Below are 57671 nucleotides of genomic sequence, written 5' to 3' on the forward strand. Positions count from 1 at the left end.
GTAAACGTAGTTTCAACAGACACTGACACAGCCGGCAAGTGACTATAAGCTACTCTCACTTGTGGTGAATTTCGGGTGGTTTCTATTCATATGATTATTCAAAGTCGCTGCAGACACCTTCTGTTGGCCGCAGGCATAGCCTTTTTGACCGGCTGCGGAGGTGGGGGCGGTGACGCCAGTTCCGACCCCTTGCCGGTAGCACCGGGCAGCCCGCTCGCGGGCCAAATAAATATTGAGGCTGGTAGTCGAATAGATCAGGACACCATGGACGAGCTGGGTTTGTCTGGCGCGCAACCGGCAACCAGTCCGCAGTCTCTGCCACTTAACTTTGTTCTTGCTGGCTATGTCAGTGGTGATTCGGGCAGTTACGAGGCCATCAGCGGGCAAATCTTCAGTTACAGTGCAGACGCTTCTGATCAGTTTTTAGTGCCTCTTGCGCCCGGTGAAGTCGTCCGATTGGTCAGTCTTGGTAGCCGCGCGGGCAATCCCCAACTCACGCTCACATTGTTGGATGGATCCGGGATGCCGCCCTCGGCGACAACGGACCGAGAGTCAGATCCCGCCGAAGTCACGCTTGGCGATGGCTTTTCCGAAGACGATTATCTGCTGGAGGTCGAGGCCACCGGCAGTCTTCCAGCACGGTATGTTCTGGTGAAAGCGTCAACTGGACAGCTTGGCTCGTTCAGCCTCGATTGGCCGGCCCATGAGTTCATGCCTGGAGAAGCTATTGTCAGAATGAACAGTGCAGGCTCTCCGGGGCTATCCGCTCAGTCGGCCACGCCAGGGAGGCATCTGGGTAACGAGGACTGGCTGATCAAAATGCCTTTGAAAGCTGTGGCTGCCAGTACCGAGGCTACGAAAACCGAAACCCTCGATTGGATCAGAGGGTTACGCAAGCGAACCGATATCGCTTCTGTATCACCCAATTACCTGTTTTCAAGCGCCAACACACCGGTTGGCGAGGAATTGTATGGTCTTCAATGGCACTACGATCTCATAAACGGTCCCGAAGCCTGGCAATTGGCACCGGACGGAGGTGCCGGGATCTCGGTGGCGGTCCTGGATAGCGGGCTCTTTAGCCCTGATCCGGCAAGCCGAAGCTGGCATCCGGACCTGGAAGACAATGTGCTCCCGGGCCGTGATTTCGTGGACGGCGATGATTTTCCCCAGGATCCGGGCAGTAGCGTTGCTGCCAGTGTCTTTCATGGCACCCACGTGGCTGGCACTATTGGTGCTGTGCTCAATGGCCAGGGCATCGGCGGTGTCGCTTTTGGAGGGCGTATTCTGCCGGTCAGGGTGCTTGGCGAGGGTGGAACCGGGTCTTCGGACGACCTTATTAACGCGATTCGTTGGGTTACCGGGGAGGCTGACGGCGTTGCCGCGAGAGCTCAGGTGGTAAACCTAAGCCTCGGTGGTCTGCCCGAAATTGCCCAGTTGGAGGCTGCCATTGAATTCGGCGTCAATGAACGAGATATGCTTTTTGTCGGCGCCGCGGGTAACTCTGCCACTTCGTCACCCTCATACCCGGCCGCGTCGCCCAATGTGCTTGCGGTCAGCTCGGTGGATGCGGGGGGGCAATTGGCATCGTATTCGAATTTTGGCAGCTGGATCGATCTTGCCGGACCAGGCGGCGATGCCAGCCGTGATGGCAACAACGACGGGCGGGCTGATGTAGTCTGGAGTACCAGTGCGGTTGCAGCTGCCAATGGTTTTGAGGCCAGCTATACCGGGCTCCAGGGCACCTCTATGGCAGCACCTCATGTCTCGGGAGTTCTTGCTTTGCTGAAGGCGCAGGATAGCTCGTTGAACTATGAGGGGGTAAGAGCGCTGCTTGAATCCGGCGGGCTAACCGACTTCTCTGGTAGCCGGTCTGACCAGCTTGGCTTTGGCATTCTTGATGCTTCCGGGGCGCTGCAGGCGAATCTGAGTGGCGATATCACTATTCTTTCACCCTCCCCATCCCAAGTGATTCTGGGTTCTGAGACAGGAAGCGAGCAGATTGTCCGCCTGAATCAGATCGGTAACGGTGGGATTAGCAACGTTAGCATTTCTGATGCACCTCCGTGGTTTACGGTAACCCGCAGCGACACAGACAGTACAATCACGCTCAATGTTGCGCTGGTTGACTCAGCCATTGAAGAAAACGTTGCGTATCGCGATGTGATACGCGTTGACTACCAGGCTGGCGGTGAACTCCGGTCTCTGGATATTCCCGTTGTGGCCCAAGTACTCTCAGATGAATTTGCGAGGACTGCCGGGGTCCATTTCGTGCTCCTCGTGAACACGACCCCGGTAAACGGGTTTTATGAAGCAGAGGCACAACTGGCGGTCGAGCCGGAAAATGGGCATTACACTTTCCGGTTTGAGTCGGATGATGGCGTGGAACCCAAACGGTTGAGTGAAGTTCCACCGGGTTCCTATTACCTCGTTGCGGGCACCGATATCGATGGAGACGGGATCATTTGCCAGTCTGGCGAGGCCTGTGCGGAATACCCGATAGCCGGGCTTCGAGAAATCATCACCATTGAAGATGGTCAATCGCTGGAGGAAGTGATAATGACCACCAGTTTCTCACGACCGACCATCTCAGCGTCAACTCCGGATATCCTGCCTCGACCAGGCTTTTCCGGTTACCGCCTGCTCGAAGCCGGTGACCGCAGAGAGTCGCTCGGGTATACGAGGAAAACGACGCGATGAGCTTATCGAATTCGGTGGTGATAACAGCTTTTCTGGTTCTGATTCTGACAGCTTGCACATCTCCCGCAAGGAATGCCTCCTCGGCACCATTGGCTCGCCAGATTACCCAGTCGCCGTATTGCGGTCTGAGCGGGCCGGGCCTGGCTTATGTGAAATCGTCCGACGAACTCGACAGGTTCCTGGGCGTGGCCGGACAGAACCTGACTATAGAGGCGATCAGAAGCGTCAGCTTTGATCGGGAGCATTTGGTGTTTGTGACTCTTGGTCAACAGCCAACGGCCGGTTTCAGTGTTGGTCTCCGGGACGCCCATGCAACTGGTGATACGCTTCTCCTGGAAATGGCGGTTATAACCCCTGAGCCCGATGCGATGGTCGCACAGGTTATTACCACACCCTGTGCCGTGCTGGCGGTTTCCAAAGACAAATGGCAAAGGCTTGAAGTAACTGGGCTTTCGGATCGACCTCTGAAAAAAGTTGTGGGCAACTGAGTGTGGTCGCTGGACAGACAAAACAACCGTTGATCTTTCCTCACGAATCCCTAAGCTATGGCTCAGCTTTTCATATCAATCGCGGAGTCAGTTCCTGCCCATGAGCCAGCAACAATATAACGCCGATGCCATTGAAGTACTGAGCGGCCTGGATCCGGTGCGTAAGCGGCCGGGGATGTATACAGACACCAGTCGGCCCAATCACCTGGCGCAGGAAGTGATCGACAACAGTGTGGATGAGGCGCTGGCAGGGCACGCCAAACGCATCGACGTGGTGTTGTACAGTGATGGCTCTCTGAGCGTTGAGGACGACGGCCGGGGCATGCCGGTGGACCTTCACAAGGAAGAAGGCCTGTCAGGGGTAGAACTCATCCTGACCCGACTCCACGCTGGCGGCAAGTTTTCTCAGGGCAACTACAATTTTTCCGGTGGCCTTCACGGGGTAGGCGTTTCCGTTGTCAACGCGCTGTCTACTCACCTGGAAGTGACCATCAAGCGCGACGGCCAGCTGCATCGGATAACGTTCGCCAATGGTGAGAAGGCCTCAGAGCTGGAAGTTATCGATACCGTCGGCAAGCGCAATACCGGTACCCGCCTGAAGTTCACGCCCGATGTGAGCTATTTTGATAGCCCCAATTTTTCGGTCAGCCGGCTTCGCCATAACCTGAGGGCAAAAGCGGTCCTGTGTCCCGGCCTCACGGTGACGTTCCTGCAGGAAAAAACCGGCGAGAAAGATGAGTGGTTCTACGAGGACGGCTTGCGTGATTACCTGAGGACCGCGCTGGCGGATATCGAGGCGGTGCCACTGGAGCCGTTTACCGGCAGCTTCTCTGGTAACAAGGAAGCAGTGGATTGGGCGATCCAGTGGCTGCCGGAAGGCGGCGAAGCCATCATGGAAAGCTACGTCAACCTTATCCCGACTGCCCAGGGCGGCACCCATGTTAACGGGCTACGAACTGGCCTGCTGGAAGCCATGCGCGAGTTCTGTGAGTTCCGCAACCTGTTACCCCGTGGCGTAAAGCTTTCTCCTGACGATATCTGGGAGCGGGCAGCCTATGTTCTGTCCTTCAAGATGCAGGAGCCCCAGTTCTCGGGGCAGACCAAGGAGCGTCTTTCCTCACGGGAGGCGGCGGCCTTTATCTCCGGCGTGGTCAAGGATGCTTTCAGCCTGTGGCTCAATCAGCATACCGATGTAGCTGAGGCGCTGGCGGAACTCTTCATCAGCAATGCTCAGCGCCGGCTGCGAGCCAGCAAAAAGGTGGCCCGTAAGAAAGTCACCTCGGGCCCCGCGCTTCCGGGCAAGCTGGCGGACTGTTCTGGCGGCGATACTGCCCGGTCCGAGCTGTTCCTGGTAGAAGGTGATTCTGCAGGCGGTTCTGCCAAGCAGGCCCGGGACCGGGAATTTCAGGCGGTGATGCCGCTTCGGGGGAAAATCCTCAATACCTGGGAGGTCGATTCTGGCGAGATCCTGGCGTCCCAGGAAGTTCACGATATTGCCGTTGCCATTGGTGTAGATCCCGGTTCTGACCAGTTGGATGGCCTTCGGTACAACAAGATCTGCATCCTCGCTGATGCGGACTCGGATGGCCTTCACATTGCCACGCTGCTGTGCGCGTTGTTCGTAAAACACTTCCGCCCTGTGGTTGCCGCAGGCCATGTGTTCGTTGCCATGCCACCGCTGTATCGGGTAGATCTGGGCAAGGAAACCTTCTACGCCCTGGATGAGCATGAAAAGCAGGGCATTATCGACCGTATTGCCGCGGAGAAGCGCAAGGGCAAGATTTCGGTGACCCGCTTCAAGGGTCTGGGTGAGATGAACCCGCTTCAGCTGCGTGAGACCACCATGGCCCCGGACACCCGTCGCCTGGTCATGCTGACCATTGAAGACGGTGATGATACCGATAGCCGCATGGATATGTTATTGGGTAAAAAGCGTGCATCCGATCGAAGGGCGTGGCTCGAGACCTACGGCAACATGGCAGACATCGAAGTTTAATATTCTATAAGGTGCTATAAACAGCATCCTTTATTCTTTCTCTGTATTCCTTAAACTCGTTATCCTGCCAGTTTTCTGATCGGGAAGAACCGTTGATGGACTGGCAGGGCTGGTTTGCGCTGGGCCTCGCAGGCACCGCGCTGATACTGATGAGTGCAGGGCGATTTGCGCCCCATCTGGTGATGATGGGTGTGCTCGTGGTGCTCAGTGCCAGCGGGATTGTGTCCGCGGACCAGGCACTTGCCGGGTTCAGTAACAGTGGTCTGATCACCGTGGTTGCCATGTTTGTGGTGGCTGCAGGCATTCATCATTCCGGCGGTGTCGATCTGCTGGTGCATCATTTGCTTCGCAATCCCAAGACCGTCCGTTCTGCCCAGGCACGGATTGCCCTCCCGGTATCCCTTCTCAGTGGTTTTCTCAACAACACCCCGGTTGTCGCCACCATGATTCCGGCGGTGCATGCCTGGTCCCGGAAGATCGGTATCTCACCGTCCAAATTGATGATTCCCCTGAGCTATTCCGCCATTCTCGGGGGTACCCTGACGCTGATCGGCACCAGTACCAATCTGGTCGTAAACGGCCAGTATCAGCAGCTAACCGGCGAAGCGGGCTTCTCCATTTTCTCGATTACGGCGGTCGGGCTGCCAGTGGCGGTCATTGGTGTGGCGGCTTTGCTGCTGGTTATGCCCCGGGTGCTTCCGGATCGTAAGGATCAGCAGAAATTTGGCTCCATGAGGGAATTTACCCTGGAGGTAGCGGTGTCGTTCGACGGACCGCTGGTGGGCAAAACTGTTGGTGAAGCCGGGCTTCGGGAGCTTGAGCGATTGTATCTGGTCGAGATCGAACGCGATGGCAGCGTGGTAACAGCGGTGCCCTCGGAAGAGCGGCTTCGGGGTGGCGATCGTCTGGTGTTTGCCGGTGATACCCAGGCCATTTCCGACCTCCTTCGGATAAACGGTATCGTCCCGTCAGTCCATGAAGACGAGCCGAGTTTGAGTAAGGATCGGGCGGAACGGCGTCTGGTTGAGGCGGCATTATCACCCCAGTCCGATGTGTTGGGCCTCACCATCCGCGACGCCCGGTTCCGGGACCGTTACGGTGCTGTCGTGTTGGCCGTTGCCAGGGGTGGGGAGCGTGTTTCCGGCAACCTGGGGAATATCCGACTTAAACCCGGTGATGTGCTACTTCTCGAAGCTCGCCCCGCGTTTGTCAGCCGACAGCGCTATAACAAGGACTTCCTGCTCATTAATGACCTGGAAACCGAGACACCCCGGCATGATCGGGCGTGGCTGTCCTGGGGAATCCTGTTGGTGCTGGTGGGTCTCGCTGCCTGTGGCACCCTGAGTATGCTTAACGCGGCCCTGCTGGGCGCTGCAGGAATGATTCTGACTGGCTGCTGCTCGGTGGGCCAGGCCCAGAAGTCCGTGGATGTGCCGGTGATCCTTACCATTGCGGCCTCCTTTGCCATGGGCGCGGCTCTGGAACAGACCGGCGCGGCAGGCTTTGTGGCTGCAGGCATCCTTGAATTCAGTCAGGGCGACGTGCTGTTAACAATCCTGCTGGTTTATCTCGTGGTGTCGGTCCTGACCGAGGTTATTACCAACAATGCGGCGGCGGTCCTGGTCATTCCCATCGTTCTGTCGATGACGAACAGTATGGGCGTGGCCGCCGAGCCGTTTGTGATTGCGGTGATGATGGCCGCCTCCGCCAGCTTTGCCACGCCGCTTGGGTATCAGACCAACATGATGGTATTCGGGCCTGGTGGTTACCGGTTCAGTGATTTCGTGCGGGTCGGTTTACCCATGAACGTGTTTGTTGGTGCCGTTACCGTTGTTGTTATTGCCGTGGTCTACGACATCACTCCCGGTCTATGAGCGCTGTTCGGTCGGGTTGGCGAGAATGTCGCAGCACAGCACCTGAAGCTTGCCGTCCTGATAGTACCCCAGTGACAGGGTCACGCACATATAGGCTCCGGTAACGCAGAGGTAGGGGGCAGTTACGTGCAGGCTTTCCGGTTGGGCCAAGGCCTGGCGAAGATACTGTTGACGGTACCAGTCAGCACTGCTGGTGCTCTCCAGGGGTTTGAAACGCGGGTCCATACTGCGTGTACCCGCATCGGAAACCAGGGTGTCGTCCATCTGAACGCCCTTGTCGTCGACCAGGTAGCAGCGGGAAACGGCCGGGTGGTTCAACAATTCCAGACAGGATTGCTGCATGCTCATCCCGCTGCGAAGCTTCGTGATGGCGTGGTCGAAAAAGCCACTGAAAAAGTCCACCAATTGCCGGGTCGGGTCCAGGGTAACCTGGTTGCGGGTCTTGTATTCCTGCAACAGATGATCGAAATCGGCGGGTGCGTGGGTCAGTTGGTCGAGGTCTGTGCTCGGTCTGCGGAAATAGAAGCCCTGAACGAAATCCACGCCCGCATCGATCGCAATCATTGCCTGATCCCGGGTTTCAACACCTTCCAGAAGAACCAGGCAGCCGGACTGGTGCAGCAGTGACACGATGCCGTTCAGAATCTGGCGTGCCTTGTGATCGTCTGTCGCACGGGTAAGCAGTTTCCGATCCAGCTTCACAATGTCGGGTGACAGGTTCCAGATTCGCTCGAAATTGGAGTGGCCGGCGCCGAAATCATCAATGGCCGTCAGACAGCCCAGTTTCTTGTAGTAGGCAACCGTTTCCCGAAGCCTTTCGGCGTCGTCTGTGGGTTGCTCAACAATTTCCATGACAATCCGGTGCGGAGGTAGGCCGGTTTTGGCCAGAAGCTCTCCGAAGAAAGAATCGGCCTGGCTGCCGCTGGTTACCACCTGCGGCGAAACATTCAGGAACAGCCAGTTCAGCTGATCGCGGATGCCGCTGTAATTACGTATGTGCAGAGAGCGGCAAAGGCGGTCAAGGAGAAGGTTCTCCGCCTCGGAGGCCGGTAGCTGGAACAGGTGCAGCGGCAGTACCGCGGAGTTATCCGTATCAAAGGCCCGGATCAGGGCCTCATAGCCGACGATACGCTTGTGTGAAATGCTATAAATCGGCTGGAGCGCTGTTCTCAACGTCAGTCCGCGAAAATCTGCGGTCCATGTGTCACCGTCCCTGTTCAGCATAGGAGACAACAGGTCCACTTCCGGAGCTGTCAGCTTTTCAGGGAGTCGTTTCGACATAGATGATTCTGGTTGATTTAACGAACGCATCAGTCGCCCCAGTTTGGCGTCTGAACTGTCATTTATCAGTACAGGTTTCGCTAAAAAATCGCGAAGTTTCTGATAGTTGGAAGGAAGATTGCCAAAAAAACGCGTTTATTACCACTGTTTCATGTAGAAACTGGAAACGGTTTGTATCTTTGGCGGTCTGCAAAAGGCAAGGAGGGAGGAGAGCCCAGCGGTCCGGGCGGACCGCCAGAGAATCAGTTATTACTGGGTACAACCACGCTTTCGTCGAATTCGAGTTCCATGTCCTGTCCTCTCGGTCAATGAGGCCCCAGACGGGGCATTCAAGTATGGGTCAATTCTATCGTTGCTATAATTTTGAACAATCCGTAAAACCCCTATGCGACCAAAGGCAAAAGCCCGGGCGAATGGTCAGAATTTCTGATGTAGCGCTGCAAAAGATTTTGATTTTTTTCACACAACCAAGTTTCTAGACTTGGCCTCAACGATGTAACCAAGGAACAGGGTGAATTTTCATCATGCAAATCAGGAATACCTCAGCCAACTACGGTCTTGTAACCATCGTGAATCACTGGGTGGTTGCCCTGGCTGTTTTCGGCCTGTTCGGGCTCGGCTTCTGGATGGTGGATTTGTCCTATTACGATGACTGGTACCGCCGCGGTCCGGATATTCATCGAAGCATTGGCATACTGCTGTTTTTATTGATGCTTTTTCGGGTGGTTTGGAGAGCGGTGAATGTTTCGCCTGATCCGCTGGATGGGCACAAGCGCTGGGAGATTCGAAGCGCCCATGCGGCCCACCTTCTCCTGTACGTGCTGATTTTCGTCGCCATGATCAGCGGCTACCTGATATCGACCGCCGACGGGTCTTCCATCAGCGTGTTCGGCTGGTTTGAAGTGCCATCGGCCACTGGCCAGATAAAGGGAATGGAGGACACCGCCGGAACCGTCCACTACTGGTCCACCTGGGCAATTGTCGGTCTTGCCGCCATTCACGCGGCTGGCGCCTTCAAACATCATCTGCTTGATCGCGACCGCACATTACGGCGTATGTTAGGGAAGTGACTGGCCGGCCGTTTATTTATCGTCTTACGCCCGGACGTCGGGCACCAATGCAACAAGGAGATAACCATGAAAAAAGTTCTGCTTGCCTCGGCCGTGTCGATGGCGCTTGTAGGTGCAGTCAATGCCAACGAACACAGCGGCACCTATGCGTTTGATAAAAAGGGCGCCCATCAGTTCATAACCTTCAAGATTTCTCATCTTGGCTACAGCTGGCTTTACGGTCGCTTCAACGATTTCGACGGCGAATTCGTGTACGACGCCGAGAACCCGGAGAACAGCACCGTTAACGTCACGATTGATACCGCCAGCGTGGATTCCAATCACGCCGAGCGGGACAAGCATCTGCGCAGTGAAGATTTCCTGTACGTTGACGAGTTTACTGAGGCAACCTTCAAGAGCAAGCGCGTTGTTCTGGATGAGGAAGGTGAGGCCGACATCATCGGCGACCTGACCCTCCGTGGTGTGACCAAAGAAGTGACCCTTGACGCTGAAATGCTGGGCCACGGGGAAGACCCCTGGGGTGGTTACCGCATGGGTTTTGAAGCTGAAACCGAGCTTCGCCTTACAGACTTCGGCATCCCGATGGATCTTGGAAAGGCCTCCGAGACCGTCGAGATCATTATTTCTGTCGAGGGTATCCGACAGTAATACTGGCTGACCCTGCCACTGTCAGATTCCGGGCCTAGACCCGGAATCTGCCGGTCTGACTTTCCAGTTCTCTCGCATAGCCTTCCAGAGACTCACTGATTCCGTCGATATCCCTCGACCGGCTCGCGCTCTCTGTGGCCAGATCGTTGATCTCGGTGATACTGCGGTTGATCTCATCCACGACCTGAGTCTGTTCCTCGGTGGCAGACGCGACACTGGTATTCACGTCAGCAATATTTGCCATGGCTTCAAGAATGGCTTTGAGCTCAGACTCCGCATCGGTGGCCAGCTTCTCGGTTTCGCTCGCCTCTTTGCTGCCCGTTTCCATCACCGACACGATGTCGGCAACGCCAGCCTGCAACGTCGTGATCATTTTTTGAATATCTTCCGTCGACTGGCCGGTCCGTTGCGCGAGGGTCCTCACTTCATCGGCAACCACAGCAAAGCCACGTCCCTGCTCGCCGGCTCGCGCCGCCTCAATGGCAGCATTCAATGCCAGCAGGTTGGTCTGTTCTGCGATGCCCCTGATAACGTCCAGCACGGATGTGATGTTGTCGGAATCGTCAGAAAGCTTCCGGATAACCTCCACAGCTTTTGAAATCTGTGCGGCCAACCGGTGCACCTGCTCTGAGGAGCTGCGTATAATTCGTGCGCCGTTCTTGCCCTTTTCTTCGGCGTCGCGGGTAATCTCCGCCGCTTTTGAGGCATTACCGGCAACCTCTTCGATCGCACTCTGCATTTCGTTGATGGCTGTAGCGACCATTGAAATGGAGTCTGTCTGTCGAGTCACGCCATCATTGTTGTCCTTCGCCGCCCGGGCGAGATCTGTAGCTCCGGTGCCAAGCTCCCGGGTCAACTGCTGGATGGAGCCAATCATGGACTGCAGGTTCTCCAGAACCAGGTTGAAACTTTTCGCGAGTTTGCCCAGGTCATCATCCATCTCCACAGGAATCCGTTGCGTCAGATCGCCTTCTCCCTGGGCAATATTGTCCAGTTGATCCCGAAGCGCCGTGATAGAGCCGATGATCATTTTCAGGAATACAGCAAACAGCCCAATACTGATCAGGATAGCGACGGCTGTGATCAGCAGGATAGTGACCGAGCTGCTCTGGCCCTCCGAAGAGGCTTCACCAGCGCGAATCTGGGCACGGGCATCGGCGTGAGCGCCGACCTCGTCGAAGTAATTTCTGAGATTGTCGAAGAGGTTGTTGGTTTCATTGGCTGCCAGGGCTCTTGCCTGCTCCGGGTCCCCTGTTTCTGCGAGCTCAAGAACCCGTTGGGCGGATCCCAGCCAGCGCTCATAGGCAGCATCGAATCCGCGAGCAACGTCGGAGACGCCCGTACCCTCAAGCCTGCCAACTGCTGTGTTGAATCGTTCCAGGGCCTGGCCGGCATTCTCGTCAAAACTGGCCAGGTAATTCTCACCTTCTTCATTGTTGGACTGGGCGTCCACATAGGCCATCTGGGCAACCAGCGCCTGGTAGAGATCCCGGTCGCCGTTAAGGATTTCGCTGACGGAAGGCAGATAGGTGTCGGCAATATTGTCAGTGTCGGATACCAGGTTTCGGACAGTACTGACGGCGAACAGTCCGATAATAACCAGGGCGACAGCTGTGATAGCGAAAGGCAAAGCAATTTTTACCCGGAGTCCCAGGCGCTTACCAAAATCCATACGTCTCTCCCGCGTTGCCAGAATGGCTTAGTGCCAATATAGCACCGGGAGGGCGATTGATTTGAGAAACAGTTGGGTAATTGCTCCCGGTCAATGAAAAGTGGCTCGCCGGGAGCGTGGACAGGCTACCTGGAAGGGTCAGGTGATTCCCGGTGGGTGTCACCGGATCGGCAAAGGTGCCTCTGGCGCCAGAACTGTCCCGCGAAAATAACGACCCAGATCAGTAACCCCGCCCAGAGATAGGTCTCGGGAATCTGGAAACTGCCGCTGATTGCAAACTCAACCAGTAGCATCAGCGTCACCGCCAGAACCGCATTTACCAAGGCTGTAACCATGGCTTGCCCGCAGGCTTTGATGTTGGGTTTCATAGTGTTCCGCTTGTTAGAGAAGTAAAACGGTCTTCTATTCACTGAACGGGAGAATACGGCCCACCTTACGGACTCTCCATGCGGGAATTCCGCTATTGGAATCAGGCGCCTGTGCAAGTGCGTGACCGTTTTGGCCAATAAATCCGCCGGTTGTTGGTGTATCGGCGCCGTGCTCCATATAATGTCCGCTCCTGTTTCGGCGTTGATTATTCGCGGCCCGGCAAGCAGGATCACGGACACTATTCACATCAGGCAACACAGGCAATCAAAGAGGCATCCATGCCAGAGTTTCAGACAACGGATGAAGGTTTCGAGCGGGTTGCGCTCCGGGATTACACGGAAAAGGCCTATCTCGATTATTCCATGTACGTCATTCTTGACCGGGCGCTTCCCAATGTCGGCGATGGCCTGAAACCGGTTCAGCGGCGAATTGTCTATGCCATGTCCGAGTTGGGGCTGAAATCCACCTCGAAGTACAAGAAGTCGGCCCGTACCGTGGGTGATGTGCTTGGTAAATTTCATCCCCATGGTGACAGCGCCTGTTATGAGGCCATGGTGCTCATGGCCCAGCCTTTTTCCTACCGCTACCCTCTTGTAGACGGGCAGGGGAACTGGGGCTCCCCGGACGATCCCAAGTCCTTTGCCGCCATGCGTTACACCGAATCCCGCCTGGCGCCGTTTGCGGAAGTTCTGCTGGGAGAGCTGGGGCAGGGAACGGTGGACTGGGTGCCCAACTTTGATGGCACCATGGATGAGCCGTCAGTGCTTCCGGCCCGGTTGCCCCACGTACTGCTTAATGGCACCACCGGTATTGCAGTTGGTATGGCCACGGATATCCCGCCGCATAACGTACGGGAAGTCACCGCAGCCTGCATACGCCTGCTGGACCAGCCGGAGTCGACGGTTGATGAGCTCTGCGAGCACATCAAGGGCCCGGATTTTCCGACCCAGGCTGAAATCATTACCCCCCGCAAAGATATTCGGCAGATGTACGAAACCGGTCGCGGGTCGCTGCGGATGCGTGCCCGCTGGATCCGGGAGAGTGGTGAGATCGTGGTTACGGATCTGCCGCACCAGGTCTCTGGCAACCGGGTTCTGGAGCAGATTGCCCATCAGATGCAGACCAAGAAGCTACCGATGGTGGCGGACCTTCGTGATGAATCTGATCATGAAAACCCGACCCGCCTGGTGATCGTGCCCCGGTCCAACCGGGTTGATCTGGATGGTTTGATGGCGCACCTATTTGCCAGTACCGATCTGGAGAAGACCTATCGGGTCAACATCAATGTGATTGGCAACGATGGCAGGCCGGGCGTGAAGGGTTTACACCAGATCCTCACCGAATGGCTGACCTTCCGTCGCACCACCGTGATTCGCCGGCTCCAGCATCGTCTGGACAAGGTCCTTGCCCGCCTGCATATCCTGGAAGGCTTGCTGATCGCCTATCTCAATATTGATGAAGTGATCGAGATCATCCGTACCGAAGACAAACCCAAGGCCGAGCTGATGGCCCGTTTCGGGTTGTCCGCCGATCAGGCCGAAGCCATCCTCGAACTGAAGCTGCGTCACCTGGCCAAGCTTGAGGAAATGAAAATCCGGGGCGAGCAGGATGAGCTCGCGGCTGAACGGGATGAGCTCCAATCCATTCTGGGTTCCGAGGATCGCCTGCGCGAACTGATCAAGAGCGAGATGCAAGCGGATGCCGAGACCTTTGGTGATGACCGTCGCTCACCGATCGTCGAGCGTGAGGAGGCCAAGGCATTCAGTGAAGTGGACCTGATCTCAAACGACCCAGTCACGGTTGTGCTGTCTGAAAAAGGCTGGGTTCGCGCCGCCAAGGGGCATGACATTGAGCCGGAAGGCCTGAGTTATAAAGCCGGTGACCGTTTCTCCCTCGCGGCCCGGGGGCGGAACAACCAACAGGCGATATTCCTGGATTCTACCGGGCGCGCCTATTCCTTGATGGCGCACAGTTTTCCATCTGCCAGAGGTCAGGGCGAGCCGCTGACCGGGCGCATCAACCCGCCCTCCGGTGCCAGCTTCTCAGGCCTGTTGATGGGAGACCCGTCCCGTAAGGCGTTACTGGTTACCGACGGTGGCTACGGGTTTGTTACGTCGCTAAACGACATGATCAGCAAGAACCGCAATGGCAAGGCAGTAGTCAGTGTTCCCAAGGGGGCCAGGATCATGCCTCCGGTGACCATACCGACGACCGAGAAAACGCTGTATCTGGGGGCGGTATCCAACGAGGGACGAATGCTGGTTTTCCCGCTCAGCGAATTGCCGGAGCTTGCCAAGGGCAAGGGCAACAAGATCATCAGCATTCCGTCTGCCCGGGTGCAGAACCGTGAAGAGTATGTGGTGTCCGTTGCCGTCTTTGCCGAGGATGACCAGCTGGAAATACGGGCCGGCAAGCGCAAGATGGGGTTGCAGTTCGCGGACCTCGAGCACTACCTCGGAGAGCGGGGGCGCCGTGGCCACAAGCTGCCAAGGGGGCTGCAACGGGTTGATGGCATTGACGTGATTCCTTCGGCCGCCCGGGCGCAGGAAGAAGCGGGCTCTGACAGCGAGGGTGCCGATAGTGAGTGAACTGGTACTGATTAACGTCTCCGGGCGTGACAAGCCGGGCCTGACCTCGGAGATCACCGGCATCATGGGGCGCTACGATGTGCGTATCCTGGATATCGGGCAGGCAGTGATCCACGACCACCTGACCTGGGGCATCCTGATCGAGATTCCGGATGAATCCAAATCCTCGCCCGTCATTCGTGACCTGCTGTTTCGGCTACACGCTCTGGATCTGCAGGTCAGGTTCGCGCCGATCACCGTCGAGGAATACCAGTCCTGGGCTGCGGCCCGGAACCGGGCCTGCTACATCGTGACGCTGCTTGCCCGGGATATCAAAGCCGAGCAGATTGCACGGGTTTCCGCCATCACGGCGCGTCATGGTCTGAACATCGATAACATTTCACGGCTGTCTGCCAGGCCCTCCCTGAATGCCGCAGACAATCGTATTGCCTGTGTCGAGTTCTCGGTAAGGGGCACGCCATCAGATCTCGAGAAGCTGCGGGCGGATTTCCTGCATATCGCAGGCGAAATGAATGTGGATATCGCCTTCCAGGAAGATTCCATCTTCCGCCGCAATCGTCGGCTGGTGGTCTTTGACATGGATTCCACGCTGATCGAAGCCGAAGTGATCGACGAGCTGGCCACGGAGGCCGGAGTCGGGGAGCAGGTGGCAGAGATTACCGAAAGGGCCATGCAGGGCGAGCTGGATTTCAGCCAGAGTTTTGCCGAGCGCCTGGCACTTCTGAGGGGCCTGGATGAGTCGGTCCTCGAGGGCATTGCCTCGCGGTTGCGGATGACTGAGGGTGCAGAGCACCTTATCCTCAGTCTCAAAGCGCTGGGATATCGCACCGCAATCCTGTCGGGCGGTTTCACCTACTTTGCCCGCCACCTCCAGCGCAAACTCGGTATCGATTACATCTACGCCAACGAACTCGAGATTGAGGACGGCAAGGTCACGGGCAAGGTTTCCGGGCAGATTGTCGACGGCAAGCGAAAGGCGGAACTGCTTTTGGAAATTGCCGAGAAAGAGCATATTTCCCGGGAGCAGGTTATCGCCGTCGGTGATGGTGCCAATGACCTGCCTATGCTGAGTCAGGCAGGCCTGGGTGTGGCGTTCCGGGCCAAGCCGCTGGTCAAGGAATCAGCGCGTCACGCGATTTCTACGCTGGGCCTGGATGCAATCCTCTATCTGATTGGTTTCCGTGAGAGCGAAACCAACCAGGGTCTGGAAAACGCCGACTTCTGAGCCGTTCAGGCTCAGTTGTCGCCGAAGTCGTAGTTCATCTCAGGTACTGGTGCCTGCAGGTAGTAGCCCTGAATATAGTTCACGCCAGCCTGCCAGAGGGTGGCGAGAACGCCTGCATTCTCCACCAGCGGGATGATGGTGAGCTTGCCACTTGACTGCAGGCTCTTCACCATTTCCTTGACCTGTTCTTTAGCCTCGTCGCTCTTCTGGATTTCTTCCGTGAAGGAGCCATCGATCTTCACATAGTCCGTATCGATGTGTTTCAGGGTGTTGAACGGATTGAGGGCGCAGCCGAACTGGGCGATGGATACCTTGCAGTGAAGCTCGTGAACCGCTTTGGTGAAGTCTTTCGCCTGCTTCATGTAATTGTTGGCATCGCCCTCCCGGATCTGGAAGATCAGAGAATCGCCTGGAAGCCGTGCGGCTTTAAGAGCAACGCTCAGCCATGGTGTGAAGGTTTTATCTTGCAGGGTTTCGGCCGTCACATTGAGGAACAGGCGTGTATCATGGCCCCGTGAGCGATGGCTGGAAAGCTGTTTGATGGTCTGCAGAATGACCCAGCGGTCAATCTTGATCGCGGTGTCGCTCGGACCTGTCGGCGGCAGGAAGTCATAGGGTGAGACTTCCTCATCGTCCTTGTTGAGCATGCGCACGAACGCCTCGTAATGTTCCTCGCCTTCGCCACGCAGGTTGATGATCGGCTGGAACAGCAGCCGGAAGCGGTTTTCTTCCAGAGCTTTCTGAATCGCTTCTACCGAATTGCTTTGATCCAGAGCCTCGAAGTCGGCGGGGTTGTAGACCACCACACCGTTGCCCTCAGCATGACCTTCGAGCTTGCGCACTTCCGCCGATGCCGTGTGCGCCCTGGCCATGAGTTCCTCGGCCTTCGGCGAATTCTCGGTAATCGCGGCGACACCGATGCTCACGGTCAGCTGGACCGTGCGGCCATTGATATCAAACAGGTGGTCCTCAACCGCCTTGCGGATTCGCTCGGCGTGTCCTGCCATGGTCGATTCATCGCAGGGCTGGCTCAGCAGACTGAAGGCATCATCGCTCAATCGGGCCAGGGCAAGGTCGTCACCGACCTGCTCCTTGAGCAGGTTTGCCAGATCGCCAAGCAGCAGGTCTGCGCCGGAAATGCCCACCTGGCCTTTCATGCTCATGAAATTATCCAGGGCGATGTAGGCGAGTGCACCGGTCTCATTCTTCTTGCCGGCGTTGGCAATTGCTTCAGCGAGCGCATCCATCAGGTACTGACGATTATACAGCCCGGTCAGAAGGTCTTGGCTGCTGATCTGGCGCAGCTTTTCTTCGAGCTCTGCATCGCTGTGCTCCGGCTGCAGAACGATCTGCGTGCATTCCTCACCGTCGTAGGTGGCGGCCGAGACCGACATGGTCACGTTAAGTTCGTGGTCGTCACTGCGTCGAGCCGTGCAATTCATTGTCATGCCGTCTTCGCCCTTTTCGGCAAACGACTTCATGAACTCCTTGTACTTCTCCTGGCTTTCCGGGGTGAGGGTGTCCAGCACCGGAACGCAGATGAGATCGTCGATGTCATCGTACCCGAGAAACTCCATGTATGACTGGTTGGCGTAGATGTGCATGCCATCATTGATGTAGGCAATCGCATCCATGGAGCTTTCCAGTAGCAACTGGCACCGCTGTTCCGCTTCCCGCAGATGGGACTCCAGAACACGGCGCCGGCGACGTTCGTCAAGAGCTGCCAGCTCACGATTGACCTTCAGAACAATAAGATCGGTGTGCTCGAACGACACCGTATCCTGAGCGCCTGCCTTCATCATTCCCACTGTGCGCTCCCGGCTTTCTTCTTCCGTCAGGAGGATGAACGGAATGTCCTTGTCCATCCGACGGATCATGGCGAGGGCGTCGTCGGCCGAAAATTCCTGCTCCAGGTCGCGGGCCAGAAGGAGGTCCCAGTTTCCGGCCTTGAGCGTTTCTTCCAGATCTTCTTCCGAGGTGATTCTGTGGGCTCGGGTAGCCTTGCCGGAGTTGCGGAGCAGGCTTACCAGCGATTCGGCATCGTTTTGCGATGGGTCTAGAATCAGCAGGTGTACGGTCGCGTTCTTTTTCTGCATTCGAAGGGGATCTCGTGATACACGGTTCATTCACTAACGCTGAATGATGCAGGGGTTGCCGATCAATAACAACCCTCTGCCGGGTTCCGGTGTCTCAGTTTGGAGACCTTACAGAGATGGCCAAAGCGAGTCGAATTCGTCCTCGCTGGCTCCGGACGTTGCAGGCGGCGCGCCAGCATTCAGCGTTGCCGCGTTCTGCAGCTTGAGTTCGAACTGGCTGATGCTGCCAGTGGAGGACACCTTGCGAGACAACTGACCCTGGTCTTCCCGGCCATCATGGAGCAGGGAAATGCGGCTCCCCGACTGGAATGGCAGGCGAGGCGTGATCAGTGTGGCTGACTGGTTGACCACGCTGATTTCCGGTAACAGCAGGCCGCGCAGGTATTCACTACTGTTGCCCACTTTCTGGATAAGGCGCACACCGCAGGGTGAAGCGCTCGGTGCGAGCAGTTCAATGCCCACCTGGGTGCCCTGGTTCTTGATCTGGCGAATCCAGCGCACCACAGCCACGCTCCAGGGATGGGAGCTTTGCTCACGAACGCCCAGAACCTCGCCGGCCTGCAATGACGGAGGCACATTGCTTTCCCACGCTACGCAGTAGCCACCAGGGCTGGTGTTGATCAGTAGGGAGTGGTGCGACTTTGGCCGGTTCCGGTCGGTCGACGGGGCCTGGGAGTTGCCGTAGGAACCCTTGAAGTTGATCGGCGTGTCGCCGGCGTGAAGCCGTTCGTCGCTGGGGCTGGCGTCGTGGGCGCCTGACCAGGCGTCCTGCTTCTGGCGCGAAGACCGTACGAACAGGTTTTCTTCCTCATGATGGCCGTTGTCGTTGCCATTCACGAATTCCGTAAAGGTTTTCTCTCCGGCAATGAAGTAGTGCGCGGCTGTGAGGCCCACGCAGACTTCAAGGGACCCCTGACTCGCGATGCGGTTGAAGTTCCGCTTCGCGAGAATGCCGAGGGCCTGGCTGAGGTGGGTGAGCAGGGTGTCGCTTACCTTTGCCGGCACCCGAAGTTCGTGATCGGTTTCTTTGTGCTCGCGGCGGGCATGGAGCGTCTCCGAAAGCATCGCTGAGAGATCGCGGGTATCAAAGCCGAAGCTGTCGTCACCTGGCTTCTGTTCGAGAAGGCTGCGGTAAACCGGCGGGTTGTCCCGTTCCATATTGATTACAAACAGGCTGTCGTCCTCAATATCCGGGCCGCATCGGGTATGGTCAGTCCAAGATTCGAAGAGTTCATAAACGTGCAGAAGCTCAGCCTGTCGCAGCTGATTCGGGCGCGCACAGCCCAGCAGGAGGATACGCTTGTAGCTGTCGGCGACCGAGCTGGTGCGACGATGCTGAAGTGTGTCGTCCTCCACCTGAACCACTGAGAGCTTGTTGCGGTGCGCAAACCGGAATAGACGGTGACACTCCAGCCAGCTCTGGGCAGGGCTCGGGCAGTATAGTTGGTGCGATCTCAGAATGGTTGCCGACAGCTCGGAAATGGCCCGGTGCGCGGCTGTGGCAATCTGGCGGCGATTCTTGTCCAGTCCCCCGTTGTCAATAAACTCCAGAACGCACAGCTTGTAGCCGCCGGCCAGGTGTAACTGAAGCGCCTGGGACAGATTTGCGATCTTCCTTTGCTTTTCGGGCAGCGCCACGGCAAGGCCGAGGTAATGGCGGGAGAGCTCATTACAGACAAAATGAATCTTTTCCCGGATCAATTCCAGAAACTGCATGCGTTGCTGGGGCGCCAGGAAAAGGTGATTCAGTTCGATAATGGCGTGGTAAAGCTGTCGTGACACTTCGCCGATATTGGCCATCGGCAATTGGTCTATCCAGACCCGGAACGCCTTGGGCGTTGTGTCACAGAACGACAGGCTGGCCGTTTTCTGTTCGGGAACGCGGAGATCAGGTTTCAGGGTCTTACCTTCCATGAATGCATGCCAATGTCTGGACCACAGGTGGTATTCCGGGGTTGGCCCTGCCTGGCTGGCGGTTACCGAGTGTCCGCCGGCCTGTCAGGAAAACGCCGTAAATACATGTTTTTATCGTTAACGGTACTGGACTTTAAAGTAGCAAACCAGTCGTAAAAAGCGAGAAGATCATGAGTTGACAATCTTTGACAAGTGAATTTGGGCCGTTTTTTGCGAAACCGGTCACGGGAACAGGTTGATGGGGGTCTTGCTTTCCTTGCCGGGCTCTTCTCTGACCAGCTTCGGCACCAGAAAACCGGGCAGGCGCTCCAGCAGCTCACGCACCAGGTGTCGGGCCTCATCATCGGGCACGTCGAAATGGTGGGCGCCTGTCACCGGGTCAAATGCGTGCAGGTAATAGGGCAGGACGCCCGCATCAAACAGGGTCTCGCTCAACTCTTCAAGCACCGCCGTCCGATCATTTACACCCCTGAGGATCACGCTCTGGTTCAGGAGCGTTGCGCCTGCGGCCCGCAGGTATCCAAGCGCACGGCGAGTGGGGCCGTCGATCTCTGCCGGGTGATTGATGTGCAGGACAATCACTACCTGGAGCGGAGTCCTCGACAGCCACTTTAGTAACTCATCGCAAACCCTCTGGGGAATCACAACTGGCAAACGGGTATGCAGGCGCAGCCGGCGGATGTGGGGGATGGCGCTGATAGCGTTTGCCCACTGGCTTAGCAAGCGATCATTGACGGCCAGGGGGTCGCCGCCGCTGAAGATGACTTCGTTGATTTCCGGGCTGGCGGCGAGAGTGTCAATTACCTGCTGCCGGTCGTGAGGGTTCAGGCGCTGTTCCTCGTAGGGAAAGTGCCTGCGGAAGCAGTACCGGCAGTTGATCGCGCACTGTCCGGTCACCATGAGCAGGGCCCGGCTGCGGTACTTTCGGATAAGCCCGGTGGTGGCAATGGCGCCCGACTCTTCCAATGGATCACTGACAAAACCTGGCGCGTGGCCGGCTTCGTCCACCAGGGGAAGCACCTGCCTGAGCAAAGGGTCGGCCGGGTTGCCCTTTTCCATGCGGGCGAGGAACGGTTCGGGTACCCGGATCTTAAAAAGCCGGTGACCTTGTTGTGCCCCTGACAGCCATGGCTCCTCGGGTAATTCCAGGCGCCGGAGCAGCTCTTCCGGCGATGTCACAGACTCCGACAGCAATTGCTGCCAGCTGCGATGCTCATGGTCGGAAAGGTGGGCTTCTATACGGGCGGGGGTTCGCTGTATCATGGCGCCTTTCGAATTCTAAACAGCATTTTGTCAGGTGGACATTTCATGGCTTCATATTCTACCAACGAATTTCGCGGCGGTCTTAAGGTTTTGCTGGATGGCGACCCCTGCATCATTCTCGAGAACGAGTTCGTCAAACCCGGTAAGGGTCAGGCCTTCAACCGCGTAAGGCTGCGTAACCTCATGACCAACCGGGTCTGGGAACGCACGTTCAAGTCCGGCGAAAGTCTGGAAGCTGCGGATGTCATTGATCAGGATATGGAATACCTCTATACCGACGGTGAGTTCTGGCACTTCATGCTGACTGACGGTTCCTTCGAGCAGTACCCGGCCGATGCCAAAGCGGTTGGCGATGCGCTGAAGTGGCTGAAAGAGCAGGACGTTTACACGGTTACCCTCTACAACGGCTCGCCGCTGTCTGTAACGCCCCCCAATTTCGTTGAACTGGAGGTGGTTGATACCGATCCGGGCATGAAAGGCGATACCGCCCAGGGTGGCTCAAAACCTGCGACTCTCTCAACCGGCGCGGTGGTCAACGTACCGCTGTTTATCACTATCGGTGAAGTCCTGAAAGTTGATACCCGCTCTGGCGAGTACGTGAGCCGGGTAAAGAGCAGTTGATCCGGTCATGACTCGCGAACCTGTCTGGCAGCCCTCTGCCTCGCAGGCTGCCCTGAAAAGCCGCGCACAACAACTGGCGTTTGTGCGCGGCTTTTTTGCGAAGCGAGGGGTGCTGGAAGTCGAGACGCCGGTGCTTGGGGGATGTGGCGTTACCGATGTCAATCTTGACGGCATCTCCGCGCAGGTTTCTGCCGGCACACGCACAGGCGGGTGGCTCCAGACGTCTCCCGAGTACCACATGAAGCGCTTGCTTGCGGCCGGCTGTGGATCCATTTTTCAGATCTCCAGAGTGTTCCGCAATGGCGAACAGGGGCGTCGTCACAACCCCGAATTCTCCATGCTCGAATGGTATCGGACAGGATTTGATGATGTGACGCTCATGGCTGAGGTGTCGGACCTTGTATGTGGCTGGCTGGGCTGCGAGCGCCCGGAAATCACTCAGTATCGCGATGCACTCAGGCGATGGGCGGATATAGACCCGTTCGCAGCGACTGACCGTGAACTGATGCGCCGCTGCGAGGAGTGGCTGGAGCCAGAGCAATTGGCTGATCTTGGTCGGGATGGCTGCCTCGATCTGCTGATGAGTTTTGCCGTGGAGCCACATCTTGGCCGGGATAAGCCCATGTTCATAACCGGCTATCCTGCGTCGCAGGCATCACTGGCCAGGGTTTCACGGTCAGATGGTTATGAAACGGCGCACCGTTTCGAGCTTTATATTGATGGCCTCGAGCTTTGTAACGGTTACTGGGAATTGACCGATCCGAGAGAACAGAGGTTGCGCTTTGAGGCCGATAACGAGCTGCGCAGGCGATCCGGAAAGCCTGAAATGGCGTTGGATGAGGCTTTTCTCGCCGCGCTTGATCAGGGCTTGCCCGAGTGCTCCGGTGTCGCGCTCGGGCTGGACAGACTGCTGATGATCAAGCTAGGGTTTCAGGACATTTGTGAGGTCTTGGCGTTTCCGTTCGAGCGGGCTTGAGCCTGCCGAGCGTGATCACGCCAGGGCGCCGAACGCCTCACCCATGCGAACGGTTTTGCCGGCCACCTGATCGCTGTTCCAACTGACGGAGCCTTTTGGCATAACCATAATGACCGTGGAACCCAGGCGGAACCTGCCCATTTCTTCTCCCTTCTCGAAGCTGATGGCCTGTTCGCCTTCGTACCGTGTTGATGTGACCTGCCGACTGCCGGGCACAACAACGCCTGCCCAGCGGGTTTCCACGCTGCCCACAATCATGGCGCCAACCAGCACCAGGGCCATGGGACCGGAATCGGTGTCGAAGATGCAGGCAACCCGCTCATTGCGGGCGAACAGATTCGGGACATTTTCGGCCGTTACCGGGTTGACCGAAAAAAGCTTGCCGGGAACATGGATCATCTGTCGAAGCGTGCCCGCTATCGGCATGTGGATCCGGTGATAGTCTTTGGGTGAGAGGTAGATTGTAGAAAACTCGCCATCGGCAAACGGGGCTGTGGTCGCCTCTTCGCCACCGAGCAGCTCGCTCATGCTGAACGACTGGCCCTTGGCCTGGAAAACCCGGTCGCCAGTGACCTGACCGAGCTGGCTGATGGCGCCGTCAACGGGGCTGACCAGGGTTTTTTCGCCGTCCGCCAGGGGCCGGATGCCAGGCTTCAGCTCCCGGGTGAAGAAATCGTTGAACGTGGCGTAGGCTTCAGGGTTCGGCTCGGCGGCTTCGCTCATGTCAACGCCATAGCGGCCGATAAACCATTTGATAACCCGGTTCTTGAGCGCGGGGGAGCGGTCATTGTCCGCCAGACGGCCGGCCAGGTTGGAAACCCCCAGTTGCGGCGTGATGTACTGGCTAAGAACAAAAAGCTTGTCGAACATTAGATGTGATCCTTTGCGCTCAAAGGCGCGAAGTTTACCAAAGACTGCTACCTGTATAGAAATTGTTTCATGGCTTCGCGGTTATGACGCGGCCTTGCTATTATCGTGTCACCTTTTGCGTGACAGCTTCCGGCTCCGGCCGATAACCAAGACAATAGGGCGTGCGTAGATTCTATGTTACTGATCGTCGGTTCGATTATTGTTCTGGCCAGCGTATTGACTGGCTATGTTCTCCACGGCGGCAATCTGATGGTGCTCTGGCAGCCAACCGAAGTGTTAATCATTTTCGGGGCGGCTCTGGGATCGTTCATCATTGCTAACCCCGTGCATACGCTCAAAGAAGTCTTTGGTAAGGGGGTCCAGTTACTGACAGGCTCACCCTATAAAAAGGCTTTCTACATGGATCTGCTGAGTCTGCTTTACGAGATCTTCGATAAATCCCGTAAACAAGGCGTCATGGCGATCGAGGAGGACATCGATAATCCCGAGGCAAGCCAGATTTTCAGTCGGTACCCAGCCGTCATGAAGTCCAAAGAACTGCTAGCGTTCATCACGGACTATCTCCGGATCATCAGCTCCGGAAATATGGCGACCCACGAGCTGGAAGGCATGATGGAAAATGAGATCGACAGTCGTCAGCACGAGCTTGAGGAGCCTGCTCACGCAGTCAACAAAATCGCCGATGCGCTGCCGGGGCTCGGTATCGTCGCTGCGGTGCTGGGTATCGTAATTACCATGAACTTTCTCACGGAAGGGCCGGAAAAGATCGGTCTCAGTGTGGCTGCAGCACTGGTGGGTACCTTTCTGGGTATTTTCATGGGGTATGGTTTTGTGGGCCCTGCTTCTATTGCTATGGAGCACGCTGCGAAGTATGAACTGAAGGCTTACGAGTGCGTCAAATCAGCGATTGTGGCGACCGTTTCCGGGCAAGCGCCCCAAATGGCCATTGAGTTTGGCCGCAAGGCGTTGCCCACGGATAAGCGCCCTGGATTCCAGGAGCTTAATGATCACGTTCGTTCCAAGTAATACCGCCCTCATCTGAACCCGGAGCCGATTCGTGGAAGAGCAGCCGATCATCATCAAACGGAAAAAGGTTGTTGCAGGTGGCCATCACGGTGGCTCCTGGAAGGTCGCGTTTGCCGATTTCGCCACCGCCATGATGGCTTTCTTTCTGGTTCTCTGGTTGACCGCTACGGCATCGCCGGAGCAAAAAAAAGCGGTTGAGGGTTACTTCCGGGATCCCGTTGGCTTTACCGAGGGTGGTTCTCCAAACCCTGTGGACCTCGAGGGCAGCGCTTCTGTGGTCAACGAGGCAAGCCCGGATATCGAATCGAGCCAAATCCAGATCGAGGATCAGGTGGTGGATGAGCTGTCCGAAACCCTGGAGCAGCGGCGGATGGAAGAGCTGTTTCAGGAGTTGAAAGATCGTATCGAGCAGAACCAGACCTTGCAGGAGTTCAAGGACCAGCTGCTGATTGACATCACCGACGAAGGTTTGCGAATCCAGATCGTCGACCGCTCGGGCCGCCCCATGTTCGACAGCGGGCGGGCAGAGCTGAAGTACTACTCTCAGGATATCCTGTTCGAATTGGCGAAAACCCTTGGCTCTGTGAACAACAAGCTCAGCATTACCGGGCACACCGACTCCACGCCGTTCAGCGGCCGGCCCGGCTACACCAACTGGGAATTGTCGGCAGATCGGGCAAATACCGCCCGAAGAGCCCTGGTTGCAGGGGGGGTTCGTCAGCAGCAGATTGCCCGCGTGGTTGGCCTGAGCGATTCCGTACTGTTCGACAAGGAAGACCCGAACGCGCCGGTGAATCGCCGTATCTCCATTATCGTTCTCAACAAGAAAACCGTCGACAACATCCAGAGTAGCGCTGGCCAGTCAGATGAACCCTTGATTGATCTGACCCAGCCGACCGAGGCGGAGCAGGAAGCGGCCCGTGAGCGTCTGGAAAGCGGGGAATGGTTGCAGGAAAAAGAAGAGCCGGCACCTGGCGAACTCAACTGGTAAGGCCGTTCAGGTCCGTCAGTCCAGCTTCAGCCCTCGGGCCTGCTGCTCCGTCATATCCTGAAGGATCCGGTGAAAGCTTTTCAGCCGCTCCGGGCTGATTTTCCCTTCCTCTGCAGCTTTGTCGATGGCGCAACCGGGGTCACCCATGTGCCGGCAGTTGCGGAACTTGCAGGTGCCGATCACCTCCCGGATTTCCCGGAAGCCATACTCGATCTCCTGCGCTGTCATATGCCAGAGCCCGAATTCACGTATCCCCGGCGAGTCAATCAAATCGCCGCCGAGCGGCAGGTGGAACAGTTTAGCCGTGGTTGTCGTGTGAATCCCCTTGCCGGTGCTCTCCGACACAGCCCCCACGCGAATGGCCTCATCGGGCATCAGGGTCTGGATAATGGATGACTTGCCCACCCCGGATTGCCCTACGAATACGCTGGTCTGATCCTTCACCAGTGCCTCAACCTCTGGCGAAGGTCTATCACCGGACTCAGCGGCAGACGTTCGAACCACCTCATAGCCGAGGGCCTCATACCGCCCCAGAAGCGCGTCGATACTTTCCCGGTTGCTGTCGGTGATCAGATCCGTCTTGTTTAACAAAATCACCGCCGGAATATCCGTGATCTCGGAGGCCACCAGATACCGGTCAATCAGGTTATCGTGGGGCTCCGGCTCCGGCGCGATCACCAGAATAATGTGATCGATATTGGCTGCGACCGGCTTCAGAGCGCCAAAATTATCCGGCCGCTGCAGCAGGTTGCGACGCTCACTCCGGGCGACAATTACCCCGGTTTCATTCTTACCCGGGCGCCAGACAACCTTGTCACCGGTCACCAGGCTATCGATGTTGGCCCGAACAAAGCAGCGAACCACAGCGCCTTCCTGATCGCCCTCAAGCGCTTCGACATCCAGTTGTTGCCCGTAGTGAGCAATGACCAACCCTTCCTGCTCCGGGCCGAGCTCGCCGGCGTCGGCTTGCTCCTGAACCTTCTTCTCCTTGCGCGCCGCCCGGGCCGCCCGCTCTTCCTGGACTTTCTTGATACGGAATTGCTGCTGTTTGTTCAGTCGCCGTTTTGCCATGAATGTAGCTGATGCCAGATTTGGTGTGCGTGAGGTGTTACATCATACGTTAATCGTCCACAATACAAAGACAAATCAAACCGGCGCAATCCCGATAGTAATGGCCGGAAGTGGCGTCGATTTTGTATATCTCTTTATTTGCACGCGGGCGTGGGGATGTCATTCCGGGAATGTCGGCGGCCATGGATGGCCGACGCCAAGCGCACAGGGATGTGCTCGTAGCGTTTCCCGGAATGACATCCCCGCGGCCGCAAACTCAAATCTAGAAGGCTAGGAAAACAATGGCAGAAACCAATCGCCTCGTATGGATCGATCTGGAAATGACAGGCCTGGATCCGGAAAAAGAACGGATCATCGAAATGGCCACAATTGTCACCGATTCAGAGCTCAATATAGTCGCGGAAGGACCGGTTATCGCCGTCCATCAGCCACAATCCTTTCTGGACTCCATGGACGAATGGTGTACCCGTACCCATGGTGAAAGCGGACTCACCAAGCGCGTTCAGGGAAGCGATATTTCCGAGGCTGAAGCCGAACAGCAGACCATCGAATTCCTGAAAAAACACGTAGAAAAGGGCCAGTCACCCCTGTGCGGCAACAGCATTGGCCAGGATCGCCGGTTCCTCGTCAAATACATGCCCGAACTGGAAGACTTCTTCCATTACCGGAATCTCGATGTATCCACGGTAAAAGAACTTGCCCGCCGCTGGCGCCCGGATGTCCTCGCCGGCGTAAAAAAGAAAGGTAGCCACCTCGCACTCGACGACATCCGGGACTCCATAAACGAACTGCGCCATTACCGAGAGCAGTTCTTCAAGCTATAGGCCATGCTGCTTCAGCGCCCACTGGACGTGCTCGCGGACCATCTCGGAAGGGTGGTCCGCCCGCTTTTTCAGGGCTTCAATCACCGGGATGGTTGACGGCGCGTTGCCCAGCCCGACCGCCAGGTTGCGCAGCCAGCCCTCGTACCCTGTTCGCCGAATCGCAGAGCCCTCGGTGCGTTTCAGGAACTGCTCCTCGGTCCAGAGAAAGAGTTCTGCCAGGGAGCTGTTGTCCAGCCCGTGCCTCGGTTGAAAGTCCTTTTCGCTGGTCGGTTTGCTGAACTTCTGCCATGGACACACCAGCTGGCAGTCATCGCAACCGAAAACCCGGTTGCCCATTAGCGGTCGCAGCTCCTCTGGGATACTCCCTTTCAGCTCGATGGTGAGATAGCTGATGCAACGTCGGGCATCAAGCTTGTGCGAGCCAACAAAGGCGTCCGTCGGGCAAAGGTCGAGGCAGGCCGAACAGCTGCCGCAATGATCCGTTTCAAAGGGTTCATCAATCGGCAGGGGAGCGCTGGTAAAGATTTCTCCGAGGAAAAAGAACGAGCCGGCCTTTGGGTGAATCAGCATATTGTTCTTGCCGATCCAGCCGAGTCCCGCTCTCTGCGCCAGTGCACGTTCCAGCACCGGAGCGCTGTCTACAAAAGCCCGGTAATCGTATCCGCTAACGGCCTCATCAATCTTCGCTGCCAGCTGCGCAAGACGCTTGCGGATCAGTTTGTGGTAATCCCGACCCAGCGCATAACGCGTGACATAAGCACCCTCCCGGTTAGTAAGCGCTTCTTTCGGGCTGTCTGGTGAGGGCAAATAGTCCATTCTCACGGAAATAACCCGCGTGGTGCCTGGTACCAGCGAGGTGGGCGTATAGCGCTTGTCCCCGTGGTGGGCCATGTAATCCATTTCGCCCTGATAACCTGCCGCAAGCCAGTCCTTCAGATGGTCGGCGTGCTCGCCCGTGTCCGCCTTGGTAATGCCCACATCGGCAAACCCGAATTCAGCTGCCCACTGGCGGATGAGCGACGGCAGATCCGCAAGTTCCGGGTGTGTCGTGGTCCAGGTTGATGTGGTGCTCATAGTGACTGCCGATGCTGGAGTTCGCTGCTGAACCCGTGTACGGATATTTAATCTGATTAAGTTATGACCTTTTCTACTGTTTTGCTATGCTTTACAGGTATCTGGCCAATTTTCTTAAACCGGTTTCTGTAACGGGAGCAAAGGTTCATGCCGCCGTCCGCTGGGCACAGTCTACCAGACGCACTGTTTTCCGCCGATGCGGTCAGGCAGATCGATCGCTATGTGATTGATCAGCAAGGTGTTGATGGTTTTGAGCTGATGCAGTCCGCCGCCCACGCCGCTTTTCGATGCCTGGTACGGCACTGGCCAAACTGCGGCTCTGTGCTGGTCCTGTGCGGTGCGGGTAACAACGGCGGTGACGGTTATCTGGTCGCCGCAAGTGCGAAAAGGCACGGTCTGGACGTCAGCTGTGTCGCGGTTGCGCCAACCGGCAAATTGTCCGGCGACGCCCGTAAAGCCTGGCAAAAGGCCCTGGCGGACGGTGTAGATGTTCTTGACCTCGAGGCTCTCGGCGAGTCATCGCTGGACGATCTGTTTGCCAGCGCGGGCCTGATTGTTGATGCCATGCTCGGTACTGGCGTGTCCGGTGCCCCCCGGGAACCGTTTGCGACTCTGATAAGCCGGTGTAACAGCGCTTCAGCGCCAGTCCTTGCGGTGGATCTGCCCTCCGGGCTTAATGCGACCACTGGAGCGGCCGAGGGGGATGTGGTCAATGCGGCCAGGACAGTGACTTTTATCGGGCTCAAGGCTGGCCTGTTCACGGGGCAAGGTGCAGCAGTGTGCGGCGAGGTGGTTTTCGAATCTCTGGATACCGACGGGGGTATCGCCGGTAGTGGCCAGAAGCCTATAGCCCGCCGTCGTGACTGGGGTTCTGTGATGCCCTGGCTACCGCCCCGGCCTGCCAACGCTCACAAGGGAAGATTCGGGCATGTGCTGGTTGTTGCGGGTGATCGCGGGTTCGGCGGGGCCGGTCTTCTGGCGGCAGAGGCTGCGGCGCGATCGGGTGCCGGGCTCGTCTCGTTGGCGACCCGCCCTGAGCACGTGACGGCGGCCCTGGCAAGGTGTCCATCCGTCATGGTTCATGGCCTGATCCATGGCTCCGAGTTGCCGACGCTGCTTGATGCTGCCTCGGTTGTCGTGTGTGGCCCGGGGATCGGGCGAAGCGCCTGGGGCCAGCAGATGCTCGAGCAGGTGATTGCCAGCGGCAAGCCGAGGGTTCTGGACGCGGATGCGTTGAATCTGTTGTCTGGTCGGGTAGCCATGCCAGCGGATAATCACATCCTGACACCTCATCCGGGCGAAGCGGCCAGGCTGCTGAACTGCCTGGTGCCTGAAGTTGAGGCAGACAGGATGGCCGCCGCCAGAAAGCTGCAGGCGCTGTATGGCGGCACGGTGCTTTTGAAAGGCGCGGGCACGATTGTCGCTTCTGAAGGCGGCGCCCTTGATGTTATCAGTGGCAGCAACCCTGGTATGGCCACTGGCGGAATGGGTGACGTGCTCTCGGGCATCATCGGGGCGATTCTGGGACAGATTGGTGATGGACAGAAAGCCGCCGTGTTAGGAGCCTCGGCGCACCTCGCTGCGGCGGATAGGGCTGCAGAAGTCAATGGGTTTATCGGATTGATACCCACCGATGTAATCGATGCGCTGCCGTTGGTGTTTCGGGAATCTGAAAGGAGTCCGGGAGCGGAATCTTCATGAGCATAATGGGCAACGAGCGCCGGGTTTTCCTGGAAGGCGAGGCGGAAACCGAGCATCTCGGTCGGGAGCTGGCCAGAACCGTCGTGGAGTCTGGCCATGGCCTGGTTGTTTATCTGGATGGTGAGCTCGGCATGGGGAAAACCACTATCAGTCGGGGCGTCATGCGCGGGCTGGGTCATGAGGGGGCCGTAAAGAGCCCGACCTATACCCTGGTAGAGCCCTACGAGACTCTGAATCCACCGACATACCATTTTGATCTTTATCGCCTGGGCGACGCCGAAGAACTGGAATACATGGGCATCCGCGATTATTTCTCCGCAGAAAACCTGTGCCTGATCGAGTGGCCCGAGAGAGGCAAGGGCATATTGCCCGAGCCGGACCTGGAGGTTCATCTCGAAACTCGGGGGGAGGGGCGCTCTGTGATCCTCAGGGCCCGCTCAGAGCTGGGCGCCAGGGTGCTGAACGAACTGGAGTTGATTGGTCCGGCGTCATAGCGAGCCCGGAACCGGGAATAAACTGGCAGGTAAGCTTTATGAATTGTGCAAAGCTGAGTAAACAACTGGTCTGGCCGATTGCGCTATTGCTTGCGACATTGGCGTTTCACGGTTCGGCGGCGACGCAGGTCGAGAGTGCCCGTATCTGGCCCGCGCCCGACCATACCCGGCTGGTTCTGGACACTGGCGGGCAGGTGGAGCACAACATTTTCTCCCTGAGCAGCCCGGCGCGGCTGGTGATCGATCTCAAGAATGCCAACCTGAAGACCGATTTTTCCGGTTTGGACCTTTCCGGCAGTCCGATCAAGCGAATCCGCAGTGCGCCCAGGAACGGCAGCGATTTGCGCGTCGTTCTGGATCTGAAGGCTGACATCAAACCGCGGAGTTTTCAGCTTGAGCCGAATCAGCAGTATGGCCACAGACTGGTGGTCGACCTGATTGATGAAAGCGGTAGCCGGCTGGAAAAGGCGACCACGCCCACCGTGACCCAGGATTCATCCGGCAAGCGGGACGTTATTGTGGTCATTGATGCCGGGCACGGCGGGGAAGATCCGGGAGCTATTGGTCCGCGGGGAACCCGTGAAAAGGATGTGGTTCTGAAAATGGCGAAAACCCTGGCCAACCTCATCAATGATCGGCCGGGTTATACCGCCAAGCTGACCAGAACCGGGGACTACTACATTGGCCTTCGCAATCGCACGATTCTGGCCAGGAAATACAGCGCTGACCTGTTCGTCTCGGTCCATGCCGACGCCTTCCGTACACCACAGCCCAAAGGTGCCTCGGTCTTCGCCCTTTCCCAACGCGGCGCCACCAGTGAAACCGCCCGTTGGCTGGCCAACAGTGAGAACCGGTCGGATCTGATCGGCGGTGCCGGCGGGCTGTCCCTCGATGGCCGTGACGACATGCTTGCCGGTGTTCTGCTGGACCTCTCCATGACGGCCAGTATCAACGCCAGTCTAGGGGTTGGCAGTTCGGTCCTGGGCAAATTGGGCGGCGTGGCGAAGTTGCACAAGCCTGGCGTTGAGCAGGCCGCTTTTGCGGTTCTGAAATCACCGGATATTCCCTCCATCCTAGTGGAAGCGGGCTTTATATCGAATCCCCAGGAAGAGAAAAACCTGGCCACTGAGTGGTATCGCAACAAGCTGGCCGGCGCGATCATGAAAGGCATTGATGACTACTTCCAGAAAACGCCGCCGCCTGGAACCCTGCTGGCGTGGCAAAAACAGAATCGCCAGGGTGGAAACAGCATCAGCCACTACCGGATACAGCGCGGAGACACGCTATCCGGCGTGGCCCGGAAGAATCAGACGACCGTCAGTGAGCTGATGCAGTTTAACGACCTTCGGGACGACCGTGTTATGGTAGGGCAAACCATTCGTATTCCCGCGTCCTGATCAAGAGGTTTTTCTGTAACATGCCCCCCATTCGATTGCTGTCACCGCGGCTCGCGAACCAGATTGCCGCGGGTGAGGTGGTTGAGCGCCCCGCGTCTGTCGTCAAAGAACTGGTTGAAAATGCCCTGGATGCCGGCGCCAACCGCGTCGATGTTGAGGTGGAGCAGGGCGGCGTCAAGCTGATTCGAGTTCGGGATGACGGCAGTGGTATTGAGGAAGACGATCTTCCCCTGGCGCTTAGCCGCCATGCGACCAGCAAAATTGCCAGTCTGGACGATCTGGAAGCCGTGGCGTCCCTGGGTTTCCGGGGAGAAGCGCTTGCCAGTATCAGCTCTGTCTCCCGGCTTACCCTGACCTCAAGGACCGAGTCCCAGGAAGCGGCCTCTCGGGTCGAGGTCGAGGGCCGGGAAATGGACGCGAGAATTTCGCCGGCAGCGCATCCGGTCGGCACGACCGTTGAAGTGCGCGACCTGTTTTTTAATACCCCGGCTCGCCGCAAATTCCTGCGCACTGAAAAGACAGAATTCAATCACGTCGAAGAATGTGTGCGGCGCCAGGCGCTGAGCCGTTTCGATGCCGGCTTCACGTTGCGCCATAACCAGCGCGTCGTGCAAAGCCTCAGGCCAGCGGAATCGGCCCTCGATCGCGAGCGTCGGATTGGATCCCTTTGCGGCCAGCAGTTTATCGATAACGCCGTGGTTATTGATGCGGAGGCCACCGGGCTGCGGCTCTGGGGTTGGGTCGCTCTTCCCACGTTTTCGCGCAGCCAGGCCGATCTTCAGTATTTCTTCGTTAACGGCCGCGTTATCCGTGACCGACTGGTGGCTCATGCCGTGCGCCAGGCCTATCGGGACGTACTCTACAATAATAGGCATCCGGCGTTTGTATTGTATCTGGAAGTCGACCCCGCCACCGTCGATGTAAACGTCCACCCGACCAAGCACGAAGTCCGGTTTCGGGATGGTCGGCTGGTTCACGACTTCATCTTCAGAACCCTGCACAAGGCGCTGGCCGATGTCCGGCCGGACGATCATTTCCGCGGCGCGGTGGCGCAGTCCTTTGGTCGCGAAGCAGCCACGCAGGGTCAGGAAGCCGTTCCGGCCACCGGTGCCTCTGCAGAGGCGGGCTGGAACGGCCAGCCATCGGTACCCAGCTATGGTTACCCCGGCGGCCCAGGCGCCGGCTTTGGCGGACAGTCGCAGCCGCAACAGGAGTGGCGCGCCAGCGATCAGATGGCCTTTTATCAGTCCCTGAATGCCGGTGGCGGAAGCGACGGGCAGCAGGCCATGTCCGCAAGCGTTCACGCCGCAACGCCAATGCCAACACCGCCTGCAGACAGTGACCAGGAGCCGCCGCTCGGATATGCCATCGCCCAGCTGCACGGGATCTATATTCTTGCCCAGGGTCGTGCGGGGCTCATTGTTGTGGACATGCACGCGGCCCACGAACGCATTACCTATGAGCGAATGAAGCGGGCGCTTGCCGAGCAGGACCTGAAAAGCCAGCCATTGCTGGTGCCGCTGTCGCTGGCGGTCAGCCAGAAAGAAGCAGCGCTGACCGAGAGTCACGGTGAAGAACTGCAGAAACTCGGTCTCCAGATTGAGCGGATTGGTCCGGAAACCCTCGCCGTGCGGCAGGTGCCCGCGCTTCTGCGTGGTGCTGACACAGAACAGCTGGTGCGTGACGTTCTGGCGGATCTGATAGAGCACGGCCAGAGTGACCGCGTTGAGGCGGTGACGCATGAGCTGCTCGGAACCATGGCATGCCATGGTTCCGTGCGTGCCAACCGGCAGTTGACCATTCCCGAGATGAATTCCCTGCTCAGGGACATGGAGGCGACCGAGCGCAGTGGCCAGTGCAACCATGGCCGGCCGACATGGACCCTGGTGACCATGTCTGAGCTGGACAAGTTGTTTCTCCGGGGGCGCTGAGGTGTCACTGCCTCCTGCCATCTTTCTGATGGGTCCCACGGCTTCCGGTAAGACAGACCTGGCCATGGCGCTCTGCGACCACCTGCCTTGCGACATCATCAGCGTGGATTCCGCAATGATCTATCGGGGTATGGATATCGGAACTGCGAAACCGACTGCCGCAGAGCTCGCGCGGTCGCCCCATAGGCTGATTGATATCTGCGATCCGGCAGAAACGTACTCCGCTGCGGATTTCCGTCGGGACGCGCTGGCCGCGATGGCCGAAGTAACGGCCGCAGGCAGGATCCCGCTTCTCGTCGGCGGCACCATGATGTATTTCAAAGCGCTGCTTCATGGAATGTCCGGTCTGCCATCGGCCAGCCCCGCCGTGCGACGGGCGCTGGAGCAGGAGGCTGAGGAGCGGGGTTGGGAGGCTTTGCATGAAGAGCTGCGGGTCAGTGATCCGGTGGCAGCCGAGCGGATTCATCCGAACAACCGGCAGCGTCTGATGCGGGCCCTGGAGGTATTGCGCCTTACCGGCAAGCCGATTTCGGAGTTCTGGCGAGCCGATCCGGGTGACTGTGAGCAAACGACGGAAGTGACGCAGGATGGCGACATTGAGGATTACACCTATTTCACTCGCTGGCAGGCAGACGAAACATCTTTGCTTCCGTATACTGTAATTCAAATTGCCATGACGCCGCCTGAGCGGCGGGTGCTTCATGAGCGGATTCGCCTGCGGTTTCTGAAGATGCTGGAGGCAGGCTTCGTTGATGAAGTTCGGGCACTGATGATCCGGGACGACCTGCACCCTGATCTCCCTTCCATGCGTTGTGTCGGATATCGCCAGGCCTGGAGTTACTTGTCCGGGGAAGACGACTACGAGACATTTGTCAGCAAGGGAGTGGCAGCAACACGCCAATTGGCGAAACGGCAGTTGACCTGGTTGCGCAAGTGGTCAGATGTTGACTGGCTGGACAGCGACGACAAACATATCGCTGAGGCAGCCTTGAAAAAAATCCGACTTCGCACCACATTTAATTTTGACAAATGACGATCTGCATTTACTAAAAACAGGAGAAAACACATGTCAAAAGGGCATTCGTTACAAGACCCTTACCTTAATGCATTACGCAAGGAACGCATTCCGGTTTCCATCTTTCTGGTCAACGGTATCAAGCTTCAGGGCCAGATCGAGTCTTTCGACCAGTTCGTGATTTTGCTGAAAAATACTGTCAGCCAGATGGTCTACAAGCACGCTATTTCCACTGTGGTTCCTGCCCGTAATGTTCGCATTCCGCAGCAGGCTCCGGGAGGAGAGGGCGAGTCTGAAGACTGATTCATCCCTTTCCCGATCTTGCCACCCGCGTTCCAGAGGATCCCGTCACGGGGTCTTGTGGCCGCGGGTGTTTGTTTTTATGACCCTCATCATTTGCTTACCCCGGAGTTGATGCCAATTGTTTGAACGTCCTGATGTCGGTGAGCGCGCGGTCCTCGTCCACATCGATTTTACTGCCCACGATGGCACCGAAGACCCCGGTGAGTTCCGGGAGCTGGTCACCTCTGCCGGTGTTGAGCCTGTCTCGACCGTTACCGGGTCCCGCAAGCAGCCCAGCCCGAGATTTTTCGTTGGCGAGGGCAAGCTGGAAGAAATTCGTGATGCAGTAGCGGCGAACGAAGCGGATGTGGTGTTGTTCAACCATGCCCTGAGCCCACGCCAGGAGCGCAACATTGAGCACGAGCTCAAGTGCCGTGTGCTGGACCGCACCGGTGTGATTCTTGATATCTTCGCTCAGCGGGCACGGACTCACGAAGGTAAGCTTCAGGTAGAGTTGGCGCAGCTCGAGCATATGTCCACGCGACTGGTTCGGGGCTGGACCCACCTTGAGCGACAGAAAGGTGGTATCGGGCTGCGCGGGCCTGGTGAAACCCAGCTGGAAACCGACCGCCGGCTCTTGCGGGAGCGCATCAAGTCTATCCACAAACGTCTGGAAAAGGTTCGTCGCCAGCGCAACCAGGGCCGCAGGGCCCGTCAGCGGGCTGACATCCCCACCGTATCGCTGGTTGGATATACCAATGCCGGTAAATCCACTTTATTCAACCGTATTACCACTTCCTCCGTATATGCTGCAGACCAGCTGTTCGCCACGCTGGATCCGACGTTGCGGCGGCTGGAACTTCCGGATGTCGGGCCGGTCGTAATGGCCGACACCGTGGGCTTCATCCGGCATCTGCCGCACAAGCTGGTTGAGGCGTTCCGGGCGACGCTTGAGGAAACAACACAGGCGACGCTGCTGCTTCACATCATCGACAGCCATGACCCGCGCCGCGAGGAGAACATTGAGCAGGTTGAGGAAGTGCTTGCGGAGATCGGGGCGGACGATATTCCCATGCTGCAGGTGTTCAACAAGATTGATCTGCTCGAAAATTTCACGCCTCGGGTTGAGCGCAACGAAGAGGGTATCCCGGTGAGAGCGTGGGTTTCCGCGGTTACTGGCGAAGGCCTGGACGGGTTGTTCGATGCGATCGTGGAGCGGGTGGCCGAAGATGTCGTTCACCATTTCGTCCTGCTGGGTCCCGCGGACGGCAAATTGCGGGCACTGTTGCATGAAGCAGGATCGGTGATCAGCGAGGAATATCGCGATACCGGCGACACGGTGGTTGAGGTGCGCCTGCAGAACCGGGATTGGCATCAGCTGCTGAGCCGCGCCGGTGTGAATGAAAAGTCAGTCAGGCTGGACGTGGGTCACGCCTGAAACCGCAGCGGCTATTGCCGGGGCGGAGATAAATCCCTAGTATTTGCAGCCATTCTATTTATAAGTCAGTAACGGAGAGCACTATGGCCTGGAACGAACCGGGTGGAAACCGTAACGACAATGACCCCTGGGGTACCGGTGGTGGTCGACGCGGCAATGATCAGGGGCCGCCAGACCTCGATGAGGCGCTGAAAAAAGGTCTCGACAAGCTCAACAAGATGCTGGGCGGCAAGGGTGGCAAGTCCGGCGGCAGCGGTGGCAGTAGCGGCGGCAGCGCCGGTGGTTTTGGTGCGATTCTCGCACTGGCAGCCATACTGGTGGTCGGCTATGTCATCTTCCAGTCCTTCTATACCGTGGACGAACAGGAGCGGGCGGTGGTTCTCCGTTTCGGTGAATACCACCAGACCGAGAATCCTGGCCTGAGATTCAAGGTGCCACTGATCGATAGCGTCACCAAGGTCCGCGTGACTAACGTGCGTACCGCTGAGTCCAGTGGCCAGATGCTGACCCAGGACGAAAACCTGGTAACGGTTGACCTTCAGGTTCAGTACCGCGTTGGCGACGCTGAAGCCTACGTGCTGAATGTGCGTGACTCCAACCAGGCACTGGCCTTTGCAACGGATAGTGCGATCCGTCACGAGGTCGGTAGCTCGACACTCGACGACGTACTGACCGAAGGTCGTGCAGAACTGGCCGTGCGGGTCGAGCAGAGGCTCCAGATGTTCCTGCGGGAATACGGCACTGGCCTGGAGTTGGTGCGGGTTAACGTTGAAAGCACCCAGCCACCGCCAGCGGTCCAGGATGCCTTCCGTGAGGTCCAGAGGGCCCGTGAGGACGAACAGCGGGTGAAGGAGGAAGCTGAGACCTACCGCAACCGGATCGTTCCGGAGGCTCGTGGTGAGGCCCAGCGTATGATCGAAGAAGCCAACGCCTACAAGGAAGAGGTGATCGAGCGGGCACGTGGTGAGACCTCGCGTTTCCTCGAGCTACTGGCCGTCTATCAGATGTCTCCGACAGTCACGCGCGAGCGCTTGTATTTGCAAACGGTCGAGCAGGTCCTGGCCAACAGCAGCAAGATCCTCGTGGATACAGAGAGCAGTGGCAACATGATGTACCTGCCGCTTGATCGACTGACCCAGGGCTCGCTGCCGCGTACCGGTGGATCATCCTCCGGCAACAACCAGGGCAACGTGGACATCCAGACCCTGACTGATCAGGTTCTTCAGGAACTGCGAAGCAGGCAGGATACTACCGTTCGGAGGAGCAGATAATTATGGGACCTAAAGGTGTAGTGGGCCTTGCAGGCGCCCTGATCGTTGTCCTGCTGGTGCTTTCCAGTGTGTACATCATTCCGGAAACCCATCGGGGCGTTTTGCTCCGGTTCGGTGAACTGGTAGAGACCGATATCCAGGCGGGTATCCATTTCAAGGTTCCGGTCATCGACCAGGTTCGTGAATTCGACATCCGGGTTCTCACCATGGATCTGCCCTCAAGGCAGTATCTGACCGTGGAGAAAAAACCGCTGGATGTGGATTCGTATATTGCCTGGAAGATCCGTGATGTGGACCAGTTCTACCGGGCGACCGGCGGTGACGAGTTCCGCGCTCAGTCCCTGCTGTCCTCCCGTGTTGATAACGGCCTGCGGGACGAGTTCGGTATACGGACCATGGTCGAAGTCGTCTCTGGCCAGCGGGATGAGCTGATGCACACCCTGCGGGATCGCGTAAACCAGACCGCCCAGAATGAATTCGGTATCGAGGTTCTGGACATCCGTGTCAAGGCCATCGAATTCCCGGGCCAGGTAAGCGAAAACGTTTACCGTAGGATGGCGACCGAGCGTGAGAAACTGGCTCAGGAATTCCGTTCACGGGGTCGCGAGTTGGCCGAGGGTATTCGTGCCGATGCGGATCGTCAGAGAACCGTTATTTTGGCTGAAGCTTTCGCCCAGTCAGAAGAGACCCGGGGTGAAGGTGACGGTCAGGCGGCCAGAATATACGCCGATGCCTATGGCTCCGACGCGGATTTCTACAGCTTCTACCGAAGCCTGCAGGCTTACCGCAATACCTTCATGAGCAAGGATGACATCATGGTGATCGATTCCAACAGCGCGTTCATGAAGTTCCTGAACGATCCGCAGGGTGCCCGTTAACCCTGCACGTTGAGACCAAAAACCGGAATACCTCTGTATTCCGGTTTTTTTGTGCCCGGCAACCGTGTAAAATTCTGCCGGTTTTGTGTCGGGCTTTTACCGAGTGCCGCCTTAAATCCTTTGTGATCCCCCAGCCGACTGTGCCGGAGCGGATATAACGGACAACGGAATCTCATGACAGTATCTGATCGCTGGTTACTGCCAGACGGGGTAGAGGACATTCTTCCCCCACTGGCCGGACGGATCGAATCCCTGCGCCGGGATGTAATGGATACCTGCCAGCGCTGGGGCTACCAGCTGGTAATTCCACCGCTTATTGAATATCTCGAATCCCTGTTTACCGGAACCGGAAACGATCTTGAGCTTCAGACTTTCAAGCTCACCGATCAGTTGACCGGGCGGATGATGGGTGTTCGAGCCGATATGACGCCTCAGGCGGCGCGCATTGATGCCCATACCCTTGGCCAGGAAGGGATCACCCGTCTTTGCTATGCCGGGCACGTACTTCACACCCGCCCAAGGCACATGCTGACAGGTCGAACACCCATTCAGGCCGGCTGCGAACTTTTTGGCAGTGGCTCCGAAGCCGCGGATATGGAAGTGATCAGCCTGATGCTGGAAACCCTCAGGGTAGCCGGCTTGCCCCGTATCCACCTGGATCTGGCCCATGTTGCCATTTATGAGAGTCTGATCGGCGAGGCGGATTTTGATCGGGATACGGAGAGCGCAATTTTTGACGCTATGGCACGTAAATCGGTGCCGGAGCTTGATCAACTGCTCGGTCAATGCCCGTCAAGCTCTGCCGGCGCTCGTTTGCGTGAGCTTGCCCGGGTCAGTGGTGGCCCGGAAGCCCTGAAAGAGGCCCGCCGGATCCTGCAGGGAGCGTCTGAAAGCCTGGACGCGGCACTCGACCAGCTTGGGCGGGTGTCTGACATGCTGGGACGGGATTATCCGGAAATTAGCTTCGGATTCGATTTCTGTGAGCTTCGTGGCTACAACTACCACACGGGCCTGGTGTTTGCGGCCTATGTGCCGGGCCATGGCGATTCCGTGGCCAAGGGTGGCCGTTACGATGCCATCGGAAGTGACTTTGGCCGGGCCCGCCCGGCGACGGGGTTCAGTCTTGATATTCGCTCGCTCGTCTCTCTTGGCGAGCGCGTGACTCGCAGTGCCGGCGCTGTCTGGGCGCCGGCGGATGATGATCCTGCCCTGGAAGGCGTGATCTCCGGTCTGAGAATGACGGAAACCGTTGTTCGTGCCCTTCCCGAAGACGAGGGCGTTAACCCTGCCGCCAGAGGCTGTGACCGTGAGCTGGTCAAACAGGGTGGCCAATGGGTCGTGCAGAAGCTGGGCTGATGCCCCCGGGGCCTCGGTGAATTCATTTACAGGTAAACTTGCGAAACGCCTGTCCTGCGGGGCAGCCGCATTGAGAGAGAATCATGGGTAAAAATGTTGTTGTGCTGGGCACCCAGTGGGGTGATGAAGGCAAGGGTAAGATTGTTGACCTGCTGACCGACAAGGTTGCAGCGGTTGTCCGCTTCCAGGGCGGGCACAATGCCGGTCATACCCTGGTAATTGACGGCAAGAAAACAGCGCTTCACCTGATTCCTTCCGGCATTCTGCGGCAACACGTCTATTGCCTCATCGGCAACGGTGTTGTCCTGTCGCCCGAGGCTCTGCTAAAAGAAGTGCGTGAGCTGGAAGCCAATGACGTGGCGGTTCGCGATCGCCTCCGCATCAGTCTGGCGTGCCCGATCATTCTGCGTACTCATGTTCGAATTGATCAGGCCCGTGAAAGGGCTCGTGGTGTCGACAAGATCGGCACAACCGGTCGCGGTATTGGCCCGGCCTATGAAGACAAGGTTTCCCGTCGTGGCCTGCGCCTGGGCGATCTGTGCAATCCCGCCGACTTCGAAATGAAGCTCCGGGAAATCATGTCGTACCACAACTTCATTCTGACCGAGTACTTCAAGGAAGAGGCTGAGGACATTGATGCCGCACTGGAAGAGCTGAAGCAGATGGGCGAGGAAATTTTGCCCATGGCGGCAGACGTGACTGACATGCTGCATGATTTCCGTAAGCGTGGAGAGAATATCCTGTTCGAGGGTGCCCAGGGCTCGCTGCTGGATATCGATCTTGGCACCTATCCGTATGTGACTTCTTCCAACACCACCGCTGGCGGCACGGCCACCGGTTCCGGCTTCGGCCCGCTGTTCCTCGACTATGTGCTGGGGATCACCAAGGCGTATACCACCCGTGTAGGCTCCGGACCGTTCCCGACCGAACTGTTCGACGATATGGGCAACCACCTTGCAGTAAAGGGTAACGAAGTCGGCACCACAACCGGGCGCGCCCGCCGTTGTGGCTGGTTCGATGCGGTGGCTCTGCGCCACGCTATCCAGATCAACAGTGTGTCCGGTATCTGTCTGACCAAGCTGGATGTGCTGGACGGACTGGAAACCGTGAAGGTGTGCGTAGGCTACAAGACGCCTAACGGCGAGATTTTCCGGCCGCCCATCGGCTGCGACAGCTACAAGGACATCGAGCCGGTTTATGAGGAGCTGCCCGGCTGGAGCGAAAGCACTGTTGGCCTGACCAGCGTCGATCAGTTGCCGGAGAACGCCAAGGCCTACATCCGTTTCCTGGAAGAGCAGATCGAAGCGCCAATCGATGTGATCTCCACTGGTCCGGATCGTATCGAGACGATTACATTGCGTCACCCGTTCGGCGAGTAATCGCCAACGTTAAAAAACCGCCCTGCCGAAAGGCACGGCGGTTTTTTTGTGTTCAGGGCTTCTCGGCAATCACGGTAGCACGCAACGGCCCCGGGTATCCTTCCACGGTTTTTGAGGGGTCGTCCGGATCCAGAAAATCCCGGAGGGAGTTGAAGCGCATCCAGTCGGTGCTTCGCTGTTCGTCTGTGGTCGTAGGGGTGACATCGACCACCCGGGCATTCCGGAAGCCGGTGCGGTCCAGCCAGCGCAGCAGTGTGTCGCAGGAGGGGAGGAACCAGACGTTCCGCATCTGCCCATAGCGATCTTCGGGCATCAGGCTGAAGCCCTCAGGGCCTTCAACAACAAGGGTTTCCAGCACCAGTTCCCCGCCCCTGCGAAGCGTTCCCTTCAGTTCAAGCAGATGATCGAGCGGTGAGCGCCGATGATAGAGAACCCCCATGGAAAAGGTGGTGTCGAAGGTTTGAAGGTCGGCGGGGAGGTCTTCCATCCGAACGGGCAGCAGGTCTATCGGGACATCGCCGAGGTAGTCCTTGACGCTGAAGAACTGGAACAGGAACAGCAGCCCCGGGTCGATGCCGATCACCCGGCCCGCGCCCTCGCCCAGCATGCGCCAGCAGTGATACCCGGAGCCACAACCCACATCCAGTATGCGCCGACCGGAAAGGTCTGAAAGGTAGGGCGACACGCGGTCCCACTTCCAGTCAGAGCGCCATTCGGTATCGATGTAGGTACCGAAGAAGTTGAAAGGGCCTTTGCGCCAGGGCATCAGGCCGCGTAATCCGAGTTCCAGTTGCTCCTGTTGTGCCGTTGTCAGGGGCTGCATGGAGGTCAGGGTTACCGCGGATTCGTCCAGTTGCGCCTCTACCTGTGCCAGCTCGGGTAGCTGGTCAAGGGCAGCTTGCCAGCGGTCGAGATCGCCGTGGGGGCGGTCCTCAAAGCGGTGGGTCAGTTGCTGTTGAAGTTGCGTTGCCCAGTTATCCAGGCCGTCTTCCGCAAGTTGATTGATGATAGGCCCGAACCGGGCTTTCCAGTCAAAGTCTGCCATGGTCATTCGGTGGTTTGGTTGGCCTTTATGGCGAGCATGGAAACAAAGTTGAAGCACTGATACCACACCACCACGTCATCGAATCCTGCTGACAACAGGCGCGCCTTGTGCGCAGCCAGTGTTTCGGGAATCAGCACCTGCTCGATGGCTGTGCGTTTCTGGCTGATTTCAAGATCCGAATAGCCATTGGCACGCTTGAATTCGTGATGCAGTCGGGTCTGAATGGCTTGCTCGTTGTCGGACTCAAAGCGGACTTTCTCCGACAGGATCAGGACACCGCCGGGACGAGTGGCTTCAGCAATGCGCTCAAGCAGGCCGGCCCGCTTCTCCGGATCAACAAACTGCAAGGTGAAATTCAGAGTGGTCACCGAGGCACTGCTCAGCTCGGTGTCGAGAATATCCTCGCACCTGAGGGTAACGGGGAGCGCACTGTCGTCCAGGGCGATGTAATGCTCGCAGCGTTCGATCATGGCGCTCGAGTTGTCCACCCCGATCAGGTTGCAGTCCGCATGGGCGATGCCATGGCGCATTGCGAGAGTGGAAGCGCCCAGGGAGCAGCCCAGGTCATAGCAGTTGGTGGCCGGCTGGGCATATTGCTCAGAGATAACCTCAATCATTGGAATGATGGTGGTGTAGCCCGGCACCGAGCGCCGGATCATGTCCGGAAACACCCTTGCCACCGATGCGTCGAATCGGAAGTCCTCCGGCCGGCGCTCTGTGGCAAACAGTCGATCCGTGATCTGCTCGGGTGCCCCTGACGGCTTGCGGGATTTATTCATTGGTGTCGGGAGTCTCGGGAGCGGGCAGAACGGCCGGCCCGGTCGGGGAGGGCCTGGAGCAGCGTACGCCGCGATTTTTATAGTCCACCAGGATTCCCCGGAACGAGGGATCCACATCGGCGGCAATCGCCAGATAACCATTTTCGCAAACGGCGTGCAGTTCCGAGGCCTTGGGTGACATCCGGAAAGGATCATCGTCGGTTACATGGATGGCCTGGAAATCGCCAACAGGCATGTGATCCTTGTTCTCGCTGTGGCTGATCCTGCCGCTCATCTCCAATACAAGAACGGTGCCAATAGCAGCAACCACGCCGGTTACGATCAGGCTACGGACGGTGTAACGGGCCTCATTCTGGCTCATGCATACCTCAAATCAAACGAATTAAAAGTGTTGCTCAGTATTGTCCCGGCAACGTGATGGACGGTGACTGCAAGGCTGATAACTGCTCCCGGAGCGAGAGAATCTGGTCTGACCAGAATCTTGGTTGGCCAAACCAGGGGAAGAAACGAGGGAAAGCAGGATCATCCCAGCGCTTTGCCAGCCAGGCGCAATGGGCAATCTGCCGGTAGCAGCGTAGCGGCTCAATCAGATGGCGCTCACGGCGATTGAAATCACGGAACATTTCATAGCCTTCCAGCAATTCTCCCAGCTGCGCGCCGCGCTCGAAGTCGTCGCCGTTCAGTAGTAGCCACATATCCTGAATGGCGGGGCCTGTGCGGCAATCGTCCAGGTCAACGAACAGCATTTGCTCGTCGCGGCACAGAATATTGCCGGCATGGCAGTCGCCATGAAGTCGCAGGGTTTCCACCGGGCCGGCTTCGTCAATTCGAGCGCCGCAGAGCCTTTGCAGGTCCGGGATCAGACTGTCCCAGGCGGGCCTGAGATCCGCCGGAATCCAGCCCCCTTCCAGCAGAAGCCGGTTGCTGGCGTCAATGCCGTCAAGCAAGTCCATGCTGGAGCGGTGGGCAAACGGTTTGCTGGCACCAATGTTGTGGATCTGGCCCAGCCACTGGCCCAGTCGGTAAAGGGTATCGGTCACGCTGGTGTCCGGCGCCTGGCCCCCACGCTGAGGAAACACCGCCAGCAGAAATTCGCCGTGATGCCCCAGCGTGTCTCCGGAAGCCAACTCCATTGGAGCTACCACGGGAATGCCCGCCTGCAGAAGCTCCAGGGTGAAGTCATGCTCTTCACGGATTTCCGCCTCGCTCCATCGACCGGGACGGTAAAATTTGGCTATGACTGGTGCGCCCTCGTCCAGCCCCACTTGATAGACCCGGTTTTCATAGCTGTTCAGTGCGAACAGGCGGCCACTTACTGCAAACCCGGCCTCTTCCATCGCATCCAGGATGGTATCCGGCGTCAGGGAGTCGTAGGGGTGGGAGGTTGCCGCAACTGCGGGGTCATGGGTCATAAAGGGACGTTTCAGAGCCTTGTGTCGTATTTGGATTTCATGGATTGCAGATGGTACCAGTTTTCGTCCAGCTCCGACCGGGCAATACCAGTGCGGACAAGGCGAGTAATTTTCGTCGCATCCAAGTATAACCGTTATCTTTCCACTAGTAATGAGTCTCAAAGACAGAACGACGTTCTTGCAGGTATTAGAATGGGGTATTCTCTATACCTCGGCAGTGGGGTGAAGGCGAACGAGAGTGCACCACGAAATCTTTGAAACACAAACCGTTGTAATCGGCGCCGGTGTCATTGGGCTGGCTATTGCCCGCGCTCTGGCGAGAGCCGGGCATGAGGTCATCGTTCTGGAAAGCGCAGACCGGTTTGGTGAGGGCATCTCCTCACGAAACAGCGAAGTCGTCCATGCCGGCATCTATTATCCGGAAGCGTCACTGAAGGCTAAAATGTGCGTTGAAGGCCGGCAGCGGCTTTACGAATATTGCCGGACACATAAAGTTGAACACCGGAAATGTGGTAAATGGATTGTGGCTGCCAAGGAGGAGCAAAATGGCAAGTTGCGGGACATTCAGGCTGCTGCAGCCCACAACGGCGTTGAACTTGACCTGTGTGATGGCGAAAGCGTCGCCCGAGGCGTTCCGGGTATTTGCGCCAGCTCGGGGCTCTGGTCCCCCGAAACCGGTATTGTCGACAGCCACGGGCTGATGCTCTCACTCCTTGGCGAGTTCCATGATGCCGGCGGCCAGCTGGTTCTCCGCTCGCCGGTAGCGGCCGCTGAATCGGATAGCCAACGGCATCGTCTTAACGTGGCAGGCGAAACCCCGCTGATTCTGGAAGCGAAAAATGTCATTAACGCCGCCGGGCTCGGCGCTGTCCCGCTGGCAAAAAACTGGGCAGGCCTGCCCGAAGACTGCATTCCCCGGCAATGGTTCGCGAGGGGCGTCTACTTCAGCTACAGCGGCCGAACAGCCTTCAACACCCTGATTTATCCGGTCCCGGAACCCGGTGGTCTCGGTGTTCACCTCACCCTCGACCTCGCCGGTCAGGCCCGTTTTGGCCCGGACGTGGAATGGATCGACAAGGAAGACTACACCGTCGACCCCAATCGCAAAGAAACTTTCGCCAGGGCCATCCGCCAATGGTGGCCGGGCCTCGACCCGGCCCGACTTCAGCCTGCCTATGCCGGCATCCGACCGAAGCTGAAAGGCCCTGACGGCGGCTTTGCGGATTTCCGGGTTGATGGTCCAGAGACGCACGGTTTGCCGGGACTGGTTAATCTGTTCGGTATCGAATCGCCCGGTTTGACATCCTGCCTGGCAATTGCTGAACGTGTAAAAGCTCTGCTGTCTTAACCTGGCGTCCGGGCTAACGCCCAAACCTGAATGTCCCGGGCCCCGGCCTCCCGAAGTGCTGATGATAAAACCCTGGCGGTCGCGCCGGTGGTCACCACATCATCCACAATCGCTATTCGCTCTGGCACTGGCGGGATGACCTCAAATACGCCGCGAAGATTCGCCAGTCGGGCCTCCCGGTTCAACTCCCGTTGAGACCGGACACGACGAACCCTTCTGACAAGTCCGTTGTCGACCGGGAGATCCAGGGCGCTGGCAATCGTCTCGGCAATGTCCTGGGCCTGATTGAACCCGCGTTGCCGACGTCGCCGCGCATCCATTGGCGCGGGTACCAGTACCTCTGGCATTGCGATAGCACCATCGGACCGAGCCTTCTGCACCAAGTCAGCAAAATCTGCCATCAATGGTCTTCCGAACTTGCGTTGGCCCCGATACTTGTATCGGCCAATCATGCCGTCGAGCGGGTACTGGTAGCGCCAGGGAATAAAAGAGGTATCGAAAGCCGGTGGGTGTTTCATGCAGTCACCGCAAAGCAGTTCCGACGAGGGAAAAGCCAGAGGCAGGGCGCAGCAGCGACAGTGCCAGCGGTTCGCTGGTAGGTCGTCCCGGCAAGGCTGGCATAAGCCGTTGAATGCGTGTGAGGAAAGGCAGGCGACACAGAGCCCGCCGCGTCTCACGCTGTTAACCTTTTTGTCCATGAAGGTTGACAGCCAGTTCAGTCCCTTTATCATCTGATTCATCCGTAAACCCAGAGACCGGGAAAGGTTAACAGGACTTTTACATGACCGCTACAGAACTCCGCCACGACTGGACACTGCAGGAAGCTCGCGAGCTTTTCGAACTCCCTTTCAACGACCTACTGTTCCGTGCCCAGAGCGTGCATCGCCAGTATTTTGATCCCAACGAGGTGCAGGTAAGCACCCTGCTCTCGATCAAGACCGGCGCCTGCCCGGAAGATTGCAAATACTGTCCCCAGAGTGGTCATTACAACACCGGCCTTGAGAAAGAGAAACTGCTGGAAATCGAAAAGGTGGTGGCTGAGGCCAGGGCTGCGAAAGAAAAGGGAGCTTCCCGGTTTTGCATGGGCGCAGCTTGGCGCAGTCCCTCCAGGAAAGACATGCCGTATGTTCTGGACATGGTCAAGCAGGTCAAATCCCTTGGCCTGGAGACCTGCATGACCCTTGGCATGCTGAAGGAAGAACAGGCTGTGGAACTGGCTGATGCCGGGCTCGATTACTACAACCACAATCTGGATACCTCCGAAAAGTATTACAGCCATATCATCACCACCCGGACCTACCAGGATCGACTGGACACCCTCGACAATGTTCGCAAGGCCGGAATGAAGGTTTGTTGCGGTGGCATTATGGGTATGGGCGAAGACGAGGATGACCGGGTTGGGCTGCTGGTTCAGCTGGCAAACCTGCCTCATCATCCGGAAAGTGTGCCGGTGAATATGCTGGTGAAGGTCAAAGGCACGCCTCTGGAGGACGTTGAGGATCTGGATCCGTTCGAGTTCATCCGGATCATTGCGGTGGCGCGGATCTTGATGCCGGCTTCCCACGTTCGCCTGTCGGCAGGACGTGAAAATATGAATGAGCAGATGCAGGCGCTGTGTTTCATGGCTGGTGCCAACTCGATCTTCTACGGCGAGAAGCTCCTGACCACCGCCAATCCGGAGGCCGATGCCGATATGCTGTTGTTCAAACGCCTGGGTATTCGCCCAGAGCAGCGGGAGCAGTGTGCTTCGGAGGAGCAGGAAGAGGAGGCGATTGCCGAGGCCGTGGAGTATGAGGCGACCCGCCACATGTTCTACGACGCTACGCGGGAATCTGCCTGAGTATTTGATCTTGGGAGGCTGCGAGCTCACCCGCTCGTTGCCCGGACTGTTGAGTTAACCTCCAGGTGCTATCGTGCGGGACTTTGCCCTTGAACTCGAAGAGCGGAAACAGGCCGGTCTATACCGGACGCGTCGGCATGTAGCTGGCCCTCAGCGGCCTTCGCTGATTGCTGACGGCAAACCTTTGCTGTCGTTCTGCAGCAACGATTACCTTGGTCTTGCCAATAACCCTGCCAATATCGAGGCCCTCCGTGATGCGCTTCCGGAGACAGGCCTCGGGGGCGCGGCTTCCCATCTGATTTGTGGTCACCATGATGCCCATCACCAGTTGGAGCTTCGTCTGGCGGAGTTTACCGGGCGCAGTTCGGCACTATTTTTCTCCACGGGCTACATGGCCAATATGGGGGTTATTTCAGCGCTGGCCGGCCGTGGCGATACGATTTTTTCGGATCGGCTGAATCATGCCTCCATCATTGACGGCTGTATCCTGAGCCGGGCCAGGGTTCGCCGTTATGCTCATGGCGATGTCGCGGCGCTGGAGGCGATGCTGGCTGAGACGTCCGGGCACAAGTTGGTGGTGACCGACGGGGTGTTCAGCATGGACGGCGATGTAGCGCCCCTGGCGGAGTTGGCCCGGGTCTGCCGGATCCACGATGCGTTACTGGTTGTTGATGATGCTCACGGAATTGGCGTACTCGGACCTGAGGGGCGGGGCAGTGTTGCTGAAGCGGGGTTGTCCGAAGAGGATGTCCCCGTGCTGATCGGCACCCTGGGCAAGGGGGTCGGAACCAGTGGCGCATTCGTGGCCGGGCCATCGATGCTGATGGATTATCTGGTTCAGAAGGCCAGAACCTATATCTATACGACGGCGATGCCGCCGGCCCTTGCCATGGCAACCATTTCGAGTCTGGATCTTATTGAGCGGGATCACGGGCGTCGTGAGCATGTATTGGGTCTGGTTTCGCGGTTTCGTCGGGAGGCCTCGGCCATGGGGTATGAATTGATGCCTTCACGTACTCCGATCCAGCCGATTATGGTTGACGACAATCACGACGCGCTGGCGCTCAGTCAGGCATTGGAAGAGCGCGGTTTGCTGGTCTCGGCCATTCGCCCGCCGACGGTTCCCGCGGGGGAGGCGCGTTTGCGGGTTACATTCAGTGCTGCCCATTCACAGGCGAACCTGAATTGTCTGTTGACCGCGCTGTCAGACTGCCGGCATCTGGTTCAAAAAACGGACATGGCCGTATGAGTTCCTGCAGGGTCTGTCCGCGTCTGGTGGTGGTTGCTGGCTGGGGCGTTCGTGCAGAGATGCTGTCTGGGCTCTATGGCTATTGGCCGGGGGAGGTGGTTCCAGTGTCTCTGGACGATGAGCTGCTGAGCCGCTGCCAGTCGCTCTCGGAAGTGACGGACGAGCTGTTGTCACGTTATCCGGAGCCATCAGTGTGGATGGGTTGGTCACTGGGCAGTCAGGTTGTGATGGAGGCCGCCGGGCGTGAGACCGGTGAAGTGTCCTGTGTTATTACCCTCGGTGGTTTTCCGAAGTTTGTTGCCGACGAATGCTGGCTCAATGGTATGGCAGAAAGCGACTTTCGGGCGTTTTCCCTTGGTATCCGCCGGGACCCACAGCGCTACTGGCTGCATTTTCTCTTGTTGATGATCAGCGGTTCTGCGGACGAAAAACAGGAGCGGCAGAGGCTTAAGCCCTGGCTTGAGAAAGGCACTCTGGTCTCGCATGAATACCTGGTCAAAAGTCTTGCCTGGCTGGAAAGCGGGGATCAGAGGGCGTTATGGCGTTCACTCGCCACGCCGGCCCTTCATGTAATGGGTGAGAACGACATCGTGGTCAGATCGTGGGCGGATGATCTGGCTGTCCCGACATCAAGCGGTCATGCGGTCGTACCGGGTATGGCGCACTGGCCGGGCGGCTGCTCGGCTTCGGATTGCTGGGAGGCGATCCAGGCGTTTTTTGCCACTCAAAAGGCGTTGTGATGGGCGTTATGAATATCTCGGCCGACCGGATAGCCCGGGGCGCTTCCGACACTCGCAAGTCTGATATTGCCCGGGGCTTTGGTATTGCCAGTGGCACCTATGAAGGTGCCTCAAGACTGCAGCGCTTCATGGGCAATACCATGCTGCAGAAGTTCGAGTTCCGGGAAAGTCAGGATCATGATCTAACATTGCTGGACCTGGGGTGTGGCACGGGTTGGTTTACCCGTAAGTTTGCGGATTTCGGGCAGATTGAATCGTTGAGTGGGGTTGATCTGTCGCCTGGAATGTTGGAACAGGCTCGCAAGAATGGGCCTGAGGGAATCAGCTGGATCGTGGGCGATGCCGAAGACCTGCCTTTGCCGGATAGCAGTGTCGATGTGATATTCAGCAATCTCATGATTCAATGGTGTGATGACCCTTGCACCGTGCTTCGGGAATGCCGGCGGATCCTGCGTCCCGGTGGGGATCTGATGGTCTCCACACTTCTGGATGGTACGCTTCGTGAGTTGAAAGCGGCCTGGCAGGCGGCGGATCCAGGTCATCAGCACGTAAATCGTTTTGAGACTGACCTTGCCTTGCAGGCCAAGGTGCGTGCCGAGTTGCCGGATGCCGTTGTTGAAGAGCGCACTATCAGACTACCCTACGAATCGCCGATGACCCTGGCGGGTGAGCTTCGCCATCTTGGCGCGGGTTTTCGCGGCGCTGGCCGGCGACGAGCGGCCACGGCACCCGGGCGGATGCGGGAAATGTGCAGGCAGTACTCCAAAGAGCCGGACGGCACTATCATGGCAAGCTATGAGGCTGCCTGGGTGTACTGGCAGAAACCATAAGAGTCGTTAACTGGAAACACACATGGCCAAGCAATCCTTTTTTGTAACGGGCACCGATACCGGGGTTGGGAAAACCCTGGTGTCCGCAGCCATTCTTCAGGCGGCCAGGGCCATGGGTAAGCACACCCTGGCGATGAAGCCCATCGCGTCGGGTTGCGATCGGACGCCGGAAGGCCTCCGCAACGAAGATGCCCTGATTCTGCAGAACGCCATTACCGAGCCACTGGCCTATGAGTTGATCAACCCGGTGGCGCTTGAGCCTGCCATTGCACCGCACGTTGCGGCTGAACAGGCCGGGCGATACATCACCTCCGATCGCCTTGTCGGGTTCTGCCGTGGCTTGCAGATTCGTCCGGCAGACCTGCTACTGGTGGAGGGTGCCGGCGGCTGGCGGGTCCCTCTTAACGATCGGGAAACCTACTCGGAGTTTCCGCGTCAGCTGAACATGCCGGTTATTCTGGTGGTTTCACTCCGCCTCGGCTGTATCAACCATGCCCTGCTTACGGCAGAAGCCATCAGGGCAGACGGTCTGAGAGTGGCCGGGTGGGTCGCCAACCGAACAGAACCTGAGCCCATGAGTTGCGAACAGGACACCCTGAATTACCTGGTAAACCATATGGGTGCGCCTTGCCTGGGTATCCTGCCGTGGCTGGAGCAGTCGCGGCCGGAAATGCTGGCTGGTTATCTGAATATTGATGGGCTGTTTGAAAATTGACCAGATTTGTGGCTTAATTAAGTCAATTTATGGTCATCGGGCAGCGCAGTTATGATCAATAACACTCTCGCAGTTGGGATTCAGGGCATCCAGGATGGCATGGTCGGCATGGAAAATGCCGCTCGCAAGATTGCCCGTGGTGGCGCTGACGGCCCTCAGGGAACCGCAGAAGGCGCGGGCAGCCTCGTTGAACCGATTATTGATCTGAAGATATATGAGCGCAGTGTTGAAGCGTCCGCGCAGGTGGTAAAAACCGCCGATGAAACACTGGGAACGCTTCTTGATATCATGGCCTGATTACTGAAAGGGCGCCTGGCTCGTGCTTTCATCTCTCCCTCCTGTTCCTCCTCCTTTTCCCGGGGCTTCTTTCCAGGGCCAGGTTTCTCCGCGCGTTCAGACCCCGGGCTCAGCAGCGGCTGAGCCAGAGGCGCCGACCTCCGGAGCCAGATCCACTGAGGCGTCGGGCAAATCCGAGTCTGCACGGGAAAATCCCGAGTCCAAAGCCGGTGACAGGGGAGGCGATAATCCTCAGGGGCTGTCTGAACAAGAGCTGAAACAACTGACTGATCTGAAAGCCCGGGACCGTGAAGTCCGTGCCCATGAGGCTGCTCACCAGGCGGTTGGGGGCCAGTATGCAGGCGCCATGTCCTTCACCTATCAGCGTGGGCCGGACGGGGCACAGTATGCAGTAGGTGGGGAAGTCTCTATCGATCTGTCTCCCGTGCAGGGGGATCCCCAGGCGACCATCGAGAAGATGCGGATTGTCCGGGCGGCGGCCATGGCGCCGGCGGAGCCGTCCGGTCAGGATCGAGCGGTGGCTGCCCAGGCGATGCAGATCATGCTTCAGGCCCAGTCGGAGCTGGCCGCCGAAACGGGCACTGCATCAAGAACCGCAAGCGATGCTTATCGTGAAGTTTCCGCCATGGGAGAGTCTGATCAGAACGGTGACGAAAACCGTGTTTCCTCCTTCGAGCCGGTGTCTGCCTGACCGGTTATTTTCCAGCATCCAGGTCCTTCCATAGATATCCGGCACTTAAGGTGTGATCCGGCTCCGTGCGCTGCTGTGGCGCGTGATCCGGTGACAGTTCGCAACACAAATTTTGCATCCGGCTATTGACAATTCTGTGCCTGTAAACGTATGTTTCAAACAAGTGTTTAATTAAGGCTGCGGCGCAGAGCGTTGCGGTGTCTGAGCAAACCCAAGGCCAGAAGCTGTCAAACCTGATTCAGCTGAGACCGAGAACCGAGGTGGATTCCATGCCTGAGTACAAAGCGCCCCTGCGTGACATCAAATTCGTAATGACCGAGCTGCTGAACAGCGAGCAGCACTACGCCAACCTGGAAGGTGCCGAAGATGCCACTCCGGATATGGTGGATGCCATTATCGGGGAAGGTGCCAAGTTCTGTGAGCAGGTTCTGTCTCCGCTGAACCAGGTGGGTGACAAGGAAGGCTGTACCTGGAGCGAAGACGGTGTAAAGACACCGACTGGCTTCAAGGAAGCCTATCAGCAATACGTTGAGGGCGGCTGGCCGTCCATGAACGCTGATCCCAACTATGGTGGGCAAGGGTTGCCGGGCTCCCTGGGCATTGTTATGAGCGAGATGGTTGGTACTGCCAACTGGTCCTTTGGCATGTACCCGGGCCTGAGCCACGGGGCAACCAACACCATCGAAGAGCATGGTACCGAAGAGCAGAAGCAGACTTACCTCACCAAGCTGATCAGCGGCGAGTGGACCGGCACGATGTGTCTGACCGAGCCGCACTGCGGTTCCGATCTCGGCACCCTGCGCACCAAGGCAGAGCCGAATGCCGATGGCACCTATGCCATCACCGGTACCAAGATCTTTATCTCCGCCGGTGAGCACGACATGGCCGAGAACATCGTCCATATCGTTCTGGCACGTCTGCCGGGCGCACCAGAAGGCACCAAGGGCATCTCCCTGTTCATCGTGCCCAAGTGTCTGCCGAACGAAGATGGCTCTGCCGGTGAGCGCAACGCCGTTTCCTGCGGTTCCATCGAACATAAGATGGGTATCCACGGCAACGCCACCTGCGTAATGAATTTCGATGGCGCCAAGGGCTGGCTGATCGGGCCGGAGAACAAAGGCCTGAACTGCATGTTCACTTTCATGAACGTGGCGAGAATTGGCACCGCAATTCAAGGTCTTGGAGCGGCTGAGCTGGGCTTCCAGGGCTCTCTGGCATACGCCAAGGAGCGTCTGGCGATGCGTTCATTGAGTGGCGCCAAGAATCCGGAGGGTATTGCTGATCCGATTATTGTGCATCCGGACGTGCGTCGCATGTTGCTGACCCAGAAAGCCGTTGCCGAAGGCGCCCGTGCCCTGATTTATCTCACGGCACAACAAGCTGACGTTGTTAAAAGCGGCAAGACCGAAGAAGAGCGTCGCGCTGCAGACGAAGCTTTGGGCTTCCTGACACCGATCGCCAAGGCGTTTCTGACCGAAATCGGCTACGAGGCAGCAAACCTGGGTATGCAGGTGTTTGGTGGTCATGGCTTTATCTCCGAGTGGGGCATGGAGCAGAACGTTCGTGACGCGCGTATCGGCATGATCTACGAAGGCACCACCGGTATTCAGGCGTTGGATCTGTTGGGCCGCAAGGTTCTGATGACCCAGGGCGAATCCCTGAAAGGATTCACCAAGCAGGTGCACCTGTTCTGCAAGGAAAACGCGGACGACGAGCAGCTGAAGGAATTCATCGAGCCGCTGGCCGCGATGAACAAGGAATGGGGCGAGCTGACCACGAAGATTGGTATGTCTGCCATGAAGAACCGTGAGGAAGTGGGCGCGGCCTCCGTGGACTACCTGATGTACTCCGGTTACGCTGTGTTTGCCTACCTTTGGGCACGTATGGCCAAGGTGGCCCTGGACAAAATGGTTGAGGGTACTACCGAGGAAATGTTCTACAACGCCAAGATCCAGACCGCGCGCTTCTACTTCAAGCGTATGCTGCCCCGGGCCAAGGGACACGCTGAGAGCATGCTGGCTGGCGCTGACAGCCTGATGGACATGCCGGAGGAAGCCTTCGCCATCTAAGGCGCGGGCACCGAAGGACGGTTCCAGAGGACAGAAAGCCCGCGCTCCCAGGAGGCGGGCTTTTTTCATGAGTTGCGGTCCGCTTTTAGGGTAGAATAGGCGCCCATAAAAATAAACTTCAGCGGACACATAGCCCGAGCAGGTGTGATCGGCCCATACATAGGCCCTATTGCCACCTGAACAGACTGACAGAATTTTTGGAGAGTTTTAGATGGCTGATTATCAGGCACCCCTACGTGACATGCGCTTTGTTCTGAATGAGGTTTTCGATGCCTCCGCGCTGTGGGCCTCACTGCCCAAGGTTGCCGAGCATGTGGACCCGGAAACGGCGGACGCCATTCTTGAAGAAGCCGGCAAGATCAGCAGCGGAGTGCTTGCACCCCTGAACCGCGAGGGTGACGAGCAGGGCTGTAAATGGAACGACGGTGAAGTTACGTCTCCGGAGGGGTTCAAGGAAGCGTACCAGACTATCGTTGAAGGTGGCTGGAACGGTCTTGGCGGGAACCCGGACTTTGGCGGCATGGGCATGCCCAAGACCCTCGTTGCGCAGTTCGAGGAAATGATGCAGGGCGCCAACATGGCATTCGGGCTGGCCCCGATGCTTACGGCAGGCGCCTGCCTGGCGCTGGACGCTCACGGAAGTGATGAGTTGAAAGAAAAGTACCTGCCTAACATGTATTCCGGCGTCTGGTCCGGCGCCATGGATCTGACCGAGCCCCACGCCGGCACGGATCTCGGTATTATCCGCACCAAGGCGGAACCCAATGATGACGGCTCCTTCAACGTTACAGGTACCAAGATCTTTATCACCTGGGGCGAGCACGACATGGCGGAGAACATCATCCACCTGGTGCTGGCCAAACTGCCGGATGCGCCGAAAGGTCCCAAGGGCATTTCCATGTTCCTGGTACCCAAGTTCCTGGTGAATGACGATGGTTCCCTGGGCGAGCGCAACAGCTTCAGCTGTGGTTCCCTTGAGAAGAAAATGGGCATCAAGGGTTCTGCGACCTGCGTAATGAACTTCGATGGCGCCAAAGGCTGGCTGGTCGGCGAAGAAAACAAGGGGCTGGCGGCGATGTTCACCATGATGAACTACGAGCGCCTGGGCGTTGGTATCCAGGGCATCGGCGCTGCCGAAGCCTCTCTGCAAAGCGCTCGGGAATACGCCCTTGATCGTATCCAGAGCCGTGCACCGACAGGTGCCCAACAGCCTGAGAAGGCCGCAGACCCAATCCTCGTGCACCCGGATGTCCGGCGCATGCTGCTCACGATGAAAGGCTATGTGGAAGGCGGTCGTACTTTCTCAACCTACGTGGCCCAGTGGCTGGATATCGCCAAGTTCGCCGAGGATGATGAGCGTCGCAAACACGCCGAAGGTATGGTGGCGTTGCTGACACCGGTTGCCAAAGCATTTCTCACGGATCGTGGCCTCGATGCCTGCATCATGGGTCAGCAGGTCTTTGGCGGTCATGGTTTCATCCGCGAGTGGGGTCAGGAGCAACTGGTTCGTGACTGCCGCATTACCCAGATCTACGAGGGAACCAATGGTATCCAGGCACTGGATCTGATGGGTCGGAAAGTGGTCGGCACCCAGGGCAAGCTTTACGAGCTGTTTGCCCAGGACGTCGCAAACTTCCTGGAGGAAAACAGTGGTAACGAGCATCTGCGCCCGTTCCTTGAGCCGCTTGCTGCAGCGGTCGAGCGTCTCGACGACGTGACCGAGCATGTGATCAGGCAGGCTGGCGATAACCCGAATGCCATTGGCGCAGCGTCTGTGGACTACCTCGATTTGTTCGGCCTGACCGCCCTGGGCTATATGTGGGCGAAGATCGTCAAAGCGGCTGCGCCCCAGGCGGATTCAGATACCTCCGGGTTCTACAGCGGTAAACTGAAGACAGCGCGCTTCTACTTTGACCGCCTGCTGCCCAAGACCGTTTCACTGGCTGAGGGTATTCGCAGCGGCAGTGACTCCATGATGGCGCTGACGGCTGAAGAGTTCTGATTAGCCAGCAAGACTCAGGCATAAAAAAAACAGGCCCTCGGGCCTGTTTTTTTATGGTTAACTGGTCAGCAGGCCAGGTTTCCCGGACTCTCAAAGTCGCTCCATTCTCTCCGGATTGGTAATAAAGGGATTGTCATTACCCTGGATTTCGACAATGCGCCCATGACGGGTCAGCTCGCTATCATCCGGCGGGTCCAGCCTGTTCCAGCCCTTGAACACCGCTGAGGACCCAAGCCAGGGCAAGTCATAAGTGTCCACCATATAGGCCACCGTCCGCGCCACATCTCCCTTGACCCGCCTCGGGGGCTCGAAGAACTGGGCGCTCTGGCGAATGCCGCATTCGTCTTCACTTACTGACGAGCCCAGGTCCTCGTAACGTGCGTTTCGTCGGCCCATCTCCGTCCGGCTGCGAACCGGTACCATGTTGTGCATGTCGGACGCGATCTGACGGTAGCGGTTATCCTGTTCACATTGACGCGAGGTGCCACAGTCGAGCGCGCTGCGGACATCGGCCAATGGATAGACATAACCGTCCGTCAGAACAAACCCTTTGCTTGTAAAGGCGGTGTTGCAGAAGAAGGAGTTGCCACCATTGGCGTAAAGGTCACCCCAGAAATGATCGGAAACAACGGTTTTTGGATCACTGAATCGGGTATTCTGGCCAATCACGAGGGTAGCGGTAAGCAATAGGCAGAGTGCTGTGGATATCAGTAAGAATCGTTTCATACGCCTCTTATACCTCGCAGTGTGTTCAAGCACCCTGTCAATTCGGGCCTCACTGGTCAGGATCTGATCGAGCGGGTCAAAACTATGACGCTTTGTTCACGGATACTGTGAAGTATGGCACAGAGGCTCCAAACCACGGAGCCTCCAGGCTA

The 57671-nt window shown here is 57.7% G+C and carries 49 protein-coding genes; 34 read left to right on the plus strand and 15 right to left on the minus strand.

Annotated elements, in window-relative coordinates; all coding sequences use genetic code 11:
• Positions 1–264: 264 nt before the first annotated feature.
• The 4 genes from J3362_RS02755 (at position 265) to J3362_RS02770 (ending at position 7055) form a co-directional block, all read left to right on the plus strand.
• Positions 265–2697, plus strand: coding sequence for a S8 family serine peptidase (locus J3362_RS02755; RefSeq protein WP_349518026.1), 2433 nt, complete (start codon positions 265–267; stop codon positions 2695–2697).
• Positions 2694–3185 (plus strand): protease complex subunit PrcB family protein, encoded by a 492-nt coding sequence (locus J3362_RS02760; RefSeq protein WP_349518027.1) that lies wholly within the window; start codon positions 2694–2696, stop codon positions 3183–3185. The genes J3362_RS02755 and J3362_RS02760 overlap by 4 nt, the downstream gene beginning before the upstream one ends.
• Positions 3186–3285: 100 nt before the next feature.
• A complete protein-coding gene (parE, locus tag J3362_RS02765; RefSeq protein WP_349518028.1) occupies positions 3286–5181 on the plus strand; it encodes a DNA topoisomerase IV subunit B in 1896 nt (631 codons plus the stop codon).
• Between the two features lie 95 nt (positions 5182–5276).
• A complete protein-coding gene (locus tag J3362_RS02770) occupies positions 5277–7055 on the plus strand; it encodes an SLC13 family permease (RefSeq protein ID WP_349519239.1) in 1779 nt (592 codons plus the stop codon).
• Here J3362_RS02770 and J3362_RS02775 read toward each other — a convergent pair.
• On the minus strand, positions 7050–8336 hold the full coding sequence (locus J3362_RS02775) for an EAL domain-containing protein (protein ID WP_349518029.1): 1287 nt from the start codon (positions 8334–8336) through the stop codon (positions 7050–7052). The genes J3362_RS02770 and J3362_RS02775 overlap by 6 nt on opposite strands.
• Positions 8337–8860: 524 nt before the next feature.
• Here J3362_RS02775 and J3362_RS02780 point away from each other — a divergent pair.
• Together J3362_RS02780 and J3362_RS02785 are read left to right on the plus strand one after the other, a co-directional pair.
• Positions 8861–9406: a cytochrome b gene (locus tag J3362_RS02780; protein WP_349518030.1), complete on the plus strand. Its 546-nt coding sequence runs from the start codon at positions 8861–8863 to the stop codon at positions 9404–9406.
• Positions 9407–9472: 66 nt separating this feature from the next.
• Positions 9473–10054, plus strand: a complete 582-nt coding sequence (locus tag J3362_RS02785; RefSeq protein ID WP_349518031.1) for a YceI family protein — start codon at positions 9473–9475, stop codon at positions 10052–10054.
• A gap of 34 nt (positions 10055–10088) precedes the next feature.
• Here J3362_RS02785 and J3362_RS02790 read toward each other — a convergent pair whose 3' ends face one another.
• Both J3362_RS02790 and J3362_RS02795 read right to left on the minus strand, forming a co-directional pair.
• Positions 10089–11726 carry a methyl-accepting chemotaxis protein gene (locus J3362_RS02790; RefSeq protein ID WP_349518032.1) on the minus strand — a complete coding sequence of 546 codons (1638 nt, stop codon included), beginning with the start codon at positions 11724–11726 and terminating at the stop codon, positions 10089–10091.
• A gap of 125 nt (positions 11727–11851) precedes the next feature.
• A complete protein-coding gene (locus tag J3362_RS02795; RefSeq protein WP_349518033.1) occupies positions 11852–12094 on the minus strand; it encodes a hypothetical protein in 243 nt (80 codons plus the stop codon).
• 279 nt (positions 12095–12373) lie between these two features.
• Here J3362_RS02795 and parC point away from each other — a divergent pair, with 279 nt between their 5' ends.
• The gene (gene parC / locus J3362_RS02800; RefSeq protein ID WP_349518034.1) at positions 12374–14683 is read left to right on the plus strand and encodes a DNA topoisomerase IV subunit A; all 2310 of its coding nucleotides are present in this window, start codon (positions 12374–12376) and stop codon (positions 14681–14683) included.
• Entirely contained in the window at positions 14676–15908 is a 1233-nt protein-coding gene (serB, locus tag J3362_RS02805; RefSeq protein ID WP_349518035.1) for a phosphoserine phosphatase SerB, read from the plus strand. Before parC ends, serB begins: the two co-directional genes overlap by 8 nt.
• An 11-nt stretch (positions 15909–15919) precedes the next feature.
• On the opposite strand, the gene J3362_RS02810 is transcribed toward serB, so the two are convergent.
• The 3 genes from J3362_RS02810 to epmB form a co-directional block, all read right to left on the minus strand.
• Positions 15920–18004, minus strand: a complete 2085-nt coding sequence (locus tag J3362_RS02810; protein WP_349518036.1) for an EAL domain-containing response regulator — start codon at positions 18002–18004, stop codon at positions 15920–15922.
• Between the two features lie 108 nt (positions 18005–18112).
• Positions 18113–19918, minus strand: a complete 1806-nt coding sequence (locus J3362_RS02815; protein WP_349518037.1) for a cyclic-di-GMP receptor FimW-related protein — start codon at positions 19916–19918, stop codon at positions 18113–18115.
• 222 nt (positions 19919–20140) lie between these two features.
• Positions 20141–21181 (minus strand): EF-P beta-lysylation protein EpmB, encoded by a 1041-nt coding sequence (gene epmB / locus J3362_RS02820; RefSeq protein WP_349518038.1) that lies wholly within the window; start codon positions 21179–21181, stop codon positions 20141–20143.
• A 45-nt stretch (positions 21182–21226) separates the two neighbouring features.
• Between epmB and efp the strand changes: the two genes are divergently transcribed.
• Positions 21227–21802 (plus strand): elongation factor P, encoded by a 576-nt coding sequence (efp, locus tag J3362_RS02825; protein ID WP_008174112.1) that lies wholly within the window; start codon positions 21227–21229, stop codon positions 21800–21802.
• Positions 21803–21809: 7 nt separating this feature from the next.
• Positions 21810–22778: an EF-P lysine aminoacylase EpmA gene (gene epmA / locus J3362_RS02830; RefSeq protein ID WP_349518039.1), complete on the plus strand. Its 969-nt coding sequence runs from the start codon at positions 21810–21812 to the stop codon at positions 22776–22778.
• 15 nt (positions 22779–22793) lie between these two features.
• Here epmA and asd read toward each other — a convergent pair whose 3' ends face one another.
• Positions 22794–23648: an archaetidylserine decarboxylase gene (asd, locus tag J3362_RS02835; RefSeq protein ID WP_349518040.1), complete on the minus strand. Its 855-nt coding sequence runs from the start codon at positions 23646–23648 to the stop codon at positions 22794–22796.
• Between the two features lie 174 nt (positions 23649–23822).
• Between asd and motA the strand changes: the two genes are divergently transcribed.
• Both motA and motB read left to right on the plus strand, forming a co-directional pair.
• Positions 23823–24674, plus strand: a complete 852-nt coding sequence (motA, locus tag J3362_RS02840; RefSeq protein ID WP_008174118.1) for a flagellar motor stator protein MotA — start codon at positions 23823–23825, stop codon at positions 24672–24674.
• Positions 24675–24705: 31 nt separating this feature from the next.
• The gene (gene motB / locus J3362_RS02845; RefSeq protein ID WP_349518041.1) at positions 24706–25665 is read left to right on the plus strand and encodes a flagellar motor protein MotB; all 960 of its coding nucleotides are present in this window, start codon (positions 24706–24708) and stop codon (positions 25663–25665) included.
• Positions 25666–25680: 15 nt separating this feature from the next.
• Here motB and rsgA read toward each other — a convergent pair whose 3' ends face one another.
• Complete coding sequence (gene rsgA / locus J3362_RS02850; protein WP_349518042.1) at positions 25681–26736, minus strand: small ribosomal subunit biogenesis GTPase RsgA; 1056 nt, start codon at positions 26734–26736, stop codon at positions 25681–25683.
• A gap of 281 nt (positions 26737–27017) precedes the next feature.
• Here rsgA and orn point away from each other — a divergent pair, with 281 nt between their 5' ends.
• Positions 27018–27560 (plus strand): oligoribonuclease, encoded by a 543-nt coding sequence (gene orn, locus J3362_RS02855; RefSeq protein WP_349518043.1) that lies wholly within the window; start codon positions 27018–27020, stop codon positions 27558–27560.
• Here orn and queG read toward each other — a convergent pair.
• Positions 27555–28634, minus strand: a complete 1080-nt coding sequence (gene queG, locus J3362_RS02860; protein ID WP_349518044.1) for a tRNA epoxyqueuosine(34) reductase QueG — start codon at positions 28632–28634, stop codon at positions 27555–27557. The two genes, orn and queG, sit on opposite strands and share 6 nt — an antisense overlap.
• Positions 28635–28781: 147 nt before the next feature.
• Here queG and J3362_RS02865 point away from each other — a divergent pair, with 147 nt between their 5' ends.
• The 11 genes from J3362_RS02865 (at position 28782) to J3362_RS02915 (ending at position 41776) form a co-directional block, all read left to right on the plus strand.
• Positions 28782–30335, plus strand: coding sequence for an NAD(P)H-hydrate dehydratase (locus J3362_RS02865; protein WP_349518045.1), 1554 nt, complete (start codon positions 28782–28784; stop codon positions 30333–30335).
• The gene (gene tsaE, locus J3362_RS02870) at positions 30332–30829 is read left to right on the plus strand and encodes a tRNA (adenosine(37)-N6)-threonylcarbamoyltransferase complex ATPase subunit type 1 TsaE (RefSeq protein ID WP_349518046.1); all 498 of its coding nucleotides are present in this window, start codon (positions 30332–30334) and stop codon (positions 30827–30829) included. Before J3362_RS02865 ends, tsaE begins: the two co-directional genes overlap by 4 nt.
• 38 nt (positions 30830–30867) lie before the next feature.
• Positions 30868–32226 carry an N-acetylmuramoyl-L-alanine amidase gene (locus tag J3362_RS02875; protein ID WP_349518047.1) on the plus strand — a complete coding sequence of 453 codons (1359 nt, stop codon included), beginning with the start codon at positions 30868–30870 and terminating at the stop codon, positions 32224–32226.
• A gap of 20 nt (positions 32227–32246) precedes the next feature.
• Positions 32247–34157, plus strand: coding sequence for a DNA mismatch repair endonuclease MutL (gene mutL, locus J3362_RS02880; protein WP_349518048.1), 1911 nt, complete (start codon positions 32247–32249; stop codon positions 34155–34157).
• A 28-nt stretch (positions 34158–34185) separates the two neighbouring features.
• Complete coding sequence (gene miaA / locus J3362_RS02885; RefSeq protein ID WP_502882415.1) at positions 34186–35190, plus strand: tRNA (adenosine(37)-N6)-dimethylallyltransferase MiaA; 1005 nt, start codon at positions 34186–34188, stop codon at positions 35188–35190.
• A gap of 33 nt (positions 35191–35223) precedes the next feature.
• A complete protein-coding gene (hfq, locus tag J3362_RS02890; RefSeq protein ID WP_008170056.1) occupies positions 35224–35475 on the plus strand; it encodes an RNA chaperone Hfq in 252 nt (83 codons plus the stop codon).
• A gap of 118 nt (positions 35476–35593) precedes the next feature.
• A complete protein-coding gene (hflX, locus tag J3362_RS02895) occupies positions 35594–36892 on the plus strand; it encodes a ribosome rescue GTPase HflX (protein WP_008170060.1) in 1299 nt (432 codons plus the stop codon).
• Positions 36893–36975: 83 nt separating this feature from the next.
• Complete coding sequence (hflK, locus tag J3362_RS02900; RefSeq protein WP_349518049.1) at positions 36976–38163, plus strand: FtsH protease activity modulator HflK; 1188 nt, start codon at positions 36976–36978, stop codon at positions 38161–38163.
• A gap of 2 nt (positions 38164–38165) precedes the next feature.
• Positions 38166–39041: a protease modulator HflC gene (gene hflC / locus J3362_RS02905; RefSeq protein ID WP_349518050.1), complete on the plus strand. Its 876-nt coding sequence runs from the start codon at positions 38166–38168 to the stop codon at positions 39039–39041.
• A gap of 174 nt (positions 39042–39215) precedes the next feature.
• Complete coding sequence (locus tag J3362_RS02910; RefSeq protein WP_349518051.1) at positions 39216–40397, plus strand: ATP phosphoribosyltransferase regulatory subunit; 1182 nt, start codon at positions 39216–39218, stop codon at positions 40395–40397.
• An 83-nt stretch (positions 40398–40480) separates the two neighbouring features.
• The gene (locus J3362_RS02915) at positions 40481–41776 is read left to right on the plus strand and encodes an adenylosuccinate synthase (protein ID WP_008170068.1); all 1296 of its coding nucleotides are present in this window, start codon (positions 40481–40483) and stop codon (positions 41774–41776) included.
• A gap of 52 nt (positions 41777–41828) precedes the next feature.
• Here J3362_RS02915 and cmoB read toward each other — a convergent pair whose 3' ends face one another.
• Genes cmoB through J3362_RS02935 form a run of 4 tightly spaced genes read right to left on the minus strand, consistent with a single transcriptional unit; the run spans position 41829 to position 45012 of the window.
• Positions 41829–42821, minus strand: a complete 993-nt coding sequence (cmoB, locus tag J3362_RS02920) for a tRNA 5-methoxyuridine(34)/uridine 5-oxyacetic acid(34) synthase CmoB (protein ID WP_349518052.1) — start codon at positions 42819–42821, stop codon at positions 41829–41831.
• Positions 42822–42823: 2 nt separating this feature from the next.
• The gene (gene cmoA, locus J3362_RS02925; protein ID WP_349518053.1) at positions 42824–43600 is read right to left on the minus strand and encodes a carboxy-S-adenosyl-L-methionine synthase CmoA; all 777 of its coding nucleotides are present in this window, start codon (positions 43598–43600) and stop codon (positions 42824–42826) included.
• Entirely contained in the window at positions 43593–43961 is a 369-nt protein-coding gene (locus J3362_RS02930; RefSeq protein WP_349518054.1) for a PA3694 family proteiin, read from the minus strand. Before J3362_RS02930 ends, cmoA begins: the two co-directional genes overlap by 8 nt.
• 34 nt (positions 43962–43995) lie before the next feature.
• Positions 43996–45012, minus strand: a complete 1017-nt coding sequence (locus J3362_RS02935) for a serine/threonine protein kinase (protein ID WP_349518055.1) — start codon at positions 45010–45012, stop codon at positions 43996–43998.
• A 250-nt stretch (positions 45013–45262) separates the two neighbouring features.
• On the opposite strand from J3362_RS02935, the gene J3362_RS02940 reads away from it, so the two are divergent.
• Positions 45263–46360 (plus strand): NAD(P)/FAD-dependent oxidoreductase, encoded by a 1098-nt coding sequence (locus J3362_RS02940; RefSeq protein ID WP_502882416.1) that lies wholly within the window; start codon positions 45263–45265, stop codon positions 46358–46360.
• Here J3362_RS02940 and J3362_RS02945 read toward each other — a convergent pair.
• A complete protein-coding gene (locus tag J3362_RS02945) occupies positions 46357–46878 on the minus strand; it encodes a ComF family protein (RefSeq protein ID WP_349518057.1) in 522 nt (173 codons plus the stop codon). The two genes, J3362_RS02940 and J3362_RS02945, sit on opposite strands and share 4 nt — an antisense overlap.
• Before the next feature lie 263 nt (positions 46879–47141).
• On the opposite strand from J3362_RS02945, the gene bioB reads away from it, so the two are divergent.
• The 9 genes from bioB to J3362_RS02990 all read left to right on the plus strand — a co-directional run bounded on the left by bioB (position 47142) and on the right by J3362_RS02990 (position 56793).
• Complete coding sequence (bioB, locus tag J3362_RS02950) at positions 47142–48200, plus strand: biotin synthase BioB (protein ID WP_349518058.1); 1059 nt, start codon at positions 47142–47144, stop codon at positions 48198–48200.
• Positions 48201–48273: 73 nt separating this feature from the next.
• Positions 48274–49449: an 8-amino-7-oxononanoate synthase gene (gene bioF / locus J3362_RS02955; RefSeq protein WP_349518059.1), complete on the plus strand. Its 1176-nt coding sequence runs from the start codon at positions 48274–48276 to the stop codon at positions 49447–49449.
• Positions 49446–50189, plus strand: a complete 744-nt coding sequence (locus tag J3362_RS02960) for an alpha/beta fold hydrolase (RefSeq protein WP_349518060.1) — start codon at positions 49446–49448, stop codon at positions 50187–50189. Before bioF ends, J3362_RS02960 begins: the two co-directional genes overlap by 4 nt.
• Positions 50189–51019 (plus strand): malonyl-ACP O-methyltransferase BioC, encoded by an 831-nt coding sequence (gene bioC, locus J3362_RS02965; RefSeq protein ID WP_349518061.1) that lies wholly within the window; start codon positions 50189–50191, stop codon positions 51017–51019. Before J3362_RS02960 ends, bioC begins: the two co-directional genes overlap by 1 nt.
• A gap of 22 nt (positions 51020–51041) precedes the next feature.
• Complete coding sequence (gene bioD, locus J3362_RS02970; protein ID WP_349518062.1) at positions 51042–51734, plus strand: dethiobiotin synthase; 693 nt, start codon at positions 51042–51044, stop codon at positions 51732–51734.
• Between the two features lie 51 nt (positions 51735–51785).
• Positions 51786–52031 (plus strand): flagellar basal body rod C-terminal domain-containing protein, encoded by a 246-nt coding sequence (locus J3362_RS02975; RefSeq protein WP_349518063.1) that lies wholly within the window; start codon positions 51786–51788, stop codon positions 52029–52031.
• 22 nt (positions 52032–52053) lie between these two features.
• Entirely contained in the window at positions 52054–52722 is a 669-nt protein-coding gene (locus J3362_RS02980) for a putative metalloprotease CJM1_0395 family protein (protein WP_349518065.1), read from the plus strand.
• A gap of 269 nt (positions 52723–52991) precedes the next feature.
• Positions 52992–54791 (plus strand): acyl-CoA dehydrogenase C-terminal domain-containing protein, encoded by a 1800-nt coding sequence (locus J3362_RS02985; protein WP_349518066.1) that lies wholly within the window; start codon positions 52992–52994, stop codon positions 54789–54791.
• Between the two features lie 211 nt (positions 54792–55002).
• Positions 55003–56793 (plus strand): acyl-CoA dehydrogenase C-terminal domain-containing protein, encoded by a 1791-nt coding sequence (locus tag J3362_RS02990; protein ID WP_349518067.1) that lies wholly within the window; start codon positions 55003–55005, stop codon positions 56791–56793.
• A 90-nt stretch (positions 56794–56883) separates the two neighbouring features.
• On the opposite strand, the gene J3362_RS02995 is transcribed toward J3362_RS02990, so the two are convergent.
• Positions 56884–57519: an endonuclease gene (locus J3362_RS02995; protein WP_349518068.1), complete on the minus strand. Its 636-nt coding sequence runs from the start codon at positions 57517–57519 to the stop codon at positions 56884–56886.
• Between the last annotated feature and the right edge of the window lie 152 nt (positions 57520–57671).

Origin of the sequence: Marinobacter sp. NFXS11, assembly GCF_040148675.1 — a bacterium.
Taxonomy (GTDB): Bacteria; Pseudomonadota; Gammaproteobacteria; order Pseudomonadales; family Oleiphilaceae; genus Marinobacter.

Bases quoted from the DNA above. Each gene is read 5' to 3' on its own strand.
- J3362_RS02755 (WP_349518026.1), top strand. From the start codon at position 265: ATGGACGAGCTGGGTTTGTCTGGCGCGCAACCGGCAACCAGTCCGCAG.
- J3362_RS02760 (WP_349518027.1), top strand. From the start codon at position 2,694: ATGAGCTTATCGAATTCGGTGGTGATAACAGCTTTTCTGGTTCTGATT.
- parE (WP_349518028.1), top strand. From the start codon at position 3,286: ATGAGCCAGCAACAATATAACGCCGATGCCATTGAAGTACTGAGCGGC.
- J3362_RS02770 (WP_349519239.1), top strand. From the start codon at position 5,277: ATGGACTGGCAGGGCTGGTTTGCGCTGGGCCTCGCAGGCACCGCGCTG.
- J3362_RS02775 (WP_349518029.1), bottom strand. From the start codon at position 8,336: ATGTCGAAACGACTCCCTGAAAAGCTGACAGCTCCGGAAGTGGACCTG.
- J3362_RS02780 (WP_349518030.1), top strand. From the start codon at position 8,861: ATGCAAATCAGGAATACCTCAGCCAACTACGGTCTTGTAACCATCGTG.
- J3362_RS02785 (WP_349518031.1), top strand. From the start codon at position 9,473: ATGAAAAAAGTTCTGCTTGCCTCGGCCGTGTCGATGGCGCTTGTAGGT.
- J3362_RS02790 (WP_349518032.1), bottom strand. From the start codon at position 11,726: ATGGATTTTGGTAAGCGCCTGGGACTCCGGGTAAAAATTGCTTTGCCT.
- J3362_RS02795 (WP_349518033.1), bottom strand. From the start codon at position 12,094: ATGAAACCCAACATCAAAGCCTGCGGGCAAGCCATGGTTACAGCCTTG.
- parC (WP_349518034.1), top strand. From the start codon at position 12,374: ATGCCAGAGTTTCAGACAACGGATGAAGGTTTCGAGCGGGTTGCGCTC.
- J3362_RS02810 (WP_349518036.1), bottom strand. From the start codon at position 18,004: ATGCAGAAAAAGAACGCGACCGTACACCTGCTGATTCTAGACCCATCG.
- J3362_RS02815 (WP_349518037.1), bottom strand. From the start codon at position 19,918: ATGGAAGGTAAGACCCTGAAACCTGATCTCCGCGTTCCCGAACAGAAA.
- epmB (WP_349518038.1), bottom strand. From the start codon at position 21,181: ATGATACAGCGAACCCCCGCCCGTATAGAAGCCCACCTTTCCGACCAT.
- efp (WP_008174112.1), top strand. From the start codon at position 21,227: ATGGCTTCATATTCTACCAACGAATTTCGCGGCGGTCTTAAGGTTTTG.
- epmA (WP_349518039.1), top strand. From the start codon at position 21,810: ATGACTCGCGAACCTGTCTGGCAGCCCTCTGCCTCGCAGGCTGCCCTG.
- asd (WP_349518040.1), bottom strand. From the start codon at position 23,648: ATGTTCGACAAGCTTTTTGTTCTTAGCCAGTACATCACGCCGCAACTG.
- motA (WP_008174118.1), top strand. From the start codon at position 23,823: ATGTTACTGATCGTCGGTTCGATTATTGTTCTGGCCAGCGTATTGACT.
- rsgA (WP_349518042.1), bottom strand. From the start codon at position 26,736: ATGGCAAAACGGCGACTGAACAAACAGCAGCAATTCCGTATCAAGAAA.
- orn (WP_349518043.1), top strand. From the start codon at position 27,018: ATGGCAGAAACCAATCGCCTCGTATGGATCGATCTGGAAATGACAGGC.
- queG (WP_349518044.1), bottom strand. From the start codon at position 28,634: ATGAGCACCACATCAACCTGGACCACGACACACCCGGAACTTGCGGAT.
- J3362_RS02865 (WP_349518045.1), top strand. From the start codon at position 28,782: ATGCCGCCGTCCGCTGGGCACAGTCTACCAGACGCACTGTTTTCCGCC.
- tsaE (WP_349518046.1), top strand. From the start codon at position 30,332: ATGAGCATAATGGGCAACGAGCGCCGGGTTTTCCTGGAAGGCGAGGCG.
- J3362_RS02875 (WP_349518047.1), top strand. From the start codon at position 30,868: ATGAATTGTGCAAAGCTGAGTAAACAACTGGTCTGGCCGATTGCGCTA.
- mutL (WP_349518048.1), top strand. From the start codon at position 32,247: ATGCCCCCCATTCGATTGCTGTCACCGCGGCTCGCGAACCAGATTGCC.
- miaA (WP_502882415.1), top strand. From the start codon at position 34,186: ATGGGTCCCACGGCTTCCGGTAAGACAGACCTGGCCATGGCGCTCTGC.
- hfq (WP_008170056.1), top strand. From the start codon at position 35,224: ATGTCAAAAGGGCATTCGTTACAAGACCCTTACCTTAATGCATTACGC.
- hflK (WP_349518049.1), top strand. From the start codon at position 36,976: ATGGCCTGGAACGAACCGGGTGGAAACCGTAACGACAATGACCCCTGG.
- hflC (WP_349518050.1), top strand. From the start codon at position 38,166: ATGGGACCTAAAGGTGTAGTGGGCCTTGCAGGCGCCCTGATCGTTGTC.
- J3362_RS02910 (WP_349518051.1), top strand. From the start codon at position 39,216: ATGACAGTATCTGATCGCTGGTTACTGCCAGACGGGGTAGAGGACATT.
- J3362_RS02915 (WP_008170068.1), top strand. From the start codon at position 40,481: ATGGGTAAAAATGTTGTTGTGCTGGGCACCCAGTGGGGTGATGAAGGC.
- cmoB (WP_349518052.1), bottom strand. From the start codon at position 42,821: ATGGCAGACTTTGACTGGAAAGCCCGGTTCGGGCCTATCATCAATCAA.
- cmoA (WP_349518053.1), bottom strand. From the start codon at position 43,600: ATGAATAAATCCCGCAAGCCGTCAGGGGCACCCGAGCAGATCACGGAT.
- J3362_RS02930 (WP_349518054.1), bottom strand. From the start codon at position 43,961: ATGAGCCAGAATGAGGCCCGTTACACCGTCCGTAGCCTGATCGTAACC.
- J3362_RS02935 (WP_349518055.1), bottom strand. From the start codon at position 45,012: ATGACCCATGACCCCGCAGTTGCGGCAACCTCCCACCCCTACGACTCC.
- J3362_RS02945 (WP_349518057.1), bottom strand. From the start codon at position 46,878: ATGAAACACCCACCGGCTTTCGATACCTCTTTTATTCCCTGGCGCTAC.
- bioB (WP_349518058.1), top strand. From the start codon at position 47,142: ATGACCGCTACAGAACTCCGCCACGACTGGACACTGCAGGAAGCTCGC.
- J3362_RS02960 (WP_349518060.1), top strand. From the start codon at position 49,446: ATGAGTTCCTGCAGGGTCTGTCCGCGTCTGGTGGTGGTTGCTGGCTGG.
- bioC (WP_349518061.1), top strand. From the start codon at position 50,189: ATGGGCGTTATGAATATCTCGGCCGACCGGATAGCCCGGGGCGCTTCC.
- bioD (WP_349518062.1), top strand. From the start codon at position 51,042: ATGGCCAAGCAATCCTTTTTTGTAACGGGCACCGATACCGGGGTTGGG.
- J3362_RS02975 (WP_349518063.1), top strand. From the start codon at position 51,786: ATGATCAATAACACTCTCGCAGTTGGGATTCAGGGCATCCAGGATGGC.
- J3362_RS02985 (WP_349518066.1), top strand. From the start codon at position 52,992: ATGCCTGAGTACAAAGCGCCCCTGCGTGACATCAAATTCGTAATGACC.
- J3362_RS02990 (WP_349518067.1), top strand. From the start codon at position 55,003: ATGGCTGATTATCAGGCACCCCTACGTGACATGCGCTTTGTTCTGAAT.
- J3362_RS02995 (WP_349518068.1), bottom strand. From the start codon at position 57,519: ATGAAACGATTCTTACTGATATCCACAGCACTCTGCCTATTGCTTACC.